57 protein-coding genes and 1 pseudogene (2 of these 58 only partly in view) are annotated in these 55,321 nt (G+C 70.8%); 22 read left to right on the top strand and 36 right to left on the bottom strand.

What is annotated here, in order from left to right:
* From ACV530_RS16675 to ACV530_RS16660, 4 genes are all read left to right on the top strand, one after another.
* On the top strand, positions 1-125 hold the 3' portion of the coding sequence (locus ACV530_RS16675) for a response regulator (protein ID WP_494333250.1). The gene continues 526 nt to the left of window position 1, outside the view; only the last 125 of its 651 coding nucleotides appear in the window; its start codon lies beyond the left edge, outside the window; its stop codon occupies positions 123-125.
* A 119-nt stretch (positions 126-244) separates the two neighbouring features.
* Entirely contained in the window at positions 245-1,429 is a 1,185-nt protein-coding gene (locus ACV530_RS16670; RefSeq protein ID WP_494333249.1) for a serine hydrolase domain-containing protein, read from the top strand.
* 216 nt (positions 1,430-1,645) lie between these two features.
* Positions 1,646-2,386 carry an ABC transporter ATP-binding protein gene (locus ACV530_RS16665; RefSeq protein ID WP_494333266.1) on the top strand — a complete coding sequence of 247 codons (741 nt, stop codon included), beginning with the start codon at positions 1,646-1,648 and terminating at the stop codon, positions 2,384-2,386.
* Positions 2,380-4,836 (top strand): ABC transporter permease, encoded by a 2,457-nt coding sequence (locus tag ACV530_RS16660; RefSeq protein WP_494333248.1) that lies wholly within the window; start codon positions 2,380-2,382, stop codon positions 4,834-4,836. The genes ACV530_RS16665 and ACV530_RS16660 overlap by 7 nt, the downstream gene beginning before the upstream one ends.
* A gap of 208 nt (positions 4,837-5,044) precedes the next feature.
* On the opposite strand, the gene ACV530_RS16655 is transcribed toward ACV530_RS16660, so the two are convergent.
* The 6 genes from ACV530_RS16655 to ACV530_RS16630 form a co-directional block, all read right to left on the bottom strand.
* The gene (locus ACV530_RS16655; protein WP_494333247.1) at positions 5,045-6,520 is read right to left on the bottom strand and encodes a DEAD/DEAH box helicase family protein; all 1,476 of its coding nucleotides are present in this window, start codon (positions 6,518-6,520) and stop codon (positions 5,045-5,047) included.
* A 1-nt stretch (position 6,521) separates the two neighbouring features.
* The gene (locus ACV530_RS16650) at positions 6,522-7,964 is read right to left on the bottom strand and encodes an ATP-binding protein (RefSeq protein WP_494333246.1); all 1,443 of its coding nucleotides are present in this window, start codon (positions 7,962-7,964) and stop codon (positions 6,522-6,524) included.
* Between the two features lie 11 nt (positions 7,965-7,975).
* On the bottom strand, positions 7,976-9,529 hold the full coding sequence (locus ACV530_RS16645) for an SCO6880 family protein (protein ID WP_494333265.1): 1,554 nt from the start codon (positions 9,527-9,529) through the stop codon (positions 7,976-7,978).
* A gap of 2 nt (positions 9,530-9,531) precedes the next feature.
* Positions 9,532-10,863, bottom strand: a complete 1,332-nt coding sequence (locus ACV530_RS16640; protein ID WP_494333245.1) for a hypothetical protein — start codon at positions 10,861-10,863, stop codon at positions 9,532-9,534.
* Entirely contained in the window at positions 10,853-11,671 is an 819-nt protein-coding gene (locus ACV530_RS16635; protein WP_494333244.1) for a DUF8175 domain-containg protein, read from the bottom strand. Before ACV530_RS16635 ends, ACV530_RS16640 begins: the two co-directional genes overlap by 11 nt.
* Positions 11,672-11,896: 225 nt before the next feature.
* Positions 11,897-12,205, bottom strand: coding sequence for a DUF8827 family protein (locus ACV530_RS16630; protein WP_494333243.1), 309 nt, complete (start codon positions 12,203-12,205; stop codon positions 11,897-11,899).
* Between the two features lie 397 nt (positions 12,206-12,602).
* Between ACV530_RS16630 and ACV530_RS16625 the strand changes: the two genes are divergently transcribed.
* On the top strand, positions 12,603-14,039 hold the full coding sequence (locus ACV530_RS16625; RefSeq protein WP_494333242.1) for a serine/threonine-protein kinase: 1,437 nt from the start codon (positions 12,603-12,605) through the stop codon (positions 14,037-14,039).
* A 62-nt stretch (positions 14,040-14,101) separates the two neighbouring features.
* On the opposite strand, the gene ACV530_RS16620 is transcribed toward ACV530_RS16625, so the two are convergent.
* Complete coding sequence (locus ACV530_RS16620) at positions 14,102-14,380, bottom strand: DUF397 domain-containing protein (protein WP_494333241.1); 279 nt, start codon at positions 14,378-14,380, stop codon at positions 14,102-14,104.
* A gap of 94 nt (positions 14,381-14,474) precedes the next feature.
* Between ACV530_RS16620 and ACV530_RS16615 the strand changes: the two genes are divergently transcribed.
* Positions 14,475-15,899, top strand: coding sequence for an NAD(P)/FAD-dependent oxidoreductase (locus tag ACV530_RS16615; RefSeq protein ID WP_494333240.1), 1,425 nt, complete (start codon positions 14,475-14,477; stop codon positions 15,897-15,899).
* Here the strand turns inward: ACV530_RS16615 and ACV530_RS16610 are convergent.
* On the bottom strand, positions 15,856-16,803 hold the full coding sequence (locus tag ACV530_RS16610; RefSeq protein WP_494333239.1) for a GlxA family transcriptional regulator: 948 nt from the start codon (positions 16,801-16,803) through the stop codon (positions 15,856-15,858). The genes ACV530_RS16615 and ACV530_RS16610 overlap by 44 nt on opposite strands.
* On the bottom strand, positions 16,800-17,384 hold the full coding sequence (locus ACV530_RS16605; RefSeq protein ID WP_494333238.1) for a cysteine hydrolase family protein: 585 nt from the start codon (positions 17,382-17,384) through the stop codon (positions 16,800-16,802). Before ACV530_RS16605 ends, ACV530_RS16610 begins: the two co-directional genes overlap by 4 nt.
* A gap of 113 nt (positions 17,385-17,497) precedes the next feature.
* Here ACV530_RS16605 and ACV530_RS16600 point away from each other — a divergent pair, with 113 nt between their 5' ends.
* Complete coding sequence (locus tag ACV530_RS16600) at positions 17,498-18,313, top strand: GNAT family N-acetyltransferase (protein ID WP_494333237.1); 816 nt, start codon at positions 17,498-17,500, stop codon at positions 18,311-18,313.
* On the opposite strand, the gene ACV530_RS16595 is transcribed toward ACV530_RS16600, so the two are convergent.
* Both ACV530_RS16595 and ACV530_RS16590 read right to left on the bottom strand, forming a co-directional pair.
* The gene (locus tag ACV530_RS16595; protein ID WP_494333236.1) at positions 18,306-18,491 is read right to left on the bottom strand and encodes a hypothetical protein; all 186 of its coding nucleotides are present in this window, start codon (positions 18,489-18,491) and stop codon (positions 18,306-18,308) included. The genes ACV530_RS16600 and ACV530_RS16595 overlap by 8 nt on opposite strands.
* A complete protein-coding gene (locus tag ACV530_RS16590; RefSeq protein ID WP_494333235.1) occupies positions 18,488-19,309 on the bottom strand; it encodes a MerR family transcriptional regulator in 822 nt (273 codons plus the stop codon). The genes ACV530_RS16595 and ACV530_RS16590 overlap by 4 nt, the downstream gene beginning before the upstream one ends.
* 170 nt (positions 19,310-19,479) lie before the next feature.
* On the opposite strand from ACV530_RS16590, the gene ACV530_RS16585 reads away from it, so the two are divergent.
* Complete coding sequence (locus ACV530_RS16585) at positions 19,480-20,484, top strand: NlpC/P60 family protein (protein ID WP_494333234.1); 1,005 nt, start codon at positions 19,480-19,482, stop codon at positions 20,482-20,484.
* A gap of 192 nt (positions 20,485-20,676) precedes the next feature.
* Complete coding sequence (locus ACV530_RS16580; RefSeq protein WP_494333233.1) at positions 20,677-21,411, top strand: phosphatase PAP2 family protein; 735 nt, start codon at positions 20,677-20,679, stop codon at positions 21,409-21,411.
* 28 nt (positions 21,412-21,439) lie between these two features.
* Here ACV530_RS16580 and ACV530_RS16575 read toward each other — a convergent pair whose 3' ends face one another.
* Both ACV530_RS16575 and ACV530_RS16570 read right to left on the bottom strand, forming a co-directional pair.
* Complete coding sequence (locus ACV530_RS16575; RefSeq protein ID WP_494333232.1) at positions 21,440-22,975, bottom strand: FAD-binding oxidoreductase; 1,536 nt, start codon at positions 22,973-22,975, stop codon at positions 21,440-21,442.
* 78 nt (positions 22,976-23,053) lie between these two features.
* Entirely contained in the window at positions 23,054-23,236 is a 183-nt protein-coding gene (locus ACV530_RS16570) for a hypothetical protein (protein WP_494333231.1), read from the bottom strand.
* 94 nt (positions 23,237-23,330) lie between these two features.
* Here ACV530_RS16570 and ACV530_RS16565 point away from each other — a divergent pair, with 94 nt between their 5' ends.
* Positions 23,331-24,260, top strand: a complete 930-nt coding sequence (locus tag ACV530_RS16565; protein ID WP_494333230.1) for an SCO4651 family lipoprotein — start codon at positions 23,331-23,333, stop codon at positions 24,258-24,260.
* A 118-nt stretch (positions 24,261-24,378) separates the two neighbouring features.
* Positions 24,379-24,558: a hypothetical protein gene (locus ACV530_RS16560; RefSeq protein ID WP_494333229.1), complete on the top strand. Its 180-nt coding sequence runs from the start codon at positions 24,379-24,381 to the stop codon at positions 24,556-24,558.
* 71 nt (positions 24,559-24,629) lie between these two features.
* On the opposite strand, the gene ACV530_RS16555 is transcribed toward ACV530_RS16560, so the two are convergent.
* Positions 24,630-24,989: a metal-sensitive transcriptional regulator gene (locus ACV530_RS16555; RefSeq protein WP_494333228.1), complete on the bottom strand. Its 360-nt coding sequence runs from the start codon at positions 24,987-24,989 to the stop codon at positions 24,630-24,632.
* 220 nt (positions 24,990-25,209) lie between these two features.
* Between ACV530_RS16555 and ACV530_RS16550 the strand changes: the two genes are divergently transcribed.
* Positions 25,210-25,830 (top strand): DUF47 domain-containing protein, encoded by a 621-nt coding sequence (locus ACV530_RS16550; protein WP_494333227.1) that lies wholly within the window; start codon positions 25,210-25,212, stop codon positions 25,828-25,830.
* Between the two features lie 6 nt (positions 25,831-25,836).
* The gene (locus ACV530_RS16545; RefSeq protein WP_494333226.1) at positions 25,837-26,835 is read left to right on the top strand and encodes an inorganic phosphate transporter; all 999 of its coding nucleotides are present in this window, start codon (positions 25,837-25,839) and stop codon (positions 26,833-26,835) included.
* Positions 26,836-27,032: 197 nt separating this feature from the next.
* Here ACV530_RS16545 and pstB read toward each other — a convergent pair whose 3' ends face one another.
* The 4 genes from pstB to pstS form a co-directional block, all read right to left on the bottom strand.
* Positions 27,033-27,812, bottom strand: a complete 780-nt coding sequence (pstB, locus tag ACV530_RS16540) for a phosphate ABC transporter ATP-binding protein PstB (protein ID WP_494333225.1) — start codon at positions 27,810-27,812, stop codon at positions 27,033-27,035.
* Between the two features lie 35 nt (positions 27,813-27,847).
* Complete coding sequence (gene pstA, locus ACV530_RS16535; RefSeq protein WP_494333224.1) at positions 27,848-28,921, bottom strand: phosphate ABC transporter permease PstA; 1,074 nt, start codon at positions 28,919-28,921, stop codon at positions 27,848-27,850.
* Positions 28,918-29,895 (bottom strand): phosphate ABC transporter permease subunit PstC, encoded by a 978-nt coding sequence (gene pstC, locus ACV530_RS16530; RefSeq protein ID WP_494333223.1) that lies wholly within the window; start codon positions 29,893-29,895, stop codon positions 28,918-28,920. The genes pstA and pstC overlap by 4 nt, the downstream gene beginning before the upstream one ends.
* Before the next feature lie 117 nt (positions 29,896-30,012).
* Positions 30,013-31,146, bottom strand: a complete 1,134-nt coding sequence (gene pstS / locus ACV530_RS16525; RefSeq protein WP_494333222.1) for a phosphate ABC transporter substrate-binding protein PstS — start codon at positions 31,144-31,146, stop codon at positions 30,013-30,015.
* Positions 31,147-31,553: 407 nt separating this feature from the next.
* Here pstS and ACV530_RS16520 point away from each other — a divergent pair, with 407 nt between their 5' ends.
* Together ACV530_RS16520 and ACV530_RS16515 are read left to right on the top strand one after the other, a co-directional pair.
* Complete coding sequence (locus ACV530_RS16520) at positions 31,554-32,597, top strand: C40 family peptidase (protein ID WP_494333221.1); 1,044 nt, start codon at positions 31,554-31,556, stop codon at positions 32,595-32,597.
* A 229-nt stretch (positions 32,598-32,826) separates the two neighbouring features.
* Positions 32,827-34,056, top strand: a complete 1,230-nt coding sequence (locus ACV530_RS16515; RefSeq protein WP_494333220.1) for a PP2C family protein-serine/threonine phosphatase — start codon at positions 32,827-32,829, stop codon at positions 34,054-34,056.
* Between the two features lie 9 nt (positions 34,057-34,065).
* On the opposite strand, the gene ACV530_RS16510 is transcribed toward ACV530_RS16515, so the two are convergent.
* The 4 genes from ACV530_RS16510 to ACV530_RS16495 form a co-directional block, all read right to left on the bottom strand.
* Positions 34,066-34,413 carry a DUF2516 family protein gene (locus tag ACV530_RS16510; protein ID WP_494333219.1) on the bottom strand — a complete coding sequence of 116 codons (348 nt, stop codon included), beginning with the start codon at positions 34,411-34,413 and terminating at the stop codon, positions 34,066-34,068.
* A 106-nt stretch (positions 34,414-34,519) separates the two neighbouring features.
* Positions 34,520-35,104 (bottom strand): hypothetical protein, encoded by a 585-nt coding sequence (locus tag ACV530_RS16505; RefSeq protein ID WP_494333218.1) that lies wholly within the window; start codon positions 35,102-35,104, stop codon positions 34,520-34,522.
* A 20-nt stretch (positions 35,105-35,124) separates the two neighbouring features.
* Positions 35,125-35,499, bottom strand: coding sequence for a helix-turn-helix domain-containing protein (locus ACV530_RS16500; protein WP_494333217.1), 375 nt, complete (start codon positions 35,497-35,499; stop codon positions 35,125-35,127).
* Positions 35,500-35,693: 194 nt separating this feature from the next.
* The gene (locus tag ACV530_RS16495) at positions 35,694-36,758 is read right to left on the bottom strand and encodes an aldo/keto reductase (RefSeq protein ID WP_494333216.1); all 1,065 of its coding nucleotides are present in this window, start codon (positions 36,756-36,758) and stop codon (positions 35,694-35,696) included.
* Between the two features lie 127 nt (positions 36,759-36,885).
* On the opposite strand from ACV530_RS16495, the gene ACV530_RS16490 reads away from it, so the two are divergent.
* Positions 36,886-37,902, top strand: coding sequence for a helix-turn-helix domain-containing protein (locus ACV530_RS16490; protein ID WP_494333215.1), 1,017 nt, complete (start codon positions 36,886-36,888; stop codon positions 37,900-37,902).
* A 16-nt stretch (positions 37,903-37,918) separates the two neighbouring features.
* Here ACV530_RS16490 and ACV530_RS16485 read toward each other — a convergent pair.
* Positions 37,919-38,023: pseudogene (locus ACV530_RS16485) on the bottom strand (arsenite S-adenosylmethyltransferase); the annotation flags it as partial.
* A 171-nt stretch (positions 38,024-38,194) separates the two neighbouring features.
* On the opposite strand from ACV530_RS16485, the gene ACV530_RS16480 reads away from it, so the two are divergent.
* Together ACV530_RS16480 and ACV530_RS16475 are read left to right on the top strand one after the other, a co-directional pair.
* The gene (locus ACV530_RS16480) at positions 38,195-38,560 is read left to right on the top strand and encodes a helix-turn-helix domain-containing protein (RefSeq protein ID WP_494333264.1); all 366 of its coding nucleotides are present in this window, start codon (positions 38,195-38,197) and stop codon (positions 38,558-38,560) included.
* 34 nt (positions 38,561-38,594) lie between these two features.
* Positions 38,595-39,005: a VOC family protein gene (locus ACV530_RS16475; RefSeq protein ID WP_494333214.1), complete on the top strand. Its 411-nt coding sequence runs from the start codon at positions 38,595-38,597 to the stop codon at positions 39,003-39,005.
* A 63-nt stretch (positions 39,006-39,068) separates the two neighbouring features.
* Here the strand turns inward: ACV530_RS16475 and ACV530_RS16470 are convergent, their stop codons facing one another.
* From ACV530_RS16470 to ACV530_RS16450, 5 genes are all read right to left on the bottom strand, one after another.
* On the bottom strand, positions 39,069-39,842 hold the full coding sequence (locus ACV530_RS16470; protein WP_494333213.1) for an ABC transporter permease: 774 nt from the start codon (positions 39,840-39,842) through the stop codon (positions 39,069-39,071).
* On the bottom strand, positions 39,839-40,804 hold the full coding sequence (locus ACV530_RS16465) for an ATP-binding cassette domain-containing protein (RefSeq protein WP_494333212.1): 966 nt from the start codon (positions 40,802-40,804) through the stop codon (positions 39,839-39,841). The genes ACV530_RS16470 and ACV530_RS16465 overlap by 4 nt, the downstream gene beginning before the upstream one ends.
* Positions 40,805-40,856: 52 nt before the next feature.
* Positions 40,857-41,699, bottom strand: a complete 843-nt coding sequence (locus tag ACV530_RS16460) for a DUF4097 family beta strand repeat-containing protein (protein ID WP_494333211.1) — start codon at positions 41,697-41,699, stop codon at positions 40,857-40,859.
* A gap of 69 nt (positions 41,700-41,768) precedes the next feature.
* On the bottom strand, positions 41,769-42,299 hold the full coding sequence (locus ACV530_RS16455; protein WP_494333210.1) for a type II toxin-antitoxin system TacA family antitoxin: 531 nt from the start codon (positions 42,297-42,299) through the stop codon (positions 41,769-41,771).
* A gap of 131 nt (positions 42,300-42,430) precedes the next feature.
* Entirely contained in the window at positions 42,431-43,534 is a 1,104-nt protein-coding gene (locus ACV530_RS16450) for a diaminopropionate ammonia-lyase (RefSeq protein ID WP_494333209.1), read from the bottom strand.
* Between the two features lie 87 nt (positions 43,535-43,621).
* Between ACV530_RS16450 and ACV530_RS16445 the strand changes: the two genes are divergently transcribed.
* Positions 43,622-44,557 carry a LysR family transcriptional regulator gene (locus ACV530_RS16445; RefSeq protein WP_494333208.1) on the top strand — a complete coding sequence of 312 codons (936 nt, stop codon included), beginning with the start codon at positions 43,622-43,624 and terminating at the stop codon, positions 44,555-44,557.
* 208 nt (positions 44,558-44,765) lie between these two features.
* Entirely contained in the window at positions 44,766-45,593 is an 828-nt protein-coding gene (locus tag ACV530_RS16440) for a nitroreductase/quinone reductase family protein (RefSeq protein ID WP_494333207.1), read from the top strand.
* A 14-nt stretch (positions 45,594-45,607) separates the two neighbouring features.
* Here ACV530_RS16440 and ACV530_RS16435 read toward each other — a convergent pair whose 3' ends face one another.
* The gene (locus ACV530_RS16435) at positions 45,608-46,489 is read right to left on the bottom strand and encodes a class I SAM-dependent methyltransferase (RefSeq protein WP_494333206.1); all 882 of its coding nucleotides are present in this window, start codon (positions 46,487-46,489) and stop codon (positions 45,608-45,610) included.
* A gap of 69 nt (positions 46,490-46,558) precedes the next feature.
* On the opposite strand from ACV530_RS16435, the gene ACV530_RS16430 reads away from it, so the two are divergent.
* On the top strand, positions 46,559-47,149 hold the full coding sequence (locus tag ACV530_RS16430) for a helix-turn-helix domain-containing protein (protein WP_494333205.1): 591 nt from the start codon (positions 46,559-46,561) through the stop codon (positions 47,147-47,149).
* Positions 47,150-47,167: 18 nt separating this feature from the next.
* On the opposite strand, the gene ACV530_RS16425 is transcribed toward ACV530_RS16430, so the two are convergent.
* The 4 genes from ACV530_RS16425 to ACV530_RS16410 all read right to left on the bottom strand — a co-directional run bounded on the left by ACV530_RS16425 (position 47,168) and on the right by ACV530_RS16410 (position 52,280).
* Entirely contained in the window at positions 47,168-47,803 is a 636-nt protein-coding gene (locus ACV530_RS16425) for a response regulator (RefSeq protein ID WP_494333204.1), read from the bottom strand.
* A complete protein-coding gene (locus tag ACV530_RS16420) occupies positions 47,800-49,008 on the bottom strand; it encodes a sensor histidine kinase (protein WP_494333203.1) in 1,209 nt (402 codons plus the stop codon). Before ACV530_RS16420 ends, ACV530_RS16425 begins: the two co-directional genes overlap by 4 nt.
* A 5-nt stretch (positions 49,009-49,013) precedes the next feature.
* Positions 49,014-51,227, bottom strand: coding sequence for an MMPL family transporter (locus ACV530_RS16415; RefSeq protein ID WP_494333202.1), 2,214 nt, complete (start codon positions 51,225-51,227; stop codon positions 49,014-49,016).
* A 150-nt stretch (positions 51,228-51,377) separates the two neighbouring features.
* Positions 51,378-52,280 (bottom strand): LysR family transcriptional regulator, encoded by a 903-nt coding sequence (locus ACV530_RS16410; RefSeq protein ID WP_494333201.1) that lies wholly within the window; start codon positions 52,278-52,280, stop codon positions 51,378-51,380.
* A gap of 116 nt (positions 52,281-52,396) precedes the next feature.
* Here ACV530_RS16410 and ACV530_RS16405 point away from each other — a divergent pair, with 116 nt between their 5' ends.
* Positions 52,397-53,380: a YncE family protein gene (locus ACV530_RS16405; RefSeq protein ID WP_494333200.1), complete on the top strand. Its 984-nt coding sequence runs from the start codon at positions 52,397-52,399 to the stop codon at positions 53,378-53,380.
* Positions 53,381-53,611: 231 nt separating this feature from the next.
* On the opposite strand, the gene ACV530_RS16400 is transcribed toward ACV530_RS16405, so the two are convergent.
* From ACV530_RS16400 to ACV530_RS16390, 3 genes are all read right to left on the bottom strand, one after another.
* Positions 53,612-53,947 (bottom strand): winged helix-turn-helix transcriptional regulator, encoded by a 336-nt coding sequence (locus ACV530_RS16400; protein ID WP_494333199.1) that lies wholly within the window; start codon positions 53,945-53,947, stop codon positions 53,612-53,614.
* Positions 53,948-53,957: 10 nt separating this feature from the next.
* Positions 53,958-54,551: an NADPH-dependent FMN reductase gene (locus ACV530_RS16395; protein WP_494333198.1), complete on the bottom strand. Its 594-nt coding sequence runs from the start codon at positions 54,549-54,551 to the stop codon at positions 53,958-53,960.
* Between the two features lie 80 nt (positions 54,552-54,631).
* On the bottom strand, positions 54,632-55,321 hold the 3' portion of the coding sequence (locus ACV530_RS16390; RefSeq protein WP_494333197.1) for a GNAT family N-acetyltransferase. Its footprint extends 549 nt past the window's final position; the window shows 690 of its 1,239 coding nt (coding positions 550-1,239); its start codon lies beyond the right edge, outside the window; it ends in the stop codon at positions 54,632-54,634.

The following is a 55,321-nucleotide window of genomic DNA, read 5'->3' as shown; positions in this document are numbered from 1 at the left end:
TCGTGGTCAGCGAGCACACGGTGAAGACGCATGTGAGCAATGTGCTGACGAAGCTGGGGCTGCGCGACCGGATCCAGGCCGTGATCTGTGCGTATGAGACTGGGTTGATCAGTCCCGGCGGCTGACTCCCTCGCGCGGGGGAGCGGTGAGCCCGGGCAGACCGCTCGCGTCGGCGATGTGCCGGGCGGCGCTGATCGCGAGGATGGAAGCCATCAAGGACCTGGACTTCTCGGGGGCAACCATCATGAGCGTCACGCGCCGTAAGAGCATCGCCGTCATCGCCACCACCATCGCCGCGCTGAGCGTGGGCGCGGTGGTCACTCCGGCGGTCGCCGCCGCACCGCAGGGCGGCGGCGACAAGCTGCAGCAGGCGATAGCCGGGCTGCCCGACGAGGACGTGGCCACGGCCGCGCAGGTCCGGGTCGGCGGCGACAAGGGGCCGCACCGGGTGGTGGTCTCGGGCGTGACGGACATGCGCACCAGGACGTCCCTCAAGGGCGACGAGCGCTTCCGCGCGGGAAGTATCACCAAGTCCTTCACCGCCGCGGTCGTGCTCCAGCTGGTCCACGAGGGGAAGATCCGGCTGGACGGCACTGTGCAGCACTATCTGCCCGGGCTGCTTCCGGCCGGGTACGACAAGGTCACCGTCGCCCAGTTGCTGAACTTCACCAGCGGCCTGCCGAGTGCCGACGACTATGGTGACTTCCTCAAGGACCGGTACAAGACCTACGGCCACTGGCAGCTGTCGAAGAGTCACTTCAACAAGCCGATGCTGTTCAAGCCGGGGACCGAGCAGCACTACGCCAACATCGACTACAACGTGCTCGGGCTGCTGATCGAGAAGGTGACGGGCCGGTCGTACGAGCAGGTGGTGAGGGAGCGGGTCATCAAGCCGCTCGGCCTGAAGGACACCTACCTCCCGGGTAACGACTCCCGGATTCGCGGCCGTCACACGCAGGGCTACCAGGCGTTCAAGGACCCCAAGACCGGCAAGACCCGGCTGGTGGATGTGACGGACTGGAACATGTCCTACACCTGGGCATCCGGTGATCTCGTCAGCACCACCGCGGACTTGGAGCGGTTCATGACCGCGCTCTTCAAGGGGCGGCTGGTGCCGCAGGCCCAGCTGAAGCCGATGTTCACGGTGCCGAAGGTGAAGAACTACGAGCCCGGCCGGACCAATTCCGCTTCCGCTCAGGACGCGCACTACAGCAGTGGACTGAGCCTTGTGAAGATCAAGGACAAGAGCAAGGGCAAGGACGTGGAGATCTGGGGCAAGACGGGCAGCACCATGGGCTACCTCAACGCCTTCGGCGGCACCAGGGATCTGTCCCGGACGGCCGTCTACTCCGTGAACTCCACGGACGCCAAGGGCCAGACGCCGCCGGCGATTCTGGGGAAGATCATCATGGCGGCATTCGGCCAGTAACGACGTTGTCGGCTGGTGCAGTCCGGAGGCGTCGATGCCGCACAGGGCCGCAGCGTCAGTGCGGCGGGTGACCGATGCCCTGACCGATGCCCTGACATTCCTCCTGGAGAAGGCGAGAAAGTGTTCCGGAACAAGGCTCGTGCAGCGTCGTCGTGTCCTCCGGGCGAGGGGCGGGCTTCGGGCCTGCCGTACGTCGGTGCGGCGAGCGCGGACGGCATCGTCGGCTTGGCCGGTGTGCACAAGACGTACGGCCGCGGTGAGTACCGGGTGCCGGCGCTCGACGGGGTGGACCTGGAGTTCGCGGCGGGCACTTTCACCGCCATCATGGGTCCCTCGGGCTCGGGCAAGTCGACGTTGCTGCAGTGTGCGGCGGGTCTCGACCGGGTCGATGCCGGCCAGGTCCTGCTCGACGGTGCGCCGCTGCACAAGCTCTCCGAGCGTGCTCTGACCGCGCTGCGCCGCGAGCAGATGGGTTTCATCTTCCAGTCCTTCAACCTGATCCCGGCACTGACCGCCCGGCAGAATGTGGAGCTGCCGCTGCGGTTGGCCGGGCGTGAGATCGACGCATCGGCGATCGACCGGGGGCTGGCCGAGGTTGGCCTGGCCGAGCGCGGCGGGCACCGGCCCGCCGAGCTCTCCGGCGGCCAGCAGCAGCGCGTGGCCATCGCCCGTGCGCTGGCGACCAGACCCAAGGTGATCTTCGCTGACGAGCCGACCGGTGCGCTGGACTCGCGTACCGCACGCGAGGTGCTGGCGTTGCTGCGCGGCGTCGTCGAGCAGCACGGGCAGACGGTGGTCATGGTGACGCACGATCCGGTGGCCGCCTCGTACTCGCAGCGGGTGGTGTTCCTCGCCGACGGCAGGGTGATCGGTGAGCTGGCCGAGCCGACGGCCGAGGCGGTGGCCGTGCGGATGGCCGCGCTGGAGCCCGGCGGGATCGAGACGAAGCCGTGCTGAAGATCGCCGCAGCCACTCTGCGCCACCGTCTGATGGGCTTTTCGGGCGCCTTCCTCGCCCTCGCGCTCGGTACGACGATGATCGGCATGATGACGATGACCCTCGCGGCCACCTTCGGCACGCCGCACCCGGGTCCGCAGAGGTTCAAAGGAGTCTCGACGGTCCTCGCCCCGCAGGGCTTCGACGGGCGCCCGATGAAGGCCCCCGCCGTCCTGCCGGCCGACGTCGTCACGAAGGTGACCACGGCCGGGCACGCCATGCCCGACCGCAGCTTCCCCGTGCAACTCGCCCCCGGCGCCAGCGGGATGACCGGCCACCCCTGGTCATCTGCCGTCTACGCGGGCTACCACCTGGTGGCCGGGCGCGCGCCCGAGGCTGCTGACGAGATCGCCGTCGGCGGCGGCTCCCAGGAGCTGATCGGACGCCAGGCCGACGTCACCACGAACGACGGCGCCGGCCGCTACCGGGTGGTGGGCGTCACCGACGCACTCTGGTTCGAGAACGCGGTCTTCTTCAGCGCCGCCGAGGCTCAGCGCCTGTCACCCGGCGTCAACGTGCTCGTCACCGACCAGGACGCCAAGCAGCTGTCATCGCTCACCGGCGGCCGGGCCGTGGTCCTCACCGGCCACGACCTGACCCGGATCGACCCCGACTCCACCGGCGGGGCCCAGGCACTGGCCAACGCCCAGGCCATGGCGGGCAGTACGACCGGCCTGGCCGTGTGCGTCGCGGTGTTCGTCGTCATCGCGACCTTCGCCTTCGCCACCGAGCAGCGCCGCCGTGAACTGGCGCTGCTGCGGCTGGTGGGCGCAGCCCCGCGGCAGGTGCGGCACATGGTGCTCGGCGAGGCACTGCTGATCGGCCTGGCCGCGGCGGTTGCCGGCTGCGTCCTCGCACCGCTGTGCACCGTGCCGCTGCGGTCCTGGATGCTCGACCACAACGTGGCTCCGTCGTGGTTCACCATCCCGTTCAACATCGTGCCGCTGCTGATCTCCTTCGTCATCGGCGTGGCCGCGGCGCTGGCCGGCTCGACCGCGACCCTGGTGCGGGTCTCGCTGATCCGCCCGATCGAGGTGCTGCGCGAGAGCGCGATGGAGCGCCGCGGGATGACGCCGGTCCGCTGGCTGCTGGGAATCGGGATGCTGGTCGGCGCGGTCGTCGCGGGGATCGTCGTCTTCCGGACCGAGCCGTACCTCGCGGCCAGCGCGCGCAAGTACGAGCTGGTTCCGGTCCTCTACGTCGGCGCGGTCACCCTGCTGGCCCCGATCCTGCTGCGTCCGGTCACCCGGCTGTTGACCGGCCCGCTGCGCACCTCCGCCAAGGCAGGCCCCCTGCTGGTGCGCGAGAACATCCTCACCTCCCGGCGCCGCACGGCCGCCACCGTGGCGCCGATCGTGGTGGCCGTCGGCCTGGTCGGCACCTTGCTGACGATGCAGCAGTCCGGCGACGCCGCACTGCTCGCTCGGCAGCGGCAGGAGATCCACGCAGCGGACGTGGTCGTGCCCCGCGGCTCCGGGATCGATGCCCCGACGCTCGCTCGCCTGGCGGCCGTGCCCGGGATCCGGGTCACCCCGGTCACCTCGATGAACATCCGGATCGGCACCCCCGGCGGTGTCCAGATCGACTCGCTGAGCACGAACGCGGTGCCCCCGGCGGCGCTGGGCGTCACCGTCACACCCCCCGTGGTCTCGGGCTCCATCGCCTCGCCGCCCGAGAACTTCCTGGTCATCGACAAGCACGCGGCCGAGTCCGACGGTCTGGCGGTGGGGGACCATGTGGTAACGCTGCTGCCGACCGGCACGCGGGTCCCGACAGTGATCGCGGCGGTGGTCGCGCGCGGTCTGAACGGGGACGACACATATCTGTCCTCGGCGCTGACCGGCGCGGTGATGCCGAACCGGGTCTACCTCGACTCATCGGCAGGCGCCGGCGCACCGCTCGACGCGCAGCAGACGGCCGCGGTGAACCAGGCGCTCGCGGGTTCCGGCGCGCACGTGATGACCTACGACGCCTACCTCGCGGCCCAGCGCTCGCATGCTGCGCGGCAGACGAACAACGCCGCGGTGGTCATCCTGGGGATCGCGCTGGTCTACGCGCTGATAGCGGTCGCCAACACCCTGATCATGGCGATGGCCGGGCGGCGGCGGGAGTTCGCCCTGCTCGCTCTCGCCGGCGCAGTGCGCGGCCAGATCGTGAGGGTGGCCGCGGCCGAGTCGGCCGTGGCGGTGGTAGTCGGCACCCTGCTCGCCGCCGTGGCGACCGCGCTGGCCGCGGTCACCCAGCACGTCACGCTGGGCAAGCTCGTGGCCGGCGCGCCGACGGTGGTCCCGTGGACGCAGATCTGGGAGACGGTCGCGCTCTGCGCCCTCGTCGCCGTGGCCACCGCCTCGGGTGCGACCAGGCGTGCGACCCGTCGGCGGATGATCGAGGCCGCAGGCACCCGCGAATAGGAACAGGACGGCCGGCACCGCGCGACACAGCCGGCCGACTCCTGAGATCCCGTCAGCGACCGCACCGCGGGTGGGGAGTCGAGGTGAGCCGGTCTGTCCCATCTCTGAGCACGTGGTGGGGATTTTCAAGGCATCAGGTACGTCTCCTCCGACACCCTCGCCAACCGAACGATCGCCCTTTCAACAGCCGACCAGGCCGCAAGGCTCCCTACCCGGCCAGGGTCCGCCGCGGCCAGCGCGCCTTCGCCTGCTCCTCCGAGCGCATCAAGGCCAGGGTGGGAAGGCCTAGTTGGGCACCGCCCTCCAGCAGGTCCGGCAGGTCGGGGAGCGGGGCGACGGCGGCGACGTCCTCCAGCACCAGGGTCAGTGGTGGGTCGAGCCGACCGGAGGGTGACCGTTCGGCCACGCCCCGGCCGCGCTCGACCACGCTTGCGGCGAGTGCGGTGAGCAACGGCATCGCACCCGGACGGGTCCGGGGATCCTCAATCGCCTCACCCACCACGTAGAGCGTTCCCATCTCGGCGACGAATGATTCCAGTGCCACCGCATCTCCTCGATGCGGATTGCAGGCGTCGCGAATGTGCACCGACGTCAGGGCGTTGAGCGCGCGCGACGTCAACTCCTGGGCCATGTCGCGTCGTTCGGGGTGCCCGGTGAGAGCCGACTCGAGCTCGCCGGCCATGCCGCCCGCCGCCTTGGGGTTGGTGCGCAGGATCCGTACGGGCTCGTGCGCCGATGTGCCCTGCGCCCAGCGGTGCACCTGGCGAAAGGGGCGCCCGTCCACGGCGGCGGCGTGCAGCCAGCAGCGAAGCATCAGTTCGGCGGTCTCGGCGGTGAGGGAGTCGAGGGAACTGAGCGGGCGTACGGGCGCGAGGAGCGCGGTCGCGCGGGCGGTGGCCGTGGCGCGGTCCTCGCAGCCGGTGGTGGGGTTCCAGCGCAGCCGGTCGGGGGTGTCCAGCAGGTGGCCGGGGTCGTAGACCCGTACGGGACCGAGCTTGGCGCGGGAGTCCTTGGTGTCGGCCCAGAGCCCGGGGTCGCTGGTGGTGACCAGCACCGGCCCGGCGGCCTCGAGGATCGCGCGGGCCGCGGTGTCGCGCCGGTCGGTGCCGTAGACGACGCGCGGCAGGACGTCCGGCTCTCTGCCGGGCGCGGGCGCGGGGGCGGGCTCCGGCTGTTCGGCAACCGGTGCGGACTCAACGGGCGCTTCCGCAAAGGGTGGTGGCGGCGCGGTGGCCTGCGCCGGGATCACGACCGGGGCGGGCGCGGGGGCCTGTGCCTCGTCGTTCACCACCGGGCGCTCCTCCTCGCGCCGACGCGCCGCGGGCCCGCGCCGCCAGCGCATGAACGTGCCGAACACGAAGATGACGAGCACGATGAGCGTCAGCAGTTCGCTGATGACCACGCCCCAGAACAGCCCGTACCCCGGCAACGCGGCCGGCGGCGTGTCGGGCCAGGCGGCGGCCAGGTTGTGGGGGTCGGCCATCAACTGCCGCAGGGCCAGGGGCGTTCGCAGCAGGGAGACGCCGTCGGGCCAGTCGCCGCGCGCGAAGAGCGCGGACAGGCACGTCGCCGACCACACCACGAACGTGATCCCCAGCAGGAAGCCGAGGGCGCTCACCAGCAGCCCGTCGGGAATGCCGCCGGTGCCGCCCTGCTTGCGCGCGGGCCCCGAACCGGACGCCACGTCAGGCAACCGTCGATTCGGACGAGCCGTAGGCCTCGTCGGAGTAGTGCTCCATCGCGGCGTGGGCGCGCTCCGCGGCTGCCGCCTCCGCAGCCAGCTCCTGGTCCAGGGCACCCTCCTCGGTCATGGCGCGGTCGGTGTAGACGAGCGGGCGCTCGGCGTCGGTGATGAGGTGCTTGACGACTTGGACGTTGCCGTTGACGTCCCAGACGGCGATGCCCGGGGTGAGCGTCGGGATGATCTCGACCGCCCAGCGCGGCAGCCCGAGCACCCGGCCCGTGGCCCGGGCCTCGTCGGCTTTCTGCGCGTAAATGGTGCGCGTGGACGCCATCTTGAGAATGGCCGCCGCCTCCTTCGCCGCCGCTCCGTCCACCACGTCGGAGAGATGGTGCACCACCGCCACGAACGAAAGGCCCAGCCTGCGGCCGAACTTCAGCAGTCGCTGGAAGAGCTGGGCCACGAACGGCGAGTTGATGATGTGCCACGCCTCTTCGACGAGGAAGATGCGCTTCTTGCGGTCGGGCCGGATCCAGGTGTGCTCGAGCCAGACGCCGACGATCGCCATCAGGATGGGCATGGCGATGGAGTTGCGGTCGATGTGCGACAGGTCGAAGACGATCAGCGGGGAGTCGAGGTCGATGCCCGCCGACGTCGGCCCGTCGAACATGCCCCGCAGATCACCGTCCACCAGCCGGTCCAGGACGAGCGCCACGTCCAGGCCCCAGGCCCGTACGTCGTCTATGTCGACGTTCATCGACTCCGCCGACTCGGCCTCGGGATGGCGCAGTTGCTCGACGATGTCGGAGAGGATGGGTTGCCGGTCGGTGGCGCTGTCGTGGGATGCGCTGTCGTGGGACGCGCTGTTGGTCACGGCCGCGTGTGCCACCTTGAGCGCGAAGCCGGAGCGCTCGTCCAGGCTGCGCCCCATCGCCACCTCGATGATCGTACGGAGCAGGGCCAGTTGCCCGGTCGTGGTGATCGAGGGGTCGAGCGGGTTGAGACGGATGCCGCCTTCGCGGGCCGCCATCGGGTCCAGCCGGATGGGGGTTATGCCGAGCTGCTGCGCGATGAGGTTCCACTCGCCGACGCCGTCCTCGCCCTGCGCGTCCAGCACGACGACCTGACGGTCGCGGAACCGCAACTGGCGCAGCACGTACGTCTTCTCCAGCGCCGACTTGCCGTTGCCGGACTCGCCGAGGACGAGCCAGTGCGGGGCGGGCAGCTGCTGGCCGTAGAGCTGGAAGGGGTCGTAGATGTAGCCCTTGCCGGAGTAGACCTCGCGCCCGATGATCACGCCGGAGTCGCCGAGGCCGGGCGCGGCGGTGGGGAGGTAGACGGCCTGCGCCTGCCCGGTGGAGGTGCGTACCGGCAGGCGGGTGGTCTCCACCTTTCCGAAGAGGAAACTGGTGAACGCGTTGGAGAGGACGGTGAGCGGTTCGAGCACGGCTGTTGTCCCTAGCGTCGGATGCCGGTTGCGAACGGCAGCGTGTTGACGAAGGCCCTGTGGTGCTCGCGGTCGCACCACTCCAGCTTCAGATAGCTCTTGCCGGCGGAGGCTCTTATCGTCCGCTTGTCACGCGCGAGTTCCTCGGGGGAGCGGGAGGACACCGTGATGTAGCCGACGAGGTTGACGCCTGCCGCACCGCTGGCGAGGTCCTCGCCGCGCTGGTCGACGCGCGAGTGGTGGGCGACGTCGCGCGGGTCGACGACCCGGTTCATCTTCGCGGCGCGGGAGGCGTCCGCGTCGTCGTTCGTCTTCTCCGTGAGCATCCGCTCGATGGCCACGTCCGTGGGCTCCAGATCCATGCAGACGGCCACTGTGCGGATGACGTCCGGGGTGTGGACGAGCAGCGGGGCGAGGAAGTTGACGCCCACCGGCGTCATCGGCCACTCCTTGACCCATGCGGTGGCGTGGCACCAGGGCTCGCGGGTGGCCGACTCCCGCGTCTTCGCCTGGAGGAACGTCGGCTGGACGGCGTCCAGTTCGGCGGGCCAGGCGTTGCGCTGGGTCATCGCCTGGATGTGGTCGATGGGGTGGTCCGGGTCGTACATGGAGTGCACGAGGGAGGACAGCCGGCTCTGTCCGAGCGGCTGCCGGACGCGGATGTCCGCCTCGGTCAGGCGCGCGCAGATGTCGGTGAGCTCGCGGGCCATGACGACGGCCAGCCCGGCGTCCCGGTCCAGCTTGTGCTTGCTGCCGCTCTGGCGGGAGGCGCGCGCGATGGCCTGTGCCTCGGCGGCCAGTTCGCGGGTGTAGTGCATGCACGCGACGAGGTAGGCGCGGTGCTGCTCGGAGGAGGTCGACACCATGGACTGCAGCTGGTCGTAGGAGTCCTTGAGCCACTCCGGCGACGTGTCGTCGCCGCGGCGCTCGACGTCCTTGGCGTGCGCGTCGGGGTCGGCGGGCAGCGTACGGGCCAGTATCTGCAGGCGGGTCACATAGCCGTCGCCGTTCGCGACATGCTTGAGCAGCGTGCCGAAGCGGTCGACGAGGGCCTCCTGGTCCTCCGAGTCGCGCAGACCGACGCCGGGCCCCTCGATCTCGATGGCCGCCGTGACCGTACGCCGGTCCGCGTGCAGCAGCACGGCGATCTCGTCCGGACCGAACGGTGCGGAGAGCCAGTTGATCCGCCCGATGCCGGGCGGGGGACCGACCTCGATCTCGCGCCCGTCCAGCCGCGTGCCCGCCTCGGTCGCGCCGGAGCGGTAGGCGGCGCCGCTGCGTACGATGCGCTTGAAGGTGCGGTTGACCTCGAACCACTTGTAGAACGTGCGCTGTTTGTACGGTACGTAGACGGCCGCGAGGGCGAGCGCGGGGAATCCGACGAGCGTGAGGATCCGCAGGGGCAGGACCGGGACGAGCATCCCGCCCATCATCCCGAGGAAGGCCCCCGCGATGATCAGGGCGATCTCGCCCGTCTCCCGGTTCTTGCCCACGACCGCGTTGGGGCGCGCGCGGCCGATGAGATACGTACGGCGGGCCGCGACCGGCTGGGACTGGGCCTCTATCGTCAACTCCGCTCACCTCCTGAGGACTTGCTGTTGTTCTGTGCGCGGGGCGCGGGGGCGGAGGGAGCGCTTCCGGCGCCGCCCGGGGCGGGGGCCTGGCGTGCGCTGTGGGCGGCGACCCCGCCGGAGACGGGGTTCGCCGGGCGGGCGGGCGAGGCGGAGCCCCCGGCGGACCGGGCGCTGTGGGTGTTGATGCCCTGTTTGACGAAGGTGGCGGGAGAGGAGATCACGGCGGCCGCCTGGCGGGACGCGATGTCCTTGCTCGCGTTGCGGCTGCTGATGATTTCGTCGCCGAACCCGGGGACGAACCGGTAGATCATCGCGCTGGCGAGGATCGCGAGGATGATGATCGCCAGCCCGGAGATGACCGCGGAGAGCGAGCCCGTCCCCTGGCCGGAGGAGAGCGCGCCGGCCAGGGACAGCACGATCACGATGATCGGCTTGAGGAGGATGACGGCGATCATGATGCCCGCCCAGCGGCGGACGTGGCCCCACATGTTCTTGTCGACGAGCCCCGCGTAGACGGCGGTGCCGAGGAGGGCGCCGACGTAGAGCAGCGCGGCCCGGATGACGAGCTCGAGCCAGAGCACGCCCGCGGCGAGCACGGATACCAGCGACAGCACGATCAGCATGACCGGCCCGCCGCCGATGCCGTCGCCCTTCTTGAGGGCGTCGGCGAAGCCGCCGAAGAACTTGTCGTTGTTGGCCGTCTGCCCGGAGGCGATCACATCCGTGACGGCGTCGGTGGCCTGGACGACGGTGTAGAGGATGAGCGGCGTGAACGCGGAGGCGAGCACGGTGAGCCAGAGGAAGCCGACGGCTTCGGTGATCGCCTCCGTGAACGGCACCCCGCGCACGGCCCGCTTGGCGACGGCCAGCAGCCAGAGGATGAGGGTGAGGATGGTGGAGGCGGCGAAGACCACGGCGTACTGGCGGAGGAAGTTCGCGTTGGTGAAGTCGACGTTGCTGGTGCCGTGGACGGCTTGGGAGAGCTTCTTGACGATCCAGGAGGCGGCTTCGGCGCAGCCTTTGGCGAGGGAGGCGGCGGGGTCGAGGGCGTTCCCCGAATCGGTCGGGGTCTTGATGCTTTTGTCGTCGCCCTTGTTCTTGCAGTACTCCTTCGCCACCCCCACGATCAAGTCGCAGGGGTCCTTGCTACCGGACGGCGACGGCGTCGCTGTCGCTGCTGACGCCCCGGGGCTCGGCGTCACCGACGCCGACGGTGACGGCGGGGGCGCTGCGGTCGCGCGTGCGGCCACGGCCATGAGGGCCAGCTGTGCGGTCACCACGGCCGCGGTGACCGAGAGCGCGCGCGGGCGGTGGCTACCTGGCATATGTGAACCCTCCGTACCCGCCGACGGCGTTGGCGATCTCGTCTGCCCCTGAGGCGCGGTCGTCACCGGTGACCGGCGCCGGGCCTTGCTTCTGGCTGGAGGAGGCGATCTTCCAGTCGTTGTCCTGCCAGTGCAGCTTCACGGCCATCGTGAACCATGACTGGGTCACGGGCTTCGTCGATCCTTGACCTGCGAGCCCGGCCAGGGCCGTGCACCACACCTCGACCGTCGTGTCGTCGTCCCGGTACTCGGTGGCCTTGGCGCCGACCGGAATCGTGCGTGCGACGAAGGTGAGGCCCTTGGGGGCCGAACCGTCCTGCTGGAGACCGGCGTTCTTCAGGAAGTCCGGTGAATAGGCCTGGTCCAGTTGTTTCTGGATGTCGGGCGCGGCGTCCGGGGTGTGGATCGCATCCACGATCGCGTGACGGGTGTTCGCCTTGAACATTCCGTCACCGCCCAGCGCCACCGCGAAGTTCGCGGCCGCGGACTGTGCACCCTGCTGGGTGTGCGCAAATCCGGAGGGAATTCCTCCGGTCTTGCCGTCGACCGGCTTGACGCCCGAGGGGGCGGTCGAGGAACTGCTGTTTTCCTTGCCGGACTTCTTTCCGGAATCGTCAGAAGATCCGTTTCCGCTGCCTCTGTTCGCAAAGGCGATTGCCGCGATCAGGAGCACGATCACGCCGACGACGGTGACCAGGTTCCGGCTGGGCCGTGACCGCCGGGGTGGTGGGGCGTACGGATCGAACTCGCCCTCCGGCAGCCGCGTGCGCGTCAGATGGCGGTCGTCGTGGCCGTCGTCGAGACTCATCGCGCGCCTGCTCCCTCATGTGTCGTCGCGGGACCGCGACCGGTCTTCCCGTCCAGAGATGACGGTAGCGGTGTGCACGGTTTCCGGGGGGAGGACGTGAGGGAGTGAGAGGGCATCAGGAAGCAGCCTCGTGTGGGGGGACTCGGGGACGGGCGTGTCTGCGCGGGGGCGGATACCGGGGGCGGACAGACCGGCTCCGGGCCCGGGTGTGCCCGGAGGCGCCATTCAGACGGCCATGCCGTAGACGATCGTGAAGAGCGTCCCGAGCGACCCGATGATGAAGACGCCGGTCAGGCCGGCGACGATCAGTCCCTTGCCCTGCTCCGCGCTGAATGTGTCGCGCAGTGCCGTCGTGCCGATCCGCTGTTTCGCCGCTCCCCAGATCGCGATGGCCAGGCAGAGGAGAATCGCTGCGGCCATGATGACTTCGATCATGACGCGAGCCTCATTGCCCAGGGTGCCGAACGGACCCCATTTCGGGGCGATTCCACCAATAATGGTGTTGATGTCGCCCTTTCGGTCGGCCAAAAACATATGTAACTCACCGCCCCCTTATGGGTAGTTGCGCCGCCTGTGCCGCTTGGCATAGGCCAGAACCTATCTTCTCCGAAGAAGCCGCTCTTGGATGTCGACTTGGCGGCATTTTTTGATAGGACCCACACGCGTCGGCGGCGCCGCTGCCCTGCGCCGCGCCACGCTCCGTTGTCAGTGGGTGCCTCTATGGTGACTGTGCGTGCTCATAGTGGGTGCGCCGGGCCGGGGTGGCCGGAGTGGGGGTGCGTGTGAATGTTCAGGTGGGAGCGTGTTCGATCGGTAGGCTGTGGCGACCGCCCTCGTCTGTGCCGCGCCCTGCGGCCACCGGGCTGGTTCGTCGGGTTCATCGCACTCATCGTCCGGTTCGTCGGGTGCGTCGAGATCAAGGGTGGTACGGGTGCTGGTTGCCGAACGCTACCGGTTGGCGGAGTTGCTCGGTCGCGGCGGCATGGGCGAAGTCTGGTGCGGACAGGACGAGGTGCTGGGCCGTCAGGTGGCGGTGAAGCTGCTCCTGGGCGAGGGCGACGACGAATCGGCGGCCCAGCGGTTCCGTCTCGAGGCACAGACAGCCGCCCGCCTGAATCACCCTCAAGTGGTCGCGGTCTACGACTTCGGTGCCTGGGAAGGGCGCTTCTATCTCGTCATGGAGCTGGTCAACGGCCCGAGCCTGGCCCAGCAGCTCTCCGCGCGCGGCCCGCTCTCCCCGGCCGGTGTCGCCGACATCGCGACCCAGACCGCCTCCGGCCTGGCCGCGGCCCATGCGCAGGGAGTGGTCCACCGGGACATCAAGCCCGGCAACCTGATGCTCGACATGAACGGCACGCTCAAGATCGGCGACTTCGGCATCGCCCGCTTCGTCGACGAGACCTCGGCCGGGCTCACCAGGGCGGGCCAGATCGTCGGGACGAGCACCTACCTCGCCCCGGAGCGGGCACTGGGCCGGCTCGCCGGCCCCGCCTCGGACGTCTACGCGCTGGGGTGCGTGCTCTACCACCTGCTCGTCGGCCAGCCGCCGTTCTGGGCGGACAGCCCGACCTCCCTGCTCTATCTGCACGTGGACACCCCGCCGGTGCCCCCGCGTCAGCACCGGGCCGACATCCCGTACGCCCTCGACGCGTATCTGCTGCGCATGCTGGCCAAGGAGCCGGAGGCGCGCCCCACGGCGCGGGAAGTGGCGGAGTGGTTCGCGAGCCCGTCCTGGCGCGGCGACAGCGCACATCAGCAGCCGCTGCCTCCCGCCATGCCGGCCATGCCACCGACCGCCCCCGCCGCCGCACCCGCCCCGGCGCCCATGCGCGCCGCTCAGGCACCGGTGCCTGCCGCCCCGCCCATTGCCGCTCCGGCCGTTGCCCCGCCGCACTCGGCGCCGCCCATGCTGGCGGCCGCGCCCGGGGCCGTGGTCCACCAGGAGAGCGTGACCACCTACGCCCTGCCGGGCTCGCCCGCGACCCGGTCGACGCCCGCGGTCACCGCCGGGCACCGGCGCAGCGGTGGCGGCAGCCGGGGGACAGGCGGTCTCCGTATACGCACCCCCAAGACGCTGGCCGGTGTGCTGGCCGGAGCAGTGGCCTTCGGGGTGGCGGCGGTCATCGGCGCCGTGCTCTTCACCTCGGACGGCGGCAACGGCAAGGGCGGCGCCGGGAAGCCCGACGCGCAGCCGTCCGAGACGGTGCACGACGGCACGGTGAAGCGCGGCCCGTCCGTGGGCCCCGGAGACCGGGGCGGTCACGGCAGCCCGAAGAAGTCCGGTCATCGGCAGCGACAGGGCTCGCACGCGGGGAACCCCGGGTCCGGTGACGACGAGGGCGACGGCAGCGACGAGGGCGACGACTGAGCGGTCCCGCCCGCCTTCCCTCCGCCCGTCTGGGTCGGCCTTCCCGGGCCGGCCTTCCCAGGTCAGTCCTCGAGGCCCTCGACGAAGTGGTCGAACTCCCCTGCCTTCACCCCCAGGACGAACGCGTCCCACTTCCTCTGAGTCGTCACCACGACCTTGCCGGGATTGATGTTCTCCCGGATGTAGACGTTGTCGTCCCCCTCGTTCCCGAAGGCGACTTCGAGGTACTCGGGCATGGTCAGGTCGTCGGTGGCCGGAATCCAGTCCAGGTCCTCAGGCACGCGCGGCGGCACGGTGTCCCCCCTCGTGGGATGTGGCTCTGCTGACGTCGCGCCCACCATAGAGGAGCCCGCCGCGATGTGACCCCCCGCACGAAGGGGCGAACCGGGCCACCGGCGTGCGTACCCGGCATGCCGTGCGGGGAGGGATGCGGCCGTGATCCTTCCCACCCTCACCCCCCGGCCGAGCCGCGCGGTCGTGCTCGGCGCGGGCATGACCGGGATGCTGGCCGCGGCCGCGCTCGCCGGGCATGCCGACGAGGTCGTCGTGGTCGACCGGGACCGGATGCCGGCCGGGGCCCGGCCCCGCAAGGGACTGCCGCAGGCGCGTCACGCCCACCTGATGATGTCCGGCGGGGCACGCGCCATCGAGTCACTGCTGCCCGGCACCACCGACAGATGGCTCGCCGAGGGCGCCCGCCGCATCGCCGTGCCCGCGGACCTGGTGGTCCTCTCGACACAGGGCTGGATCCCCCGGTGGCCCGAGATGCAGTTCATGATCGCGTGCAGCCGCGACCTGCTCGACCTGGCCATCCGCGCACAGGCCCTGTCCCGCCCGGGAGTGAGGCTCCGCGAGGGCTGCGAGGCGCGGGCGCTCCTGGGCGACTCCGTGCGCATCACCGGCGTACGCCTGCACGACCTGGAGAAGGGCGGCAACGAGAGCCTCGCCGCGGACCTCGTCATCGATGCCACCGGCCGCGGCTCCCGGACGCCGCAGTGGCTGACCGGCCTCGGCCTGCCCCCCGTCCGCGAGGAGGCCGTCGACTCCGGAATGGCCTACGCCACCCGCGTCTTCCAGGCCCCCGCCGGCGCCGAGGACATCCCCGTCGTCTCCGTCCAGGCCGTGCCCGGCACGAAGCGGCCAGGGCAGGGCGGCACGTTGCTCCCCATCGAGGACGGGCGCTGGCTCGTCACCCTCGCGGGCACCCGTGGCGGCGAACCCACCCGGAGCGCCGACGAGTTCGAGCCCTTCGCCCGCGCGCTGCGCCACCCGCTGATCGGCGAACTCATCGCCACCGCACAGCCGCTCGGCGGCGTGCACCACTCCCGTTCCACCGCCAACCGGCGGCGCTATCACGAACGGCTGCCCGCCTGGCCCGAGGGCTATGTCGTCATGGGCGACGCCGTGGCCACCTTCAACCCCGTCTACGGCCAGGGCATGACCGTCGCGGCCCGCAGCGCCCTCGAGCTCCGCGCCGTCCTGTGCGAGTACGAGGGCGACCTCGGCCGCCCGGGGCTCGCCCGGCAGGCGCAGAAGGCGATCGCCCGCCCCGTCGGCGGCGCCTGGGTGCTGGCGACGGGGGAGGACATGCGGTTCCCGGGCGTCGTCGCCTGCCGCCCCATGGCGGGGGCCCGGCTGACGCAGGGCTACTTCCAGCGGCTGGTCCGCACGGCGGTGTCCCGGCCCACGGTGTCGCAGGCCCTCTTCGACGTCATGACGCTGTCCGCCCCCTGGTCGGCGCTCGTGGGACCGGCGATGCTGCTGAACGTCCTGCGCGGCCCCGACCGCGGCCGCCGGCCGTCGGCCGACCCGCCGATCAGCCCGGCGGAACGGGAGTTGTGGGGGCTGGGGCGGGCGTGACCCGGGTGCCGCCGGACGCCCGGAGGCGCCGCAGCATGCGCGCGTCCTGGAACCCCGCGCCCCGCGCCGCCGCCTCGGCCGTCGCGCCCTGCGCGATCAGGTGCTCGGCGTGCTCGACCCTCAGCCGCTGCTGGTAGCGCAGCGGCGTGAGTCCGGTCGCCTCGGCGAAGCGGCGGGTGAGGGTACGGGCACTGAGGCCGACGGCCGAGGCGACGTCGGACAGGCGCAGCGTGGAGGTGTAGCGGGAGTCGATGAGGTCCTGGGCGCGGTGGACCGCGTCGCAGAGGTGGGCGCGGTGCCGGAGCATCGCACTGCTCTGCTGTTCCTCGCCGTTGCGGCGGGCGTAGACCACCATGCTGCGGGCGACCCGGGCGGCGGCCGACGGGCCGTGGCGCACGGCCACGAGGTGGAGGGCCAGGTCGATCCCGCTGGCGATGCCCGCGGAGGTGACGACGCGGTCGTCGGTCACGTACAGCACGTCGCGCACGACGGTCGCCCGGGGATAGCGCCGGGCGAGCTCGTCCTGCACGTGGTGGTGCGTGGTGCACCGGCGGCCGTCGAGCAGCCCGGCCCGGCCCAGTGCGTCCGCGCCCGCGCAGACGCTGGCGACCGTGCCGCCCGCGGCGTGGTGGGCGACCAGGCGGTCCAGCGTCGCCCGGGTCAGCGCCCCGTGGACCCGGGCGCGCCAGCCGGGGACGACGACCAGGTCGTCCGGCGTCAGCTCCGGCCATGCGGTGGCCGCCCGGAGCTCGAGGCCCTGTGCGGTTGGGATGTCCTCCTGCTCGGCCACGTACGCGATGTCGTAGCCGTGGCCGAGGTCGTCCGCGGCGGAGAACACCTGGGCGGGCCCGGCGAGGTCCAGCATGTGCAGCTGCGGGACGAGCAGGAAGACGACCCGGGTCACGATCCGGTCAGCTCCTCGACGGTGGCGATCCTGGCGAAGCGACCCGCCAGGGCGTACTCGGTACGGGCGACGATCGCATCGGTCGTCAGGGTACGGGGGTCGGCCAGGACCTCCGCCATGGGGCGTCCCGCGGGGGCGTCCCGGTGCTCGATGGGGTGGGTCGCGGTCGCGTCGGTCACGAAGACGACGTCGTATCCGAGGTCCGCCGCGACCCGCGCCGTCGTCTCGCAGCACTGCTCGGTGCGGATGCCGCTGACCAGCAGTTCGCGGATGCCGTGCTGAGTGAGGAGCTGCTGGAGGTTCGTCGTGGTGAACGCGTTGTGCGAGGTCTTGGTGAGGACCGGCTCCCCGGGGGCGGGCTCCAGCCCCTCGATGGGGCGGTTGAAGCCTCTCTCGGGGTCGAAGACGGTGCCGCTGCCCGGTTCGGAGTGCAGTACCCAGACGACGAGTTCGCCCTTGGCGCGCTGGTCGGCCACGAGGCGGTTCACCTTGGCGACGATTCCGGGGTTGGAGGTGGCCGACCAGTTGGGCCGCTGCCGGAAGGATTCCTGGACGTCGATGACGAGGAGTGCGCTGTTCATGCCCCCGATCCTGCTGTGGCACGGGCGCTCTCCCAAGGCCCGATCATGTCGCGGGGCGGAACGATCCGGTCAGCGGCCGCGACGCGCGCGATAACCGTTGGCGAGGCGATGGCGTGCACCGTAGCGTCGGCGCGGTGAACGTGATCTCGCTCGGCTTCCGCACCGACCTGATGCTGCGCAAAATGGCGGGCTCCGCCGTCGTCGACCGGGGCACCCACCTCGTGATCCGTACTCCGCGCAACCCCGGCTTCTGGTGGGGAAATTTCGTCCTGCTGCGCTCGCCGCTGCGCCGGGGTGACGCGGCGCGCTGGTCGGCCGTGTTCGCCGAGGAGTTCCCCGGCGCGCAGCACGTCGCGCTCGGCGTCGACGTCACCGGGGACGCACCCGGAGACCTGGGCGAAATCGCCGATCTCGGTGCTGTCGTGACGGTGGACACCGTGCTCACCGCACCCCGCCTGCGGGTCCCCGCCGGGCCGCGCCCCGCCGCCGAGTTCCGTCCGCTGCGCGGCGACGACGACTGGGCGCAGGCCCTTCGACTGCGGCTCGCCGTCGAGGAGGAGCCGCCCTCGGCCGAGCACCGGGTCTTCGTCGAGCGGAAGACGGCCGAGGCCCGCGCTCTCGCCGAGGCCGGACACGGCAGCTGGTTCGGGGCGTTCGTCGGCGGGCGGATGCGCGCGGGCACGGGCCTGTTCACCGATGGCAGCGGTACGGCGCGCTTCCAGAACGTCGAGACCCACCCGGACTTCCGGCGCCGGGGCCTGGCCTCGACGCTCGTCCACCTGGCCGGCGAGTGGGGCGTGCGTGAGCTCGGCGCCCGTACGCTCGTCATCGTCGCCGACCCCGGCTACCACGCGATCGGGATGTACCGCTCGCTCGGCTTCACGGACGCCGAGTGCCAGGTGCAGCTGATCCGCGCGCCGTTCAGCTGACGCCCCGGGCCCCCAGGCGGACGTACGTGATGACGGCGTGGACCGCCAGGGCGACGGCCAGGGACGGGAGGACGATCCAGGGCACCAGACCGAGGACGGCCAGCAGGCAGATCAAGGGGACGGCGATCAGCAGGGTCGGGAACACCGAGGATACGGCGATGCGCTGTCGATTGGTCACGGACGGGCTCCTTCGCGGGAGTGGGAGTGGGTGTGGGCACGGGCGAGGTCGAGAAAGTCGGCGAGTTCGCGCCAGGCGTCCGCGTCCGCGTTCGTGTCCGCGTCGGTGCCGGCGGCGTCGGCCGGGCTGCCCGACATGGCGGCCGGGTCGTCGCGCCAGGCGGCCCGTACGCCGCCGGAGATGCCCGCGTCGCCGCCGGTGAACAGCGTGCTCAGCTCGTTCATGCGTGCCACCAGCCGCTGCACGCGCGGGTCGTCGGGGGCGGCGCCCTCCCGGCGGAGCCGGTCGGCGCGGCGGTGGAGCTCGGGCCATTCCACCTCCAGCAGGTAGTGCATGGCCGGGCCCAGTGCCGCGGCCCGTGCGGCGAGGACGCCGAGCTGGTCGTCGTCGAGGTGGCGGCGCAGCGTGCGGCCGGCCTCCGGGCCGGTGCCGCCGATCGCCCGCAGGGCGTCGAACAGCGCCTCGGTGGTCGGGGCCCGGCCCTGGTCCAACTCGCCGGACAGCGCCGCGAGTCGGTCGCGGAGCGTGCGGAGCGCGGACAGGGACTCCTCCACGCCCGCGAGGTGGTCGCGTACCAGGCGTGCCGGGTCGACCCCGGCGTCGAGGCAGACGGCGATGGTCTCCAGGCCGAGGCCCAGCCGGCGCAGGGCCAGTACCTGGTACAGCCGTACGACGTCCTGCTCGGTGTACTCCCGGTGCCCTCCTGCGGTGCGTTGGGAGGGGCTGAGCAGGCCGATGGTGTCCCAGTGATGGAGGGTGCGTACGGTCAGCCCGCAGGCATCGGCGAGCGGGCCCACCTTCCAGGCGGTAGTGGTCATGGGACAACGATGCGTCCTCACGCGACGTGAGGTTCAAGCCGGTTCCCAAGGTTGCCCCCTGATGCCGCCCCCGGACCGCCCCCTATGTGCGCCCCGGGTCCACCCGGTGCTCTCCCCTGATTCGCTTGAAATTACGGGTACATGACCGCCCGGTGGGGGAGTATTGCGGGGTGCGGAAGTGGTGGGTGGGTGCCGGTATAGGAATCGGGCTGTGCCTGAGCTTCGTCGGGCTGCTGCTCGTCGGGGTGTATTTCGCTGCCGCGAACCTCGGCGGTGGCCTCGGCCGGGAGACCGGCCTGTCGAAGGGCGCCGTCCCGGCGCAGTACGAGGGGATCGTCCAGAAGTGGGGCAACCTCTGTCCCGCGCTGAGCCCCGCCATCCTCGCCGCCCAGATCTACACCGAGAGCAACTGGAACCCCAGAGCCGTGAGTCCCGCGAACGCCCAGGGGATAGCGCAGTTCATCCCCGAGACCTGGGCACAGTACGGGATCGACACCAGCGGCAAGGGCAAGGCCGACGTCTGGGATCCCAATGACGCGATCCCCTCGGCCGCCGCCTACGACTGCGCGCTCGCGAAGTATGTGAAGAACGTGCCGGGCGACGTCTCCGACAACATGCTGGCGTCGTACAACGCGGGGTCGTACGCCGTCATCAAGAACAACGGTGTCCCGCCGTACAACGAGACCCAGGGATACGTGAAGGAGATCCGCACCCTCGCCAAATCCTTCGCTCGTCCCGCCGGTCCGGTCGCGCCCTCCCAACAGGCCGCCGCGGCCATCTACTTCGCACAGGAGCAACTGGGCAAGCCGTACCTGTGGGGCGGCGACGGGGGCAAGGAGGACAACGGCCGGTTCGACTGCTCGGGCCTGACCAAGGCGGCGTACGCCTCGGTGGGCATCGAGCTGCCGCGCGTGGCGAACGACCAGTGGAACGCGGGCCAGCATCCCAAGCGCGATGAGCTGAGGCCGGGCGACCTCGTCTTCTTCGCGCACGACCTGAACGATCCCCGCACGATTCACCATGTGGGGCTGTACGTCGGGGGCGGACACATGATCAACGCACCCCACCCGGGCGCGGTGATCCGGTTCGACAGCATCGATTCTCCGGATTACATCGGGGCCACACGCGTGACGAATGACGGGGCGAAGGCGTTGCCCAAGCCGAACAGCGCGTGAACCCCGGGCCTCCCGGATCCGTCTCCGGTCACCCTTGGATAACGTCCTGGTGATCTTTGGGTGGAGAACGGAACGCCGGGTCGGAGCAGCGCGTTCCATGGGGGTGGGTAAGCAGCGCCCGTCATGGGCGCACGGACCACGGGGGTTTGGCAGCTGCACGGAGCAACAGGCGACAGATAAGGGGCCACGCACATGCCCGGACTCGTGATGGCCTATCCCCTGGCGGATGCCAGGGGCGGCGCGAGTGGTTCGAACCCCGACGTCGGTCTGCTCTACGACATCAACGGTCTGGCCAAGGACGCCCCCGGCTGGCTGGACCGCGTCATGGGGTTCGTCGGGGAGTACGGGATCGTGCTCGGGCTGGCGGTGCTGATGCTCTGCGCATGGTGGAGCGTGCGCCGCGGCCCGGACGCGCCCACGGGCGTGGCCGCGCTGCTGTGGGCGACGATCGCGGCGGGGATCGCCCTGCTCGTCAACATCCCCATCCGGGGCTTCGTCCGGCGCCCGCGCCCGGCCTTCGAGCACCAGGGGATCGATCTGCTCGTCAAGGGCAAGACGGACTTCTCGTTCGTGAGCGACCACGCGACGCTCACCATGGCGCTCGGCGTGGGCCTGTTCATCGCCCACCGGAAGTACGGGCTGATCGGGATCGGGCTGGCGTTCCTCGAGGCGTTCTGCCGGGTGTTCATGGGCGTGCACTATCCGACGGACGTCGTCGGCGGGCTCGCCCTCGGCACGGCCGTGGTGCTGCTGCTGGCGCCGGTGGCCATGATGCTGCTCACGCCGCTGACCGTGCGGCTCGAGGATTCGCGGGCGGCCCGCTTCGTGCGCTCGCGGAGCGCGCCCGCGCCGGCCGTCGAGCCGGAGCCGGAGGAGACCCCGGGCACGGCACGCCCGCGTCATCAGGACAACGGGCTTGCCGCGTAAGAGGGTTGCCTGGATTTGACTGGGTCGGCTACAGCGCCTGCGGGAAGTCGAAGAGGCGGTGCGGGTCGTACTGCTTCTTGAGCTTCGCGAGGCGCCCGGCCGCGTCTCCGTAGTACGCCGTGCGCCAGTTCTTGAGCGCCGGGTCGGCGTAGTTCTGGTAGGCGGCGCCCGAGGCGTAGCGCTGCATCGCCGTGTGGATGCCGTCGAGCCAGGCCGTCTGCGAGGTGCCCGCCGCCGATGCCGACCAGGAGGTCAGGTACTGGGCGAGGAAGCGCGAGCGGCGGTGCACGAAGGCGGTCGCCTGCGGCTGTACGCGGTTGACCGCCCCGCCGAGCGCGGTGAGCTGGACGGAGCCGCCTCCGCCCTTGGCCTGTCGGCCGAATCGTTCCACCTGGTCGATCAGGGTGCGGATGCCCGCGGCGTTCAGCGAGCGGTCGTAGAAGTCGGAGCGCGCCGCGTACGTCTCGCGCTCGAGCTTGCCGGCGCGGTCACGCCCGGGCGTACGGCCCGGAAGGTGGCTCTGCGCAAGGGTCTTGTCGCCGCACCCGGCGTAGGAGCGCATGCTGTCCAGATACGGTCGGCGGCGGACCCGTACGGTCGCCTTGGCGCCGCCGACCTTGCTCACCAGCTTGTCCAGTGCGTTGGCGAGGTCGCCCTGGGTGCCCAGGGTGAACGCGGCGACGGATATGTGCGGGGTGCCGCCCGCGGCCACCGACAGGTCGCAGGCGGACCAGATCTCGTCAGGCTGGCTCGGGCCCCACTCCTGCCAGGCGCGCAGCACGTCGGCCGCCTTGGACCAGGGCCAGGAGACATAGCCGGTCGCGCTGTCCGCCACCTTGCGTGTGCGGTAGCGCAGCTCGGTCACCACGCCGAAGTTGCCGTTGCCCGCGCCGCGCAGGGCCCAGAAGAGGTCGGCGTTCTGCTTGGCGTCGCACTGGAGCGTCCTGCCGTCGGCGGTGACGAGGGTGGCGCCGACGAGGCTGTCGCACGTCATGCCGTACGCACGGGACAGCACGCCGTGCCCGCCGCCGAGGGTGACGCCGGAGATGCCGACGGTGGGACAGGATCCGGCGGGTACGGTCACGCCGTGCGCCGCCAGGCCCGTGTAGACCTCCATCAGCTTGGCGCCCGCGCCGACGACGGCGATGGAGGAGGTCGGGGTGCGGACGGTCCTCAGCCGGGACACGTCGATGACGAGCCTGCCGTTGCCGCCCGACCAACCGGCGTAGCTGTGGCCGCCGTTGCGTATGGACACGGGTACGGAGTGGCGGCGTGCGAAGGACAGGCACGCGGCGACGTCGGACGTGCCGTTCACATAGGCGATCCCCGCGGGGCGCTGGGTGTCGAACCGGGTGTTGTAGAGCTGGCGCGCGACGGAGTAATCGGCGTCGCCGGGCCGTATGAGCCCGCCCGCCAGCCCCTTGCCGAGGGCGGTCCAGTCCGCGGCGCGCGGAGTGGGTGCCTTACGGGCGGTGCCGGCCGCCTGCGCTCCGGCGCTCGAGGCGGCCCACGCCCCGGTCGCCGCGATTCCTGTTGCCGCGGTCAGCAGCGTGCGCCTCTTCATGGCCACCCCTTGCCCCAGTGATCATCCCCGATTGACTGATCACTGAGATGCGGCGGGGACCACGGATGGTTCCCACCGTTATGGGGCGGGGTGCCCCGAGTCGGTGGTGAGGTGTGCTTCGGCATCGGCCCGGGCCAGGGACCGGGCCCGGCGCGCGGGTCCGTACCACCCGCAGGTGCAGCGGGCCGTACAGAACGCTCCGTGCTCGCTGGTGCTGGTCATGTGGCCCGCGCACGGGCGGGCGGGGACGGGATCGGACACCCGACCCACGGTAGCGGGCCGTGACGGCGGCGGCCGCGCGGTCGTTGGAGAGAACGGGTTCCACCAGCTTGCTCGCGGACGGGGGATGACGTTCATGGCAGTGCGGGGACACAGACGCAGAGGCGCGGCCGTGGCCACGTCGGTGGTGTACGGCATCGCCTGCGGGCTGCTGGTCGCCGGCTGCACGGACGGCGAGCGGGTATCCGGCGAGGAGCCGCACGACGGGCGGGGCGGCGTGGGCGCCGGCGCCGCCGAGGTGCGCCCCGTGGCGCGGCCCGGGGATCCGGCGGACCCGGACCGGGCGCTGGCGGCGGTGCGGCACGTACCGGAGGCGCTGGCCGCGGCGCGCGGCGCGCGGGTGCGTACGTCCATGGAGACCGTCAGCGGGGGCACCCGGCTGACGATCATGGGTTCCGGTGCGTACGATTTCGCCCGCCCCATGGGCAAGTTGACGGTGCTCGTGCCCGAGGACGCGATCGGGACGGCCGAGCACCGGCCGATCACCGAGGTGTTCGCGCCCGGCGCGCTCTATATGAAGAACCGGGGCGCGGGAGTGCCCGCGGGCAAATGGGTGCGAATCGACACGGGCAGGCTCCCCGACGGGAATCTCCTCACGAGCGGCGCGACCGATCCGCTCGCGGCCGCCGAACTGCTGGGCGGCGCAAGGGAGGTGGCGTATATGCGCGACGAGACAGTCGGCGGGGTGCCGGTGCGGCACTACTGGGGGACGGTCGACCTGGGCCGGGCCGCGCACGCCGCACCTGCCCGGGACCGGGCGGCGCTGACCGCGGCCGCAAAAGGGTTCTCCAGCGGAACGGTGGCTTTCGATGCATTTCTGGATGAACGAGGACGGCCGCGAAAGCTGCGGTATCGGTTCGGGGTCGGGAGCGGCGGACGCCGGGGGAAGAGGCCGATGACGGTGGTCTCCACCGTCGAACTCTCCGCATTCGGGAGGGGAACGGACATGGGACTGCCGGCACCGGCGGATATCTATGCGGGGACGGTCGCTTCGCCGCAGAAATAGCGCACGGCGGCGTAGTTGGCCATGGAAATGGTCCTTCTGTGCCATGCGCGGAGTGTGTACCGATCACTAACCTGGGAAGCCGAGCACGCAAGACGCAAGACCCGAGGAGGTGAATCACGTGGTTTCGCGACGCGGGTGGTCGGGCGGACCGGACCCCGTGGCCCTCATCGAGATCGATCTCTACGGTGAGTTGATGATCGCCGCGTCGAGCGCGGATGAGGAGCGGCTCAGTCCGGACCGTATCGATGAGGTGCTCCGGGTCGTACGGTTCCGGCGGGGGCCGGAGTCCGACGGCTGAGCCTGCCCGTGGGTGGGCGTGTGAAGGCCCGCCCACGAGCCTTGCGTATACCTACTGCCTATACCTACTGCCTACGAGCGCAGCAGCCGCGCGATGGCGGCGGTCGCCTCCTCGACCTTGACGTCGATCTCGTCGCCCCCCTTGACCGCCGCATCGGCGACGCAGTGCCGCAGATGCTCCTGGAGCAGTTGCAGGGCGAACGCCTGGAGGGCCTTCGTGCCCGCCGAGACCTGCGTCAGTATGTCGATGCAGTAGACGTCCTCCTCGACCATCCGCTGGAGGCCCCGGATCTGCCCCTCGATCCGGCGCAGCCGCTTGAGATGCTGGTCCTTCTGCTTGCTGTAGCCGTGCGGCCCGGTGTGGCCCTGCGGCGCACCGTTCTCGCCGTGGCAGGCGCCGGTACCGCCCGCGGCGGCTTCCGTGGTCGTCATGGCGTCCTCCGTGTTGTCGGTGCGCGCGTCACGCTGCGGGCTTATACCTCATCGATATACCCCCACCGGGTATATGCTACCCAAATTCCCGGCGGGAAGCGGTACCGCCTTCATGAGCACTCTGCCCGATGGGCGACACTGAGGGAATGCCAGTTAGCTGTGGCCCGATGATGCGCCTAGCATCAACGAGACCGAATCCGCTGCACCCCGAGGACCCCACGTGCGCTTTCGTCTGACCCCCAGGGAGACGAGCTTCTACGACATGTTCGCCGCGTCCGCGGACAACATCGTCACGGGCTCCAAGCTCCTCATGGAACTGCTCGGCGCGGAGCCGTCCGCCCGGGCCGAGATCGCCGAGCGGATGCGGGCAGCGGAGCACGCCGGGGACGACGCGACGCACGCGATCTTCCACCAGCTGAACTCCTCTTTCATCACGCCGTTCGACCGTGAGGACATCTACGCCCTCGCCTCGTCGCTCGACGACATCATGGATTTCATGGAAGAGGCCGTCGACCTGGTGGTTCTCTACCAGGTCGAGGAATTGCCGAAGGGTGTCGAGCAGCAGATCGAGGTGCTCGCCCGGGCCGCGGAGCTGACGGCCGAGGCAATGCCGAATCTGCGGACCATGACGAACCTCACCGAGTACTGGATCGAGGTGAACCGTCTGGAGAACCAGGCGGACCAGATCCACCGCAAGCTTCTCGCCCAGCTCTTCAACGGCAAGTACGACGCGATCGAGGTCCTCAAGCTCAAGCAGATCGTGGATGTGCTCGAGGAGGCTGCGGACGCGTTCGAGCACGTCGCGAACACGGTCGAGACCATCGCGGTCAAGGAGTCCTGACCCCCGGTGGATACGTTCGCTCTTGTCGTGACCATCGCGGTCGCGCTCGGCTTCACCTATACCAACGGCTTCCACGACTCCGCGAACGCCATCGCGACCTCGGTGTCCACCCGGGCACTGACCCCGCGTGCGGCCCTCGCGATGGCGGCGGTGATGAACCTCGCCGGTGCCTTCCTCGGCAGCGGGGTCGCGAAGACCGTCAGCGAGGGCGTGATCGCGACGCCGACCGGCAACAAGGGGATGCTGATCCTCTTCTCCGCCCTGGTCGGAGCGGTGGTCTGGAACCTGGTCACCTGGTACTTCGGATTGCCGTCCTCGTCCAGCCACGCCCTGTTCGGCGGCATGGTCGGTGCGGCGCTCGCCGGGTCGTCGACCGTCTACTGGTGGGGTGTCTGGGACAAGATCGTCCTGCCGATGTTCCTGTCGCCCATCGTCGGTCTTTTCCTGGGCTATCTGGTCATGGTCGCCCTGCTGTGGCTGTTCCGCCGGGCCAACCCGCACAAGGCCAAGCGCGGTTTCCGGATCGCGCAGACCGTCTCGGCGGCCGGCATGGCGCTCGGCCACGGTCTCCAGGACGCCCAGAAGACGATGGGTGTCGTGGTGATGGCCCTCGTCATCGGCGGTGTCGAGGGCAAGGGCGACCCCATCCCGGTCTGGGTGAAGATCTCCTGTGCGCTGATGCTCTCGCTGGGCACGTACGCGGGCGGCTGGCGCATCATGCGCACGCTCGGCCGCCGGATCATCGAGCTGGATCCGCCGCAGGGGTTCGCGGCCGAGACCACGGGCGCGGCGGTCATGTTCACCACGGCGTTCGTGTTCAAGGCGCCGATCTCGACGACGCATGTGATCACGTCCGCGATCATGGGCGTCGGTGCGACGAAGCGGGTCAACGCCGTCCGGTGGGGCGTGGCGAAGAACATCATCCTCGGGTGGTTCATCACCATGCCGGCCGCGGCGGGCGTCGCCGCCCTGGCCTACTGGCTCGGCCACCTGGCCTTCGCCTGACGGTTGCCGACGTGAAGTCGGGCCCGGCTCCCCTGCTGCCCAGGGGAGCCGGGCCCTTTTCGCCTTGCGGCGGCACCGCCATGCAGCGCCGCAAGGCGAGCTCACGAGGCGGGCCGGCACGAACCCGCGCTGTCACGCGGAGCGGCCTGCCCGGCGAGGGACTGGCACCGCCATGCAGCGCCGCAAGGCGAGCTCACTCACCCGAAGCGGCCGGAGATGTAGTCCTCCGTGGCCTGGACCGACGGGTTGGAGAAGATCCGCTCCGTGTCGTCGATCTCGACCAGCTCGCCCGGCTGTCCCACGCCCGCCAGGTTGAAGAAGGCCGTACGGTCCGAGACGCGCGCCGCCTGCTGCATGTTGTGCGTCACGATCACGATCGTGAACCGCTCCTTCAGCTCCCCGATCAGGTCCTCGATGGCGAGGGTGGAGATCGGGTCGAGGGCGGAGCAGGGCTCGTCCATGAGCAGCACCTGCGGTTCGACGGCGATGGCACGGGCGATGCACAGGCGCTGCTGCTGGCCGCCGGAGAGGCCCGCTCCCGGCTTGTTCAGCCGGTCCTTGACCTCCTTCCAGAGGTTCGCGCCCTGCAGCGACTTCTCGACGATCCCGTCCAGTTCGGACTTGCGGACCCGGCCGCCGTTGAGGCGTATGCCCGCGGCGACGTTGTCGTAGATCGACATGGTCGGGAAGGGGTTCGGCCGCTGGAAGACCATGCCGACCGTGCGGCGCACGGAGACGGGGTCGACGCCCGGGCCGTAGAGATCCTCGTTGTCGAGCAGCACCTTGCCCTCGACCCGGCCGCCGGGTGTCACCTCGTGCATGCGGTTGAGCGTGCGCAGGAAGGTGGACTTGCCGCAGCCGGACGGGCCGATGAACGCGGTCACGGAGCGGGGCTCGACCGTCATCGAGATGTCGTCGATGGCCTTGTGGCTGTTGTAGTAGGCGGAGAGGCCGCTGACGTCGATTCGCTTGGCCATGGGGATCACTTCTGCTTTCTTGTGGCGTGGCGCGGTCAGCGCTTCGGGGCCTTCCAGCGGGCGATGCCGCGGGCCACCAGGTTGAGGATCATGACGAAGGCGATGAGGACGAGCGCCGCCGCCCAGGCACGGTCGTAGCTGGCGTCGTTGCCGGCCGCCCACTGCTCGTAGATGTAGTACGGCAGCGACGACTGCGCCCCGTCGAAGGGGTTGGTGTTGATCATCTGGGAGCCGAAGACCAGGAGCACGATCGGGGCGGTCTCGCCCGCGATACGGGCGACGGCCAGCATCACGCCGGTGGCGATGCCGCCGATCGCGGTCGGCAGGACGACCTTGAGGATCGTGCGCCACTTCGGGACCCCGAGCGCCAGCGAGGCCTCGCGCAGCTCGTTCGGCACGAGCTTGAGCATCTCCTCGGTGGAGCGGACGACCACCGGCACCATCAGGATCGCGAGGGCCATCGAACCGGCGAAGCCGGAGTAGCCGTTGTCGAGCATGATGATCCAGAAGCTGAGGATGAACAGGCCCGCGACGATGGACGGGATGCCCGTCATCACGTCGACGAAGAAGGTGATGGCCGTGGCCAGCCGGCCGCGCCCGTACTCCACCAGGTAGACCGCGGTCAGCAGGCCGATCGGTGTCGCGATGGCGGTCGCGATGCCGACCTGCTCCAGGGTGCCGATGATCGCGTGGTAGACGCCGCCGCCGGGCTGGATGGTCAGCACACCGGCCATGGAGTGGGAGAGGAACGAGCCGTTCAGCACCTTGCTGCCGCGCGAGACGGTCTCCCAGATCAGGGAGACCAGCGGGACGACGGCGAGCAGGAAGCACACCCACACCAGGCTGGTGGCCAGCCGGTCCTTGGCCTGCCGCCGGCCCTCGACGCGGGCGGTCAGCCCGTACATGAGGACGACGAAGAGCAGTCCGGCGATCAGGCCCCACTGCATCCGGCTGCTCAGCCCGGCGCCGGCGCCGATGCCGACGGCCGCCGCGGCCGCCAGGGCCGCGATCGCGGCCGGTGCCCAGCGCGGCAGCCGCGGGTGGCGCAGGGTGCTGGGCTGCTCGGGCTCCAGCACGAGGGGCTTGTCCATGGTCACGTCGCTGCTCATGCCGTGTACTCCTTGCGGCGCGCGATGATCATCCGGGCCGCCCCGTTGACCAGGAGGGTCAGGACGAACAGGACGAGGCCGGAGGCGATCAGGGCGTCCTTGCCCACCTCGCCCGACTCCTTGAAGCTGCTCGCGATGTTCTGGGCGAACGTGCCGCCGCCCGGGTCGAGCAGGCTCTTGGAGATCAGGAAGCTGGGGGAGAGGACGGTCGCGACGGCCATCGTCTCGCCGAGGGCACGGCCCAGGCCCAGCATCGAGGCGCTGATGACGCCGGAGCGGCCGAAGGGGAGGACAGACATCCGGATGACTTCCCAGCGGGTCGCGCCGAGCGCGAGCGCCGCCTCCTCGTGCATCTTCGGGACCTGGCGGAAGACCTCGCGGCTGACGCTGGTGACGATCGGCAGGATCATGATCGCGAGCAGGATGCCGATGGTGAACAGCGAGCGCGCGGCACCGCCGTTGTACTCGAAGACGCCGGTCCAGCCGAGGTAGTCGTTCAGCCAGCTGTAGAGGCCGCCGAGCTCCGGGACCAGGAACAGGGCTCCCCACAGGCCGTACACGATGGACGGCACCGCGGCGAGCAGGTCGATGACGTACGACAGCGGCGCGGCGAGCTTGCGCGGCGCGTAGTGCGTGATGAAGAGCGCGATGCCGATGGCGACCGGCACGGCGAGCAGCATCGCGATGACCGAGCTGACGATCGTGCCGAAGGCCAGGACGGCGATGCCGAAGACCGGCGGGTTGGCGTTGGCGTTCCACTCGAAGGTGGTGAAGAAGTTGCCCTGGTCCTCGGAGAGGGCGTGCGCGGCCCGGACCGTGAGGAAGACCGCGATCGCGGCCATGATCACCAGCAGCAGCACTCCGGAGCCCCGGGAGAGCCCGAGGAAGATCCGGTCACCGGCGCGGCCGGCGGACCGGGCCGTCGGTGCGGGAGGAGGGGGCGGGCCTGCTGGTGTGTCTGGGGTTATGTCCATCTGTTCCACGGGAGTCTCCGGTCTGCGGAGCCGGGCGGTCGGCCCTGCCCGGCTCCTGGCGCGGCGGTGCACCGGACGGTGGGGCCGGCCCCGTACCAGGGGCCGGCCGCACTCGGGTCAGGACAGGCCCGCGACGGTCTCGCGGACCTTCTTCGCGATCTCGGCGGGCAGCGGGGCGTAGCCGAGGCCCTTGAGCGCGGACTGGCCGTCCTCACTGGCGATGTAGGTGAGGAAGGACTTGACGGCGGGCAGGGTGTCGGCCTTGTTGCCCTTGTCGCCGGCGATCTCGTACGTCACCAGGGTGATCGGGTAGGCGCCCTCGGCCTTGGTGGCGTAGTTGAGCTTGAGGGCGAGGTCCTTGCCGGAGCCGGTGATCTTCGCCTCGGCGATGGCCTTGGACGCGTTGTCCGAGGTGGCCTCGACGGGGGCGGAGGCGCCGGTGTTGAGCTTCACCGTGTTGATGCTGTTGGCCGTGGCGTAGGACAGCTCGAAGTAGGAGATGGCGCCCGGCGTCTGCTTCACCTGCGAGGACACACCGGCCGAACCGTCCGCGGACTGGCCGCCCTTGACGGGCCATGCCTTGGCCGGGGCGTAGGACCAGGAGCTCGGCGCCGCGGCCTTGAGGTACTTGGTGAAGTTGTCGGTGGTGCCCGACTCGTCGGAGCGGTGGAACGCCTGGATCTTCAGGTCGGGGAGCTTGGCGTCCTTGTTGAGCTTGGCGATCGCCGGGTCGTTCCACTTCTCGATCTTGCCGTCGAAGATCTTGGCGAGCGTGTCGGCGTCGAGGACGAGGTTGTCCACGCCCGGGACCTTGTAGCCGATGGCGATCGGGCCGCCGACCATCGGGATGTTGATGCCCTGGCCGCCCTTGACGACGTCCTTCGACTTGGCGACCTCCTCCGGCTTGAGCGGCGAGTCGGAGCCCGCGAAGGCGGTCTTGCCCGCGAGGAACTCCTGGATGCCCGCGCCGGAACCGGTGGCCTTGTAGTTGACCTGGATGTCCGGGCAGGCCTGGGTGAAGTTCTTCACCCACAGGTCCATGGCGTTCTTCTGGGCGGAGGAACCGGAGGCCAGCAGCTGGCCCTTGCCCTCGCACTTGATGGACCCGGTGGCCTTGGCCGTGCCGTTGCCACCGCTCGAGCCGCTGCCGCTGTTGTCGTCCGAGCCGCACGCCGTGAGGACCAGGGCGCCGGAGACGGCGATGGCGCCGAGGGCGACGGACCGAAGCCGGTTCTTGCGCTGAAACTTCACGTTCTGGTGTTCCTTCCGGGAGCCGCCGCTGGGGCGGCGTGCGAGAGGTGGGTGATGCGGTTTCCGCGAGCGCGGGCCGTTCGGGGCTTGTTCGACTGGCGTACGGCCTGTGCTCCACTGCCCCTTGTCCACGGCCGAAATTAAGCAGATCAGGTGAAGGCGTCGATGGGGCTGAGTGAACGAGGGGTGAACCTCGGCCGTCGGTGTGGTGGCTCCATGATCACCCCGCGTGGCGGAAGTGTGATGCAGGTCTCTGTTGGTTTCGTCATGGCCGTGACACGATCCGGTTCTTGTGGGGCGTCGGGTGGAGACGCGGGGGCTTTGAGTCGCGGAGGTGTCCGTTGCGGCGGAACGGCGGGACTGCGAATGACGGGTACACGTACGGCAAGGCCGTGGGCGGCAGAGGCGTGAGCGGCAGACGTCTGATCGTCGCGACCGCGCTGGTCTGCGCGGTGGGCATGACCGCCGGTACCGGCGTGGCATGGGCCGACCCGACGCCGCCCGGGCAGCAGAAGCTCGAGGACGTCCACAAGGAGGTCGAGGCCCTCTACCGCAAGGCGGAGTCGGCGACCGACGCCTACAACGCGGCGAACGAGCAGACCAAGCTCCAGCAGAAGAACGTCAATGAGCTGACCAAGCAGGTGAACGCCGCCCAGCAGCGGATGGACACGCTCAAGGACCGCATCGGCGCCCTGGCCCGCGCCCAGTACCGCAGCGGCGGTTTCCCGTCCGGCGCCCAGCTGTTGATGGCCCCCTCGCCCGAGGACTTCCTCGAGGGGCTGTCCACGACCCGCAAGGGCCAGGAGGCGGTCCGCGGGATGCTCGAGGAGACCCGCAAGCTCAAGTACGACCTGGACGGCTACGCGAAGGCCGCCTCCGAGCGCTGGAAGAAGCTGGACGAGGAGAAGCGCAAGAAGGCCGACGCCAAGAAGGAGATCGAGACCAAGCTCGCCGCCGCCAAGGAACTCGAGTCGAAACTGGCCGAGAAGGAGCGCGAGCGGCTGAAGAAGATCGAGGAGGAGCAGGCCCGCCAGGCACAGCGGCAGTGGCTCGCCTCGGACGCCCTCAAGGGCCTCGACCTCAAGCACCTCGGCACGGCGAGCGACGAGGGCAGGCGCGCCATCGAGTTCGCGATGGCGCAGATCGGCAAGGACTACGTCTGGGGTGCCGTCGGTCCGGACACCTACGACTGCTCCGGGCTCACGCTCAGGTCGTGGGAGGCGGCGGGCCGCCCGATCCCGCGCACCTCGCAGGAGCAGTGGCAGCAGCTGCCCAGGGTCGACGTCAAGGACATGCGGCCCGGCGACCTGATCATCTACTTCGCGGACGCGAGCCACGTCGGGATGTACGTCGGCGACGGGCAGATCGTGCACGCGCCCCGGCCGGGGCGGCAGGTGACGCTCACGGGCGCGGGGACGATGCCGATCCTCGGAGTGGTCCGCCCCGGGTGACGCAGGGTGTCTGTTGTGGCGTGATGTATCTCATGTCACCTTCATCCCGTAGTGCGGCAAAAGGCGGCTTTGGCAACGGCATATGACAGAGGCGGGTGGCTCCGTACCATTCCGTTCGGCCGCGCCCGCCCGCTAGGGTCACGTCCGGTGCCCGTCCTCAGCGGTGCGCCGCCTCGGGGGGTGGGAGCACCTCCGGCGCCGCCCGCCGGGAAGGAAGGAAGCCGACGTGATGCCCGTGACCGTGCCGAAGCCGGCGGAGCCGGCCGTCGCGCTGTCCGACGGCGGGCTGACCCTGCTGGTGATCGAGGACGACCCGGCGGGCTCGCTGTCGGTGCCCGACATGGCGGAGATGACCGCGGCGGCGGGCAAGCCGGTCCGCATCCGCACCGCCCGCAACCTCACCGAGGCCACCCGCCTGCTCACCCACGACGTGCAGTGCATCCTGCTGGACCTCGCCCTCCCCGTCCCGGACCGCGCCCCCGGCGACGTCCCCGACGAGCTCGAGATCCTGCACCAGGTGCTGCGGCTCGCTCCGTACCACGCGGTGCTGGCCCTCACCGCCGAGGCGGACGCCGAGCGTGCCGCCGAAGCCGTGCGCGTCGGTGCGCAGGACTATCTCTTCCGCGACGAGCTCGACGGCCGTGTGCTCAGCCGCGCCATCCGCTACGCCGTCGAGCGCAAGCGCGCGGACCTCGCCCAGCGCCAGCTCACCGAGACCCGCCTGCGCGCCCAGGAGAACGCCCGCCTCGAGCGCGGGCTGCTGCCCAACCCGCTGCTGGCCGGCTCCGACCTGCGCTTCGCCGCCCGCTACCGGCCGGGCCGCAGCCGCGCCCTGCTCGGCGGCGACTTCTACGACACGGTGCGCACGCCCGACGGCACCGTGCACGCGATGATCGGCGACGTCTGCGGCCACGGCCCGGACGAGGCCGCCCTCGGCGTCGAACTGCGCATCGCCTGGCGGGCGTTGACCCTGGCCGGCCTGAGCGGCGACGAGCTCCTCGGCACCCTCGAGCAGGTCCTCGAGCACGAGCGGCCCGACGAGGAGATCTTCGCGACGCTGTGCACCCTCGACATCGCCCCCGACGGCCGGTCCGCCGGCCTCTTCCTGGCCGGCCACCCCGCCCCGCTGCTCGCCCGCCGCGGCGAGCAGCCCTGTCTGCTGCCCCAGGACGGCGGCGGCCCCGCACTGGGCCTGCTGCCGGGCGCCCGCCGGCCGCGCCTCACGGTCGAACTCGGCGATTCCTGGAGCCTGATGATGTACACGGACGGGCTGATAGAGGGCCGGGTCGGCGACGGGGCACGGCGGCTCGGCCAGGACGGCATGATCGAGATGGTGACCCGCCGGATGAAGGAGGGGCTGCGCGGCGAGGAACTGCTGGACGCCGCCGTCGCCGAGGTGCGGGCCCTGAACGGCGAAGAGCTGACGGACGACCTGGCCGTGCTGCTCCTCGACCGCTGACGGCTGCCGCTACCGGCCGCCGTTGTACGGCCCGTACGGACCGTCCGAGCTGGAGCCGCGCCCGCGGCGGCCGGACCGCCCGCCGCCGGACACCTGCTTGAGCGCGGGGCGCACGTCCACGAAGTAGACGATCGTGGCGATCAGCCCCAGGATCGGCAGGAAGTTCAGGATGCCGAAGAAGATCTGTACGGCCACCGCGAGACCGAGGATGATCAGCCAGAAGCCCTTGTTCTGCTTGTCGGCCGCACGGTAGGCGTCCTCACGGTGCACGGCGGCGTTGACGAAGGCGGCGATGGTGAAGACCAGCAGGCCGATCGACACCCAGTACACGATCTGGCCGAAGCCTTCCACCAGCATGGTGCCCACCTCTTTCTGCCGTCTGCTGCCACCGTACCGGGAGAACGATCCGGGTACCCGTGAGGTGCCCGGATCGTTCCCTGCCCGTTGCTGCCGGCCCTTGGTGTTACTGGCCCTCGGTCTTCTTCTGGGCGGGCTTGCGGGCCGCGGGCTTGCGGGCGGCGGGCTTGGCCGCGGTGCCCTCCTCCGCCGCGGGGGCGGTCTCCTCGGCGGGAGCGGCGTCCCGCACGGGCTCCTGAGTGGTCTCCTGCGCGGGCTCCGCCACCGGCTCGGTGGCGACACGGATCTCCGCGCCCCGGCCGTCGGCCTGCTCGCCGCGCCAGGTCTTCACGGCTTCCCGGCCCCGCTCGGCCAGCTTGTCGCGCGTCTCGCCCACCTTCACCACGTACCCCGCGGCGAGGCCGACGCTCTGCAGCGCCAGGTCCTGGGCCGTCTGCCCCAGCTTCCTGACGTCCGTGTCGAGGCCGCCGATGAACGCGGTGGCCTTGGTGGTGACCTGCGCCTGGACGTCCTTGGCCCCCTGCGAGACCCGCTCGCCCAGAGCCTTGGGGTCCGTCTTGCGCAGCTGCTCGAAGCGCGCGGGCGCATCCGCGACGATCTGCCCGATCTTCTCGGCGCCGAGGTCAGCGGCCCCGGCCGCCGCGTAGGCAGTGTCGATGGTCGCCTTGCGGATGCCCTGAGTGATCGCCATGGTGTCGGTTCTCCCGTCTGTCAGCTGGAAGGCTTGTCGTGGTCCTTCGGGAGCCCGTTCTCCCTGCGGAAGGACTCGTAGATCTCGAGCAGCACCTGCTTCTGCCGCTCGGTGATCGAGGGGTCGGCGAGGATGACGCTGCGCACCTCCGCCTCGCCCCGGTCGCGCTCGTCGAGGATCCCGGCCTGCACGTACAGCGTCTCCGCGGAGATCCGCAGAGCCTTGGCGATCTGCTGCAGGATCTCGGCGCTCGGCTTGCGCAGGCCGCGCTCGATCTGGCTGAGGTACGGGTTGGACACTCCTGCCGCATCGGCGAGTTGACGCAACGTCAGCTGCGCATTGCGCCGCTGCTCGCGCAGATACTCGCCGAGATTGCCGACGTTGAGTGATGCCATGAGGCGATGCTGCCCCAGCTTGCTAACTTTTGCAAGCGGATGCTTGCAGCAGGCTGTCTATAGTGATGTGACTGAGCACGGCAGATGGCCAGTTTCCATGACCGTCGTCGACGCGGAAGCGATCCGGACGTGGCTCGCCCGGACGGTAAGCCGACCGCGGCTCCGGACTCCGGCTCCCGCCGCTGGCGGCCGGGTCAGCGGCGGGTCTCAATTCGCAGGTCGCCCGTGGTCACCCGGCGGATGGGCTCGCTCGCAAGCAGCTCGTGCGGCTGGCCGAGGGCGATCGCGCCCGCCGCGTCGAGCCGGGCCAGCTGGGCGTCCGTCAGCTCGACCGCCAGGGCGCCCAGGTTGTCCTCCAATTGGGCGGGGGTGCGGGCGCCGAGCAGCGTGCTCGTCACGCCCGGCTTCCGCAGTGTCCAGGCCAGCGCCACCTGGGCCGGGGTGTACCCCAGTTCGCCGGCCACCTCCCGGACCACCCCGGCCACGCCGAGGCTGCGTTCGGTGAGGGTGCCCAGGGCGAGGTTGTGGCTCCGGCGGGTGCTCCCGTCGGGGCCGGCGCCCGTTGCGCCCACGTCGTCCCGGCCGTACTTGCCGCTGAGCACCCCGCCGCCGAGCGGCGAGTACGGGACCACGCCCAGGCCCAGTTCCCGGGCCATCGGGATCAGGTCGCGCTCCGCGGTGCGCTCGATCAGGCTGTACTCGAGCTGCAGCGCGACCAGCGGCGACCAGCCGCGCAGGTCCGCGGTCGCCTGCATCCGGGACACCTGCCAGGCCGGGGTGTTGGAGATCGCCACGTACAGCACCTTGCCCTGCCGGACCAGGTCGTCCAGGCCGCGCAGCACCTCCTCCACCGAGGTCCGGAAGTCCCAGACGTGCAGGTACAGCAGGTCGAGGTAGTCGGTGCCGAGCCGCCGCAGGCTGCCCTCCACCGAGCCGAACAGCGCCTTGCGGTGCCCGCCCCCGGAGTTCGGGTCGCCGGGGCGGCGCAGGGTCGAGTACTTGGTCGCCAGCACCAGGCGTTCGCGCTCCTCGTGGGCGAACTCGCCCAGCAGGCGCTCGGAGCTGCCGTCGGTGTAGGTGTCGGCGGTGTCGAGGAGGTTGCCGCCGAGCCCGACGTAGCGGTCGAACAGCTTGCGGGCCTCGGCCCGTTCTGCGCCCCACCCCCATTCGGTGCCGAAGGTTGCGGTGCCCAGGGCCAGCGGTGAGACCCGCAGTCCCGAGCGGCCCAGCAGCCGGTAGTCGTCGAGGGCCAGTGCCATCAGGTTCTCCTGTGCTCGCGTGTGTTCGTGTTCCGTTGCCGGGACCGAGTCTGCGGCGGCGGCGGGCCCCGGATAAGGGAGGGACTTTCCTGGGAAGGCCGGTCCCACCCTGGCGGTTGGACCGGTCATGACGACACGAACCGTTGACACCACCGAGGAACTGGCCGCCTTCCTGCGCAGCAGGCGCGAACGGCTGGACCCGGACCGGCTGGGCCTGCCCGCGCACCGGCGGGCCCGGCGGACGCCCGGACTGCGCCGCGAGGAGGTCGCTGAGCTGGCCGGGGTCAGCACCGACTACGTGGTCCGGCTGGAGCAGGGCCGGGGGCTTCGGCCCTCCGCGGAGGTGCTGGCGGCGCTGGCCCGGGCCCTGCGGCTGGCACCCGGCGAACGCGACTACCTCTTCGACCTGGCCCGACGGCGCCGCCCCGGCGGCACCCGCGGCGGGGCAGCCACCGGTCCGGCGCCGTCGCTGGCCCACCTGGTCGACGAACTCTCCCCGCTGCCCGCCGCGCTGCTTGACCACCGCTACGACCTGCTGGCCTGGAACCCCGAAATGGTCCGGCTGCTCCCGGAGTTCGACGCCGTTCCGCCGGAGCGGCGGAACGCGATGTGGCTCTGCCTGCTGCACCCGCCGATGCGCGGCTTCTACGCCGACCGCGAGGGGGTGCTGCGGGACGGCGTCGCCCATCTGCGCGCGGCCTGGGCCGCCCACCCGGAGGACCAGGCACTGGCCGGGCTGATCGCCGAATTCACCGCGCAGGACGAGGACTTCGCCCGGCTCTGGGCCGAGCGGGAGGTCCGCGTCAACGGCCGCGGCCACAAGCTGCTGCGGCACCCGGCCGTCGGGACGATCGCCGTCGACTTCGAGGTCCTGCTCCCGCTGGAGGACCCGGAGCTGCGGCTTCTGGTCTACCGCGCCGCGGACGACGAGAGCCGCGCGGCCCTGCACCGGCTGTGCGGCAGTGACGGGTGCAAGAAGGCTGACAACTCACGGTTGGTTGCAAGAAGCGTGACCGCTTGGTACCAACAAGTGTGTCCCACGGACCAGAAAGCACAGCTCACCGACCCTCAATGGTTCCAACTGACGTGTCCAGGCTCATCTGTGCAGCCGGAGCCGGATTGGTGGCGTCTGATGCGGGCTTGACCGCGCGGACGATGGCTTAGTGCATGCCGCCGGTGACCTGGTGGGTCGAGGTGATCTCGATGTCGGTGAAGCCGGCGGCTTCGAGGCCGTGGCGGTATTCGGCGAAGGAGAGGGCGCCGGCAGGGCCGAAGCACCTCGTTTCGACTGTACTGTCGAGCCTGGCCAACTACAGTGAAAAGTTTGGCCATCTGCCGTGCTCAGTCACAAGTGAGCGCATGACCGAACGACCGTTGCGGGAGCGGGAAGGTGGCGTGCTGTCGTGAGCCGCGAAACCGAGGACTCCAACCGCCGGATGCTGCGCGCACGGGACGCGATGGACCGCGCCTACGCGCAACCGCTGGACATTCCCGCCCTGGCCCGGATCGCCCATGTGTCGGAGGCGCATTTCAACCGGACCTTCCGGGCCACGTTCGGCGAGACGCCCCACCGCTACCTCCAGCGCCGCCGTGTCGAGCGGGCCATGCATCTCCTGCGGGAGACCGACCGCAGTGTGACGGAGATCTGCTTCGCCGTCGGCTTCGGCAGCCCGGGCACGTTCAGCCGGACCTTCCACGGCATCGTGGGCGTCTCGCCGCGGGAGTACCGCAAGAACGCGCAGGCCACGGGGGTTCCGACGTGCTTCGCGATGGCGTGGATGAGACCGAGCAGTTTTGGATAAGTTTTCGGCCGGACAGCTGAATAGTGTGAGGGACATGTTCAACGCCATCACGCACTCGCAGATCTACGTTCTCGACCAGGACGAGGCCCTCGACTTCTACGCCGGCAAGCTCGGCCTGAAGGTCACCACCGACGTCGACATGGGCTTCATGCGCTGGCTGACCGTCAGCGTCCCCGGCGAGCCGGGCCGGGAGATCCTGCTGGAGAAGCCCGGGGCTCCGGCGATGTCCGAGGAGACGGCGGAGCAGGTCCGCGATCTGGTGACCAAGGGGGCGATGGGCGGCTGGCTCATCTTCACCACGGCCGACTGCCGCAAGACCTACGAGACGCTGCTCGCGAAGGGCGTCGAGTTCACCGAGGAACCGACCGAGCGGCCCTACGGCATCGACTGCGGGCTGCGCGACCCCTTCGGCAACCGCATCCGTTTCACACAGCCGAAGGCGTAGAGGAGCAGCGGAACAGAGCCGGTCGGCGTGGTGCGCCCGCCGGCTCTGATTCCCCGAGACCGCTTAGCGCGTGGCCTCGCGCTTGAAGGCCGCGCGTGCCCACAGGTAGCCGACCAGGGTGAGGCCCAGGCACCAGGCGACCGCGATGATCCCGTTGTTGCCGATCTCCGTGCCCGTCAGCAGCCCCCGCAGGGTCTCGATGATCGGGGTGAAGGGCTGGTACTCGGCGAACCAGCGCAGCCCGGTGGGCATGGAGTCCGTCGGCACGATCGCGCTGCCGAGGAAGGGCAGGAACTGCAGCGGCATCGGGGTGTTGCTGGCGGACTCGATGGTCTTGGACACCAGGCCTATCGCGGCCGACAGCCAGGTGAGTGCCAGGGCGAGCAGGGTGAGGAGGCCCGCGGCGGCGAGCCACTCGACGACCGAGGCATGGGGCCTGAAGCCGATGAGGACCGCGACGCCGATGACGGCCGTGATGCTGAGCAGGGTCTGTATCACGTTGCCGACGACGTGCCCGGTGAGGAACGAGGCCCGTGAAATCGCCATCGTCCGGAACCGGTTGACGATGCCCTCGGTCATGTCGGCGCAGACACCGACCGCGGTCGAGAGGGCTCCGGAGGTCGCGGCCATCAGGATGATGCCGGGGGCGACGTAGTCGATGTACCGGGTGCCGGTGCCGTTGCCCAGGGCGCCGCCGAAGGCGTAGTTGAAGAGGAGGAGCATCATGACGGGCATCGCGATGACCGAGAGCGTCATGGAGGGGTAGCGCACCGCGCGCTTGAGGTTGCGCCGCAGCATCGTCGCGGAGTCCCGCGCGGCGTAGGACAACGTGCTCATCGGGCGTGCTCCTTGAGGGAGTTGGCCCCCGCGCCGGACTGCGGGCGGCCGGTGAGGGCGAGGAAGACGTCGTCGAGGTCGGGGGTGTGCACGGTCAGCCCCTCGGCCGCGACCTCCGCGCTGTCCAGTACGTCGAGCACGGCCCGCAGGGTCGGGATGCTGCCGTCGCTCGGTATCTGCAGCGTCAGGTCGTCGCGGTTGTGGGCCACGGATTCGAAGAGCCCGGCCGCGGTGGCGAGTTGGTGTGCGTCCCCGAACCGGAGGCGGATGTGGCCGCCGGGGATGCGGCGCTTGAGCTCGTCCGCGGTGCCCTCGGCGACGAGCCTGCCGTGGTCCAGGACGGCTATCCGGTCGGCGAGTTGGTCGGCTTCCTCGAGGTACTGCGTCGTCAGGAAGATCGTGACGCCCTGGTCGGCGACCAGGCCGCGGATGATCTCCCACATGGTGCGGCGGCTGCGCGGGTCGAGGCCGGTGGTCGGCTCGTCGAGGAAGATGACGCGGGGATCGCCGACCAGCGTCATCGCCAGGTCGAGCTTGCGCCGCATGCCGCCGGAGAAGGCGGAGGCCGGTTTCCGGGCCGCCTCGGTGAGGTCGAAGCGGCGCAGGAGTTCGGCGGTGCGCCGCCTGCCCTCGCGCCGGTCCAGGTGGTGCAGGTCCGCCATGAGGAGCAGGTTCTCCTCGGCGGTGAGGAGATTGTCGACGGCCGCGAACTGCCCGGTGACGCCGATCGCGGCGCGTACCGCGTCGGGGTCGCGGGCCGGGTCGTGGCCCGCGACGCGGATCTCGCCGCCGTCGGCGCCGATGAGCGTGGACAGGATCTGGACGGTGGTGGTCTTGCCGGCGCCGTTGGGGCCGAGCAGGGCGAAGACCGTGCCCTCGGTGATGTGCAGGTCGATGCCGTCGAGCACCAACTGGTCGCCGTACGACTTGCGCAGGCCGACGGCCGAGATTGCTGTGTTCATGCCGATGGTGCCTTCCACGCTCATGGGATGGAGGGGCCCTGGGGGAGAGGTGTCAGGGACGGCGGATGACGATGTCGCCCATGCCGGTGCGCCCGCGGACCTCGACGGTCTCGCCGGAGGTGACGGGGCCTTCGGCCGGGGTGAGGAGGTTGTGGACGCGGCCGAGATCGGAGCTCACATCGAGCCAGGCGGCGGAGGGTTCGCGGATGCCGACCTCGAGTTCGCCGGCGGCGGTGACCATGATGATGCTGCCGCGCGCCACATCGCCCAGGCGGATGTCGCCGTTGGCGGAGGTGGCCTTGACGCCGGAGTGCGCGACGCCGACGGAGATGCGGCCGTTGGACGAGTTCGCCCGCAGGTCACCGGTGACCTCGCCGACCGTGATCTCGCCGTTGGCGTTCTTGATCACGGCCGTGCCCGCGATCTCGCCGATCTCGATGCGGCCCGCGCCGGTGATCTCGGCGTCTCCCGCGGCGCGGTCCACGCGGACGTTGCCGTGGTCGGTCTTCACGCGGACGGCCGCGGTCTCGTCGAGCTGGATGCTGCCCACCGAGGTCTTGAGCCGGCACTCGCCGAAGCGGCCTTCCCCGGTGAAGTCCGCCATGGCCGAGTTGAGTTGGACGGACGAGCCGGCCGGCAGCTCGATGCTCAGGTCGAGCGAGCCGCACTTGCCGAACATCGAGCGCTTCCTCGGCGCCCGCAGTGTCAGCTTGCCGTTGGAGAAAGTGACCTTGGTCTGGTCCGCGGTCCGGATGTCCTGCTCGTGGGTGTCGTCCGCCGGGAGCACCTCGACGACCGTGGTCGTGCGCTCGCTCGCGGAGATGCGGACCGCGCCGACGTCGAACTCGAGGCTGACGGAGACCGGTTCGGGGGTGTCGAAGGTGAAATCAGGCATGGCTGTGCCGTCCTCGTGGCTCTGGCGGGTGAGGGGAGGTGGTGGTGAAGTCTGCCGGACGGGTCCTGGCTAGCGGACCCAGCCCGTGTAGCTCTGTCCGTGACTGCTGCGGGGGGCCGGGCGAGGGTGCTCGGCCGGCTCCAGGGTGGCGGCCGCGGCCCGGACCAGCCAGGCGTTGACCGAGAGGCCCTCCTGCCCCGCGGCCTCCTCGATCCGGGCCTTGAGCTGGGCGGGGAGGCGGAAGTTGATGCGTGCGGTGGCGCCGTCGCCGTCGTCCGGCACGGCGGCCAGGGCCGTCGGCGGGGGCGTACGGGCCATGCTGTCGTGCCCCTCGGTGGGTTCGTACGACGCCGTGACGGACGGCGGCGTCACCACGAACTCGGGGTCGAGGCCCCGCAGCCGGACATCCACGGAGCCCGGCGCCAGGTCGCGGGTGATCTCGCCCGCGGCGGTGGACAGCGCGCTCAGCAGGGTGAGCCGGGCGGCCGATTCCAGGGGCGCGGTGAGCCGTTCGGCCATGGCGCGGGCTTCGTCTCCACCCGCGTCCGCGGCGACCGCGAGTTCATGGCGGAGATTGTCGACGTACGGGGTGAGGTCCATGCAGAACATAGTGGCACCACTATGGCGCCACCACAAGTGCCATGTTTGGCGCATTGATGGTGCGAGGTGGCGCACGCGGTGGCGCGAGCGCCTGCGGGCGCCTGTGGGTGCTTGTGGGCGTCTGTGAGTGCCTACGTGGCAGGGTTGGCGGCCGCCCCCTCCGTGCTCAGCAGGACGACCACCGAGGCGGGCCCGAGGCCCAGCGCCGCGCGGCGTTCCTCCGCGCCCTCGCCGGTGAGGGCGGCGCGTACGCCCGCCAGAGAGGCGGCGCCGCAGGGCCCGGCGGGGACGTCCAGCGCGGCGAGGTCGCGGGCGGCGCGGGCGGCGTCGGCGTCCGTGACCGCGACGGCGGCGTCCAGGCCGTCGCGCAGGAAGGGCCAGGCGAGGGTGGACGGCGTACCGCAGTTCAGGCCCGCCATCGTGGTCTCGCCGGTCGTCACGCTGACCGCCTCCTGTCGCACGAGGCTCTCGAGGACGCACGCGGCGGCCTCGGGCTCCACCGACAGTAGGGCCGGCGACAGCAGGGCCGGCCCCGCGGTGCGGCCGCGGTAGTGGGTGATCGCGGCCTGGGCGAGCGATCCGACGCCCACCGGTACGGCCACCAGCCCCGGCAACCCGCCCCCAGCAGCGGCGAGTTGGGCGTCGGCCTCGCGGAACAGTGTCGCGTACCCCTCCACGATCCAGCCGGGGATCCGCTCGTATCCGGGCCACGCGGTGTCCTGCACGAGGACGGAGCCCGGCGCCGCGGCCGCTTCGGCCGCCCGGCGTACCGCCTCGTCGTACGGCCCGTCGACCCGGGTCACGCGTGCCTCCTCGGCGGCGATGGCCGCCGTCGCCGCCGGGTGTACGCCGCGCGGTACGAAGACGTGGGCGCGCTGCCCGAACAGGCGGGCCATCCGGGCCACGGCACGGCCGTGGTTGCCGTCGGTGGCGGTGACGAGCGTGACCGGCCCGTCCGTTCCGGCCGTCCGCCCGGCGAGGATCCGGTGGATGGCCCACGACGCGCCGAGCGCCTTGAAGGCGGGCAGCCCCAGGCGCGTCGACTCGTCCTTGACGAAGACGCGGCCCACTTCCAATTCGGCGGCCAGGGGAGGCAGTTCGGCGAGCCGAGTAGGGGTGTAGCCGGGCAGCGAGGCGTGGAAGTCCCGCACCGCGTCGGGTGTGGGCGAGGGGGGCCAGGTGCGGGTGGCGGAGGAACGTGCGTACCACGTGCGGGAGGAGGAAGGTGCGTGCATGTGATCAAGGTGCCGTCCGGGCCACCCCTCGGTCCAGCACAGGTATCCGACGTATATTCGTCAAGGAAACCGAACGATGGGGGGCCGATGTTCGACCTCCGCCGGCTGCGTCTGCTGCGGGAGCTCAAGCACCGCGGCACCCTCGCGGCCGTGGCCGCCGCCCTGTCCTACAGCCCGTCCTCCGTCTCGCAGCAACTGGCACAGCTGGAAGCGGAAATTGGTGTTCCACTGCTGGAGCCGGTGGGCCGGCGCGTACGGCTGACCCCGCAGGCGGAGATCCTCGTCGCCCACACCGAGGCCGTGCTCGAGCGCCTCGAGCGGGCCCAGGCGGACATCGCCGGCTCCCTCGCCGAGCTCACCGGCACCCTGCGCGTCGCGTCCTTCCAGACCGCGGCCCTCGCCCTGGTGCCGGCCGCGCTGACCGCGCTGCGCGACGCCCACCCCCGGCTGCGCGTCCACGTCACCCAGGCCGAACCGGAGCGGGCCCTCCCGGCGCTGCTCGCCCGCGACTTCGACCTCGTCGTCGCCGAGGAGTACCCCGGCGACCCGGGCCCCCGCCCGGCGGAGGCGGAGTGGGAGGAACTGGCCGAGGACACCCTGCGCCTCGCCCGCCCCGGGCCGTCCGGGCCGCCCGGCCCGGCGGACCCCTGGGACGCCCTGCGCGCCCTGGCCGGGCACCCCTGGGTGATGGAGCCCGAGGGCACCGCGGCCCGGCGCTGGGCGACGGCGCTGTGCCGGGGAGCGGGCTTCGAACCGGACGTACGGTACGAGTCCACCGACCTCCTCCTGCACCTGCGGCTCGTCGAACAGGGCCATGCCGCCGCCCTGTTGCCCGACCTCCTGTGGCACGGCCGCCCGCCCGCCGTCACCCTCGGCCCGCTGCCGCCCGGCCACCGGGCGCGCAGGCTGTTCACCGCGGTCCGCCGGGGCCGCGGCGGGCACCCCGCCGTCAGGGCCTGCCGCCGGGCCCTGACGGAAGCGGCGGCCAACGGAAGCGGTGACGTAACGGAAGCGGTGGCGTAGCGGCATTGCCAGGGTGATCGGGACGTGCCTAAGATCCATTACGTGACTGCCGGGTCGGCCATGGGCCACACACGAGTAGGGCACCCGGCCTCCGCGTGAGCGCGAGGCGGGCGAGGGGCCCGCCGCCATCTCTGTTGCCGCACAACACGTGCGAAATTCCAGCTTCTTTGGCCAAGCCAACACAGCAAACCTGGAGCAGCAACAGAGCATGCCGAACGATTTCAATCAGTGGGTCATCGACGAATTCCGCGCCAACAACGGGCGCGTCGGCGGCCCGTTCGAAGGGGGCAGACTGCTTCTGCTCACCACCACCGGTGCGCGGTCCGGCGCCCCGCACACGACTCCGGTCGCGTATCTGCACGACGGCGGTGACCAGGTGCTGGTCATTGCCTCGGCCGGGGGCGCGCCGCGCCATCCGGCCTGGTTCCACAACCTGGTGGCCCATCCACGGGTCACGGTGGAGAGCGGCATCTTCACGTACGAGGCGGAGGCCGTCGTCCTGGAGGGCGAGGAGCGCGACCGCGCCTTCGCCCGGGCCGCCGAGGCCGACCCGGGGTGGGCCGACTATCAGGCGAAGACGACGCGCCTCCTCCCCGTGGTCGCCCTCCGGGAGATACCTGCCGGCCCGCCCAACGTCGCCGCGGCGACTCCGGGTGAGGCATTGAAGGTCGTCCATGACTGGTTCCGTCGCGAACTGGCCCTGATCCGCAAGGAGATGGCCGAGTCCGGTCCGAGGCTGGGCGCCCAGCTCCGCGTCAACTGCCTGACCCTCTGCAAGGGGCTGCACAACCACCACACCGGCGAGGGCACCATGATGTTCCCCCACCTCGCCCGGCTCCATCCCGAACTGGCCCCGGTCCTGGAGCGGCTGGACCGGGAGCACGAGAGGGTCGCGGAGCTCCTCGAAAGCCTGCGTACGGTCATCGCGGACGTGGGCGCGGACCCCGGGGAGGCGCTCGCCGAGGTCGAACGGCTCACGGACGAGCTCGAGCGTCATCTCGACTACGAAGAGGAGCAGTTGATCCCGCTCCTCTAAAAACGCGTGCTCCTCTAAAGGTGCGCGGTGTGGACGGTGCGTGCGGCGAGGTAGAAGGCGTCGGGGCGCGACAGGATGCCCGTACGGGCGTCGGCGTCCACGAGGCGGTCGATCGTCGAGAGGTCCTCGTCGTCGAGCCGGCTCTCGACCCGGCCGCGCATCCCCGCCAGACGGTCGCGCAGGTGCTCGCGGGTCGCGGGATCCAGTGGTGCCGGGACGTCGATGAGGAACGTCCGTGTCCCGGCGGGGGCGAGTCCGGCGCGGGTCAGCATCGCGGGCCAGTCCTCCACCACGCCGGTGGAGCCGGGCAGTTCGGCGCGCATGGCGGTGAGGTAGTCCTCGTGGGCGGCGTCCACGCGGGCCAGGAGGCCGGGGCGGCCGATGCCGATGTCGCGTGGCAGGTAGCGCGGCGGCAGCCCGCGCTCGGCGACGGCCAGCAGGCCTCCGGGCCGCAGTGCGGCGGCGAGGTCCTTCAGCGCGGCCTGCTGGTCGCCGAGGTGGTGGACGACGTTGCTCGTCCAGATGAGATCGGCGTCGGGCAGCGTGTCGAACTCCTCCGGCAGTACGGCGCGTTGGGCGGATACCCGGCCGTCCAGGCCCTGCTCGGCCGCCCGCGACCGGACCCGCTCCAGCAGGCCGTCGGACTGGTCGACGGCGATGACCTCGGCCTGCGGGAAGGCGCGGGCGAGCAGGCAGGTGAACACGCCGGGCCCGCTGCCCACATCGAGGATGCGGCCGACAGTCGTACCCAGCAGGGATCGCAGCCAGTCCGCGGCCGCCTCGAGGAAGGGGGAGTTGAGCTCTGCCTCGCGCTCCAGCTGGGTGCTCAGGGCGTCCCAGTCGTAGTCGCCGTTGTCGGCGCCGTCGTCGGCGTGATGGTGGTGGTGTGCGTGCATGTCTGCCAGCGTGGGACGGGAACGACGCTGTGGCAATCCTTGTTGCCGTTTCCGGGACAAACGGTTCCAATGGGCGATGTGGAGCACTCGACTGCCATCACCCGGGCCCTGACCGAGGTCGGCCCCCGCCTCAAGCGCCTGCGTACCCAGCGCGGTGTCACCCTGGCGGCACTCGCCGAGGCGACCGGCATCTCCAAGAGCACCCTGTCCCGCCTGGAGTCCGGCCAGCGCAAGCCCAGTCTGGAACTCCTGCTCCCCATCTCCCAGGCGCACCAGGTGCCGCTCGACGAACTGGTCGGCGCCCCCGAGGTCGGCGACCCCCGCGTGCGCCTCACCCCCGTGCGCTCCCACGGCGCCACCGTGCTGCCCCTGACCCGCCAGCCCGGGCCGTTGCAGAGCTTCAAGATGGTCATCCCGCCCACCCGCAGCACCCCGGACCCCTGTACGCACGAGGGGTACGAGTGGCTCTACGTCCTCTCCGGGCGCCTGCGCCTGATCCTCGCCGACCACGACCTGGTCCTCGGCCCGGGCGAGGTCGCCGAGTTCGACACCCGGCTCCCGCACTGGTTCGGCAGCACCGGAGACGAACCCGTCGAAGTCCTCAGCCTCTTCGGCCGCCAGGGCGAGCGGATGCACGTACGCGCCAAGCCCCGGAAGTAGCACGCTACTTCCGTAGGCTCACTTCCGCAGCAGCCCCCGTTCGAGGGCCACGACCACCGCTCGCGTCCTGTCGTTCACGTCGAGCTTGGCGAAGAGCCGCAACAGGTGGGTCTTCACCGTCGCCTCCGCGATGACGAGCCGCTTGCCGATCTCCGCATTGGTGAGCCCGTCGGCGACCGCGTTCAGCACGTCGGTCTCCCGGGCGGTCAGTGGGATCTGTACGGGCTGCCGCATCTTGGCGACCAGCCTCTCGGCCACCCGAGGGGCGAGCACCGTCTCGCCGCGCGCTGCCGCCCGTATGGCGTCGGCCAGTTGCTCGCGGCTGGTGTCCTTGAGCAGGTAGCCGATGGCTCCGGCCTCGACCCCGCGCTCGATGTCGGCGTCGGTGTCGTAGGTCGTCAGGATCAGCACCCGGGTCCGCGGGTGCCGGGCGACGATCTCGGTCGTGGTCGCGACCCCGTCGAGCACCGGCATCCGCAGGTCGACCAGCGCCACATCGGGGCGTTCGCGGTCCACGAGCTCCAGCCCCGCACGGCCGTTGTCGGCCTCGCCGACGATCTCGATGCCGGGGGCGGAGGCGAGCAGGGCGATCACCCCGGCACGCATCACCGCGTGGTCGTCGACCACGACGACGCGGAGAGTCTTCTCGGTCATACGGCTACCTCGCACTCCATCTCTATTTCCATGGGAATCATCGCGAGAACGCGGGTGCCGTCGCCCACCGAGCTGGTGACGGTGAGCTGTCCGCCCAGCTCGGCGAGGCGCTTGCGCATTCCGTCCAGTCCGAAACCCTGTGCCCTGCCGACCGCGAAGCCGCGCCCGTCGTCGGTGATCTCCAGCTCCACGCCGAACGGCTGCCGTGCGAGCACCACGTTCACCGTGGAGGCCGCCGCGTGCTTGCGCACGTTGGCCAGCGACTCCTGGGTGCAGCGCAGCAGCGCGATCCTGGTCTGCTGGTCGCACTCCAGGTCCTCGAGCTCGGCCTCGACGGCGAGCCCGGTGTCCTCGGTGAACCGGTCCAGGGTCCGGCGCAGGGTCTGGGCCACCGAACCCGCCGCCACCTGGCTCTGCTGTACGGAGCCCACCAGTACGCGCGCCTCGGCGAGGTTCTCCCGTGCCGTGCTCTCGATCGACCGCAGCTGCTGGGCACTTCGGGCCGGGTCGGCCTCCAGCCCGGCCCGCGCCGCCTCGGCGAGCACGATGATCGACGCGAACCCCTGGGCGAGCGTGTCGTGGATGTCCCGTGCCATGCGCTCCCGTTCGTCGGCCGCGCCCTGGCGCTGGTGGGCCTCGGACAGCTCGTGCTGGGTCCGCTCCAGCTCCTCGATCAGCAGGGCGCGTTCGCTGCTCTTCTCCACCACCGAGTGCACCCACAGCCCGATCAGGACGCTGGCGGCGACCACGATCAGGGTGGAGATCACCGTGGTGCCCAGGAACTGCGAGGTCCAGCCGTTGCGCAGCCAGGCCCCGCCCAGGGTCGAGACGGTGGTGAGCCCGGTGAAGACCAGGGAGGCCCGCAGCGTCCGGCTGAACAGCCAGAAGTGCGGCAGCGACACGATGAACAGCGCGGCATAGCCGCTCCACAGGTAGGCGATCCCGCCGAGCGCCAGGACCAGCACTCCCAGATAGGCGTGAGCGTGCAGCACCCGGGTGCCGGGGAAGGGGGCGAGGATCGTGTAGCAGAGCACCACACAGCCCAGCAGTGCCAGCACCCCGGCAAGGTTGGCGGCCGGCAGGTTCATGGAGGCGATGCCGGCCGCCATGGCCGTGAACAGGACCCAGCAGACCGCGTTCCACTGGCGAACGGTCCTCGCCCAGAAGGAATGCTGCTGGCTGTCGGCCTTTGCCCATGGGTGCATACGGATCACCGTACGTCGACCACCTGCAGCGCCGGCTGCCGGATCTGTCCTGTCCGGCGCGGGCGCCGGGGCCACCAGCTCGCCTCGCCGAGCAGCAGCATGGCCGAGGGCAGGATCATGACGCGGATGACGAAGGCGTCGATCAGCACGGCTGCGGCGAGCACGAAGCCGATCTGCTTCATCTCGATGATGTGCAGGAAGACGAAGCTGGCGAAGACCGTCACCATCACCACCGCGGCGCTGGTCACCACGGCTGCCGAGCTGCGGATGCCGTCGATCACTGCCGTGCGTGTGGGTACGCCGCCCAGGACGGCCTCCCTGATCCGGCTGACCACGAACACCTGGTAGTCCATGGACAGTCCGAAGAGGATCACGAACAGGAACAGCGGTACCCGGGAGCCGATCGACCCCGTGGAGTGGAAGTCCAGCAGGCCCTCGGCCCACTTGCCCTGGAAGACGAGGACCAGCAGTCCCAGCGCGGCCGCGGCGGAGAGCAGGTTGAGCACCACGCCGAGCAGGGCGAGCACCACCGAGCGGAAGGCCAGCAGCGTCATCACGAACGTCGCCAGCAGCAACGCTCCGATGACCAGCGGGAGTTTGCCGTCCTGGTGGGCGGGATAGTCGGTGGTCCGGGCGACGTCACCGGTCACCCCCGTCTCGGCACCGCGGATCAGGCCGACCGTGGCGGGAAGGTAGTCGTGCCGCAGGTGATCGAGGGACGTACGGGCCTGGTCCGAGTTGCCCAGGTACGGAACGGACAGCTCCAGCACGCTGATCCGGTGGTCGGCCGAGGTGCGCAGCCGGGGCGCACCGGTGAACAGCGGGTCCGCCTGGGTGCGGCGGCCGAGTTCCTTCAGCGCCTCGGCCACCTCCTCGGCACGGTCCGGCCGGTCGCGCACCACGACCTGGTGGGTGACCCGCAGCTCCGGGAAGGCGTCGTTGAGCCGGTCGTAGGTCCGCATGGCGGGGATGGCGCGCGAGTGGGTGTCACGGCTCATCTCCGTGATCTTCAGTCCGGCCAACGGGGCGGCCAGGCCCAGCAGAACGAGCACCGAGGCGCCCAGAGTGAGCGCGGGGTGCTTGCTCGCGGGCCGCATCAGGGCAGCCCACACCCGGCCGCCCTCGGCCTTCCGTACCCTCCGCGGCGTACGCGCCCCGCGGGCCGCCCGGCGCTCGCTCCGCTGCCCGATCTTCACCAGCAGGGCGGGCAGCACGGTCAGCGAACTGGCCACGGCGACCAGGACGACCACGATGGTGCCGGTGGCCAGCGAGGAGAAGATGACATCGGAGGCCAGATACAGCGTGGCCGTCGAGACGACCACCGCGAGCCCGGAGACCACGACCGCCCGTCCCGAGGTCGCCGCCGCCAGCTCCACCAGGGCCGCGGAGCTCAACCGGCCGCCGCTGCGGGCCCGTTCCTCCCGCTCCCGCTTGAGGTAGAAGAGCGTGTAGTCCACGCCGACCGCGAGGCCGATCAGCATGATGACGTTGTTGCCCACCCCGGCGTCGGGGGAGAGGTGCGAGGCCACCATCGACAGGCCCATCGCCGCGGCGATCGACGAGAGCGCCAGCAGCAGCGGCACGGTGGCCATCAGCACGGAGCCGAACGCCAGCAGCAGCGTGATCAGGGTGACCGGGAGAGTGATCGCCTCGGAGAGGGCCAGATCGTCGCCGCGCTGGGCGTCCACGCCCTTGCTGATGGAGGGCGCCCCGGTCTCCTCGATCAGCAGCCGCGGATGGTCCTTCTGCACCGCGGCCGTCTGCGCCCGCAGCGGATCGACATGCTTACGGGCGTCCAACTCCGGCCCGCGCATGGTCACCTCGACCACGACGGCCTTGCCGTCCTTGGCGATACGGGGCGCACCCGCGTGCTCGACCTCGGGCAGCCCGCCCATCCGGGCGGCGATGTCCCGCCCGGCGGCTTCGGCCTCACGCCGGTCGAAGGCGCTTTCGCCGGGCCGGGCGTCGCCGGACCGGGTGTCGCCGGGCCGGGCGGAGATCAACACCTGCTCGGCGGGCTTGCGCTGCAGATGCCCCTCGGCCGCCATCGCCTCGGCACGGCCGGCCTCGCCGACCCGGTAGTCCTCGGTGGTGGCGTTGTGAGTACCGACCGCGATGCCGGTGCCCAGGCACAGCACCACGAAAGCCAGCCACCCGGCGATCGCGCGCCAGGGGTGCAGGGCGCTCCATCGGGCGGCGCGCACAGGTAGTTGATTCATACGCCAACCCTCGCCGGGAGGGGGGTGCGCCCGACAGCATCGGCCGGTTGTACTTCCCGTCCACCGACCGGTGGACGGGCCCGGTAGGGCTTACCCCCGCCTACCCCCGCCTACCCCCGCCTACCCCCGCCCACCCCCGCTTGTCCCGGCTCACTCACCGAGCGCGGTGAACACCTCGCGCACGCGGTCCCGCAGCCAGCGCTGCGCCCCGTCCGCGTCGTTGCGCGGATGCCAGGCCATGCCGAAGACGAGGGGCGGCAGGTCGAGCGGGATGGGGAAGGTGTGCATGCCGAGTGCCTCGGGGCAGTGGCGGGCGAGGGTGGCGGCGGTGGTGCAGACCAGGTCCGTGGTGGAGGCCAGGAAGAGCCCGGCGGTGTGGCTCGGGACGACGGCCGTGACCCTGCGGCTCAGGCCGATCGCGGCCAGCCGCTCGTCGATGGGACCCCGGTGGAGGCCGCGGCGGGAGACCGAGATGTGGTCGGCGTCCGCGAACGCCCTTGGGGTGACCGGTCCTTCGGCCAGGGAATGGCCCGCGCGGACGGCTCCGACCAGTCCGGACTCGCCGAGCGGGGCGGTGCGGGTCTCGGGGTCGGTGTGGTCGATGACGCCGATCTCCAGGTCGACGCTGCCGTCCCTGAGCGACGGTGTCCCCTCCAGGACCTCCGGTACGAACCGCAGCGTGACGCCTGGTGCCTCGCGGCCGATGAGCGCGAGCAGCGGCGCGGCGAGTGCGGCCAGCAGTACGTCGCTCGTCTGGATCGTGAACCTGCGGTCCAGCGCGGCCGGGTCGGGAGCGCCGCCGGGCGCGAGCAGGGCATGGGCGCGCTCCACCAACGTCCGTACCTCGCCGCGCAGTTCCAGCGCGCGCGGTGTGGGGACGAGGCGGCGCCCCGCCCGGACGAGGACGGGGTCGCCCAGCGCCCGCCGGATACGGCCCAGGGTGCGGCTCATCGCCGGCGGCGAGGTGTGCAGGCGGGCGGCGGCTCCTGTGACGCTCTCCTCCTCGAGGAGGGCGTTCAGGGCGACCAGCAGGTTGAAGTCCAGCGATTCCACGGTTCCGTTCCCCCTGATGATGACCGGAGGTGGAAAGACTACTTACCGAGGATGCACTGGAGTTAATCCACCGGTGGATGAAGACTTTTCGTGAACGGAACACTCGAGGAGGAAGCATGAACGCACGACAGGGTGACCTGCTCGCCGTGGCCAGCCAGAGCGGCCCGACCGTCACGTTCTTCGACGCCGCGACACTCGAGAAGCTGGGCGTGGTCGAAGTCCCGTCGCAGCCGCACGAGTTGTGCTTCGACCCGGAGCGGAGGGTGCTGTACTGCGCCAGTACGTACCGCTCCGGCTACTACCGCGCGAACACCGGGCCGTCGCACGAGGTCAGCGTCATCGACCCGGACACGCGCCGCGTCGTCGAGGTGATCGACATCGCCCCGGAGCACGCCCCGCACGGGCTGGCCCTGGACCGGCGGCGCGGTCTGCTGTACGTCAGCGTCGAGGCCAACGACCACGCTCCGGGCGGGGTCGTGGTGATCGACACGGAGACCCGCAAGCCCGTGGGCCGGATCGACACCGCCGCGCCGGGGCCGCACTGGTTCGTCATCTCCCCGGACGGGCGGCGCGGATACGCCTCCAACAAGGAGGCGCCCTTCGTGTCCGTGGTGGACCTGGAGAAGCGCGAACTGACCGCCCGGATCCCGGTCGAGGGCGGCGAGGGCATCGACGTGTCGCCGGACGGCCGGTACGTCTACGTCGCCGCCTACAGGACGAGCATCGGCACGGGGGTGCAGGTGATCGACGCGGAGCGTGGTGAGGTCGAGCGGATCCTGCCGGTTCTGGGGTCGGTCATGCCGGTGCATGTGACGGTCGATGGGCTGCTGTTGGTCGGCAAGTTGCGGGACGGGGGCAATGGCACCCTGAACGTCTTCGCTGCCGACGGTCGCCAACTCCTGGGCCAGGTGGAGGTCGGCGAGTTCCCGATCACCGTCAAGTCGTCGCCGGACGGTGCGCTTGCGTATGTGTCCAACATTTTGTCGTCCACGGTCACGGTGGTGGATCTGCGTCGCTGTGCGGCGGTCGGTGAGTTGACCGTCGAGCGGGCCGGTGAGACCGGTGCGCATGGGTTTGCGTACGTGCCGCGGGCCGCGTAGGAGGTTTGCCCCTGCCCCGCCCTTTCACCGTTTCCTCCGGGGGCAAGCCCCCGGGCCCCGAAACCGCGCTCCGCGCGGTTGTCCTCAATCGCCGGACGGGCTGGATAGTGCCGGGCCGGGCGCGAAATTTAAGCCCGTCCGGCGATTGAGGACGAGCGGCGAAGCCGCGATAAGCGGGGTCCGGGGGCGGAGCCCCGGGGAACGGTGGAAGGGCGGGACCGGGGCACCCCCCTACGCCACCGCCACCACCGGCGGGGCCATGCGTCGCCGCCCCCACGCCCCCAACGGCGCGAGCGCCGCGTTCAGTTCGCGGCCGTCCTCCGTGAGGGAGTACTCCACCCTCGGCGGCACCGTGTCGTACGTCTCGCGATGCACGATGCCGTCCGCCTCGAGCTCACGCAGCTGCTGGGCCAGGACCTTCTCGCTGATGCCCGGAACCGCTCGCCGGATGGAGCCGAAGCGGCGCGGCTCGTCCCGGAGCTCCCAGATGATGAGTGCTTTCCACTTGCCTTCGATGACGTGCAACGCGGCGTCGATCGGACAACGGTACGGCTGCTGCTTGGTCATGATGCCATTGTCACTGCCCGTACGGGCGGGCGGCGCGGGCCTCCCGCAGGGAGACGGCCCACCAGGTGAGCTGGTCGAGCAGGGTCTTCGCGGCACGGCCGGCGGCCTCGCCCTCCTCCGGGTCCACGTGGTGGCCGGTGTTGTCGAACTTGCCCCAGGGGCCGTGGAAGCTGACGGTCTCGCGGATGGTGACCGCGTGCATCTCGGCGAAGACGGTCCGCAGATGCTCGACCGCACGCAGGCCGCCGGACAGACCACCGTAGGAGACGAAGGCGACCGGCTTGGCCTGCCACGGGTCGCGGTGCCAGTCGATGAGGTTCTTCACCGAGGCCGGGTAACTGTGGTTGTACTCGGGGGTGATGACGATGAAGGCGTCGGCCTGGCGCAGGCGCGGGGTCAGGTGGCTCAGCGAGGCGGCGTCAGCCGGGCTCGGTGTGCCGCTGAGTTCCGACGACAGCGGGTGCTCGGCGAGGTCGATGACGTCGACCTCGATGTCGGGGTGCTGATCGGTGTGGTGCGCCAGCCAGTTGGCTATCACGGGGCCGAACCGGCCCTCGCGGGTCGAGGCGACGATGACGGCGAGGCGGTAGAGGGTCTCGGACATGGCGAGGCTCCGTTCCAGGCGTGGAGTGCGTTATGGAAGAAGCTTGCGACCTCAACTTCACTTGAGGTCAAGCGCCACCGTCAGAACTCGTCCGGGCACCACGGCCGTCGGGCCGTGCGCAGCAGCCGGTCGGCGAGGGCGGCGGCACCGGGCCGGTCCTCCCCGACGCGCCCGAGTGCGGCGAGGCGTACGGCGGACTCGTCGCCGAGCAGCAGTGTGCCCAAGTCCCCCACAGAGAGCGTCAGATCGGCCGGGCGGGCCGTGGGGGCGCAGGTCGCGCCGTCCGGGGCGGCGTCCAGGAGCCAGCGGCCGGCGGCGAGACCGTCGGGGTCGGCGACCTCGAGGACCAGGGTGCCGGTGCCCGCGTACGTACGGGCTTCCAGCAGGGTCCGTACGTCCAGCGGGCGCACCCACAGATAGTCGGCGTGGGTGGTGGTGCGGGCCGCGCGCGGGTCGGGGAGGAGCAGGGGCAGGAGGTCGTCGGGGGCACGGTAGCCCGTACGGAGCGTGGTGACCCAGTCGAGGGTCAACAGGTAGTGCCACAGTGCGCGTTCGGCGGCCGGGGTGGCCGCGATGAGGCCCCGGACGGTGGCGGTCTCGTGCGGGCGCTTGGCGTGCCAGGTGTTGTCCGACGTGTAGGTGGCCAGGCCCTCGACGGTGCCGTCGGGGGCGCGGTGGAGGACGTGGAAGGGCTCGGTCCAGGGGCGGCGGGTCGGGTAGACGACGATGCCGGTGGCGGTGTCCCACCAGCGGTCGGTGCGGTTGACGAC

This window comes from Streptomyces sp. SX-6 (assembly GCF_059089585.1).
Note: the sequence above shows the minus strand (reverse complement) of the source record. Positions and strands in the feature narration are given on the sequence as shown.

Bases quoted from the DNA above. Each gene is read 5' to 3' on its own strand.
- ACV530_RS16670 (WP_494333249.1), top strand. From the start codon at position 245: ATGAGCGTCACGCGCCGTAAGAGCATCGCCGTCATCGCCACCACCATC.
- ACV530_RS16640 (WP_494333245.1), bottom strand. From the start codon at position 10,863: ATGCCAGGTAGCCACCGCCCGCGCGCGCTCTCGGTCACCGCGGCCGTG.
- ACV530_RS16635 (WP_494333244.1), bottom strand. From the start codon at position 11,671: ATGAGTCTCGACGACGGCCACGACGACCGCCATCTGACGCGCACGCGG.
- ACV530_RS16630 (WP_494333243.1), bottom strand. From the start codon at position 12,205: ATGTTTTTGGCCGACCGAAAGGGCGACATCAACACCATTATTGGTGGA.
- ACV530_RS16620 (WP_494333241.1), bottom strand. From the start codon at position 14,380: ATGGTGGGCGCGACGTCAGCAGAGCCACATCCCACGAGGGGGGACACC.
- ACV530_RS16605 (WP_494333238.1), bottom strand. From the start codon at position 17,384: ATGAACAGCGCACTCCTCGTCATCGACGTCCAGGAATCCTTCCGGCAG.
- ACV530_RS16590 (WP_494333235.1), bottom strand. From the start codon at position 19,309: ATGACCACTACCGCCTGGAAGGTGGGCCCGCTCGCCGATGCCTGCGGG.
- ACV530_RS16580 (WP_494333233.1), top strand. From the start codon at position 20,677: ATGCCCGGACTCGTGATGGCCTATCCCCTGGCGGATGCCAGGGGCGGC.
- ACV530_RS16575 (WP_494333232.1), bottom strand. From the start codon at position 22,975: ATGAAGAGGCGCACGCTGCTGACCGCGGCAACAGGAATCGCGGCGACC.
- ACV530_RS16565 (WP_494333230.1), top strand. From the start codon at position 23,331: ATGGCAGTGCGGGGACACAGACGCAGAGGCGCGGCCGTGGCCACGTCG.
- ACV530_RS16555 (WP_494333228.1), bottom strand. From the start codon at position 24,989: ATGACGACCACGGAAGCCGCCGCGGGCGGTACCGGCGCCTGCCACGGC.
- pstB (WP_494333225.1), bottom strand. From the start codon at position 27,812: ATGGCCAAGCGAATCGACGTCAGCGGCCTCTCCGCCTACTACAACAGC.
- pstA (WP_494333224.1), bottom strand. From the start codon at position 28,921: ATGAGCAGCGACGTGACCATGGACAAGCCCCTCGTGCTGGAGCCCGAG.
- pstC (WP_494333223.1), bottom strand. From the start codon at position 29,895: ATGGACATAACCCCAGACACACCAGCAGGCCCGCCCCCTCCTCCCGCA.
- ACV530_RS16515 (WP_494333220.1), top strand. From the start codon at position 32,827: ATGCCCGTGACCGTGCCGAAGCCGGCGGAGCCGGCCGTCGCGCTGTCC.
- ACV530_RS16510 (WP_494333219.1), bottom strand. From the start codon at position 34,413: ATGCTGGTGGAAGGCTTCGGCCAGATCGTGTACTGGGTGTCGATCGGC.
- ACV530_RS16505 (WP_494333218.1), bottom strand. From the start codon at position 35,104: ATGGCGATCACTCAGGGCATCCGCAAGGCGACCATCGACACTGCCTAC.
- ACV530_RS16500 (WP_494333217.1), bottom strand. From the start codon at position 35,499: ATGGCATCACTCAACGTCGGCAATCTCGGCGAGTATCTGCGCGAGCAG.
- ACV530_RS16495 (WP_494333216.1), bottom strand. From the start codon at position 36,758: ATGGCACTGGCCCTCGACGACTACCGGCTGCTGGGCCGCTCGGGACTG.
- ACV530_RS16490 (WP_494333215.1), top strand. From the start codon at position 36,886: ATGACGACACGAACCGTTGACACCACCGAGGAACTGGCCGCCTTCCTG.
- ACV530_RS16480 (WP_494333264.1), top strand. From the start codon at position 38,195: ATGCTGCGCGCACGGGACGCGATGGACCGCGCCTACGCGCAACCGCTG.
- ACV530_RS16475 (WP_494333214.1), top strand. From the start codon at position 38,595: ATGTTCAACGCCATCACGCACTCGCAGATCTACGTTCTCGACCAGGAC.
- ACV530_RS16470 (WP_494333213.1), bottom strand. From the start codon at position 39,842: ATGAGCACGTTGTCCTACGCCGCGCGGGACTCCGCGACGATGCTGCGG.
- ACV530_RS16465 (WP_494333212.1), bottom strand. From the start codon at position 40,804: ATGAACACAGCAATCTCGGCCGTCGGCCTGCGCAAGTCGTACGGCGAC.
- ACV530_RS16460 (WP_494333211.1), bottom strand. From the start codon at position 41,699: ATGCCTGATTTCACCTTCGACACCCCCGAACCGGTCTCCGTCAGCCTC.
- ACV530_RS16455 (WP_494333210.1), bottom strand. From the start codon at position 42,299: ATGGACCTCACCCCGTACGTCGACAATCTCCGCCATGAACTCGCGGTC.
- ACV530_RS16450 (WP_494333209.1), bottom strand. From the start codon at position 43,534: ATGCACGCACCTTCCTCCTCCCGCACGTGGTACGCACGTTCCTCCGCC.
- ACV530_RS16445 (WP_494333208.1), top strand. From the start codon at position 43,622: ATGTTCGACCTCCGCCGGCTGCGTCTGCTGCGGGAGCTCAAGCACCGC.
- ACV530_RS16440 (WP_494333207.1), top strand. From the start codon at position 44,766: ATGCCGAACGATTTCAATCAGTGGGTCATCGACGAATTCCGCGCCAAC.
- ACV530_RS16435 (WP_494333206.1), bottom strand. From the start codon at position 46,489: ATGCACGCACACCACCACCATCACGCCGACGACGGCGCCGACAACGGC.
- ACV530_RS16430 (WP_494333205.1), top strand. From the start codon at position 46,559: ATGGGCGATGTGGAGCACTCGACTGCCATCACCCGGGCCCTGACCGAG.
- ACV530_RS16425 (WP_494333204.1), bottom strand. From the start codon at position 47,803: ATGACCGAGAAGACTCTCCGCGTCGTCGTGGTCGACGACCACGCGGTG.
- ACV530_RS16420 (WP_494333203.1), bottom strand. From the start codon at position 49,008: ATGCACCCATGGGCAAAGGCCGACAGCCAGCAGCATTCCTTCTGGGCG.
- ACV530_RS16415 (WP_494333202.1), bottom strand. From the start codon at position 51,227: ATGAATCAACTACCTGTGCGCGCCGCCCGATGGAGCGCCCTGCACCCC.
- ACV530_RS16405 (WP_494333200.1), top strand. From the start codon at position 52,397: ATGAACGCACGACAGGGTGACCTGCTCGCCGTGGCCAGCCAGAGCGGC.
- ACV530_RS16400 (WP_494333199.1), bottom strand. From the start codon at position 53,947: ATGACCAAGCAGCAGCCGTACCGTTGTCCGATCGACGCCGCGTTGCAC.
- ACV530_RS16395 (WP_494333198.1), bottom strand. From the start codon at position 54,551: ATGTCCGAGACCCTCTACCGCCTCGCCGTCATCGTCGCCTCGACCCGC.